Consider the following 57,671-nt stretch of genomic DNA (forward strand, 5'->3'; position numbering starts at 1 on the left):
TAAAATAAAATAGTCTTGGCAAAGATAAAATCAAGATATTTAGTTGTAAGTTTTATCCAGTTTAATATTTCTTGTCAGATTAGAGATGAACGATTCTCTCTAAAGCACAAAGTTATTTACATTCTCACTTTAAATCTTTTTTGATTTTACCAGAAAGGAGCATTTGTTTTCATAAAAGCACAGATTATTTTACACTACCGATATAATTTTATCTTTTCATAGCTTTTTCAGCAAATTCAGTAGTTACTATTTTATTGTATTCTGCTCTTTGATCTAGTTCTCCTGCCAGTTCCATAATATTCATCATATGTTCCAATCCTTCCTCTGTAATAATCAAATCTGGTTTCCAAGAGTCTTGATCTCTATATCTCTCTATTAAAGAGATTAAAACATCTTTATCTGTATCGGGGAATTGGGGCATTACAGCATCAGCAATTTCTTCACTAGTATGTTCTTGAACCCAAACCATACCTTTATAAATTGCATTTGTAAATTTTTGAATTATATCAGGATTGTTTTCAATATATTCCTTAGTTGCAGAATAACAGGTATATGGCAAATATCCACCTTCTTCACCTATGGAAGCTACTACATAGCCTTTGTTCTCTTTTTCCAATGTAGCAGCAACAGGCTCAAATAATGCCACATAGTCACCTTCACCAGCCACAAATGCTCCAGCCATTACATCGAATTGTATGTCAGTTCGTACATTTACATCTTTACCTATTTCTAGTCCGTGGCTTTTGATTACATACTCTAAAGTCATTTCTGGCATACCGCCTTTTCTACCACCTATTACTGTTTTACCTTTAAGTTTATCGAAGGTAAAATTATCGTCCTTTTCTCTTCCTACTAAGAAAGAGCCATCTCGTTGAGTTAATTGTGCAAAGTTAATTACATAATTATCTCGCCCTTGGTTATATACATATACAGATGCTTCAGGTCCCATAAATCCAATTTCAGCTTCATTACTTAATAGAGAAGCCATAACCTTATCTGCACCTTTACCATTGATTAATTCAACTTTTAGTCCTTCTTCCTCAAAAAATCCTTTAGTAATGGCTACATATTGTGGTGTGTAAAATAGGGAGTGAGTAACTTCAACTAACCTAATGGTTTGTAACTCTGTGTTCTTCTTGCAGCCAACTAATCCAAATGATAGCACTATCACTAGGATTAATATAAATGAAACTTTTCTTAACATCTTATCCCTCCTAACATAATATGGGTATACGAAAGCTTTATTTAATGCTATAATATTCTAAAATAGGGTAAAGGTTACTAAATTAGTTATTAGGTTAGGAGGAATTAAATGAATATACCAAATATGATAACGATTTTAAGAATACTATTGATTCCAGTATATCTATACTTTTTTTATTCCAGTTTAAGAGAAAATATTTTATTAGCAGGAATCATATTTATTATTGCAGGAATTTCTGATGTTTTAGATGGATACATAGCAAGAAAATATAATTTAACGTCTAAACTTGGTATAGTTTTAGACCCTATTGCAGATAAATTAATGACATTTACTATTTTGATTAGCTTTACTACAAAAGGAATTATACCTCCTTGGATACTAATTGCCATAGGAATAAAAGAAATAGCAATGATTTTAGGTGGAGCAATATTGTATTTATTTAAAGGAAAACAAGTAATGCCTTCAAATAAATATGGAAAAGTAGCAACTTTATCCTTTTACGCTGCAACATTATCTGTAGTATTTAAATTTCCCGAGTTATTATCTAAAACCTTATTTTTCTTAACTGTAGTTTTAAATGTTATAGCTTTTATAAATTACTTTATAATTTATATAAAAATGAGGCATAATACATTAAATGATATAGTTGACAAATAAATTATATATATATATAATTGAATCAATAATTTTATATTCTGCTTTGATAAAGAGGAGTAAGTAAATATTCTTTACAGAGAAAGAGTTCTAGGCTGAAAAACTCTAAGTTAAATATTTACTGAAGGTAGCTTTAGAGCATTCAAGTTGAAATCAAGTAAACTTGAAGGGTTTTAGCCCTTATATTAGTTAAGAGCCATGATTTTTATGGAATTAAGGTGGTACCGCGAATTACCCTTCGTCCTTACAGTGTTAAGGATGAAGGGATTTTTTTATGACCTAACACAGCAACTAAGTAAATATAAATAAGGAGTGATATTATGTTAGAAAATTTACCAAAGACCTATAATCCAAAGGACTTTGAAGATAGACTATATAAATATTGGAGTGATAATGGACATTTTGAGGCTCATGTTGATAAAACTAAAAAACCTTTTACAATAATGATGCCGCCACCAAATGTAACGGGAAATCTTCATATGGGTCATGCACTTAATAATACTATTCAAGATATTTTAACTAGATGGAAGAGAATGGAAGGATATTCAGCATTATGGCTGCCAGGTACAGACCACGCTAGTATATCTACTGAAGCAAAAGTAGTGGAGAAAATTAAAAAAGAAGGTAAATCTAAAGAAGAATTAGGTCGTGATGGATTTTTAGATGAAGCTTGGGATTGGACTCACAAATATGGGAATACAATAAAAAATCAACTTAAAAAACTAGGAGTTTCCTGTGATTGGAATAGAGATAGATTTACTTTAGACGAAGGATTAAGCAAGGCTGTAGAGGAAGTATTTATTAGATTATACGATAAAGGATTAATCTATAGAGGAGATAGAATAATTAACTGGTGTCCAAATTGTAAAACAGCCATATCAGATGCAGAAGTAGAACATGAGGATTCCAATGGCAGTATATGGCATATTAAATATCCTATTAAGGATAGTGATGGATTTATAGTTATAGCAACGACTAGACCAGAAACTATGTTGGGAGACTTAGCTGTAGCTGTAAATCCAGAGGATGAAAGATATAAAGACCTTGTGGGAAAAATATTGATTCTACCTCTTATGAACAGAGAAATCCCTATTATAGCAGATGATTATGTAGAAATGGAATTTGGAACAGGGGCAGTTAAAATAACTCCATCCCACGACCCTAATGATTTTGAAGTAGGAGAAAGACACAATTTAGGTCAATATATAATAATGAATGAAGATGGAACTATTGGTTCTAAAGGTGGAATATATGAAGGATTAGAAAGATATGAGGCTAGAAAAAAAATAGTTGAAGACTTAGAGAAACAAGGATATTTAGTAGAAATAAAGGATCATCAAAATGCAGTAGGTCATTGTGAAAGATGTACTACTATTGTAGAACCTCTTATTTCAAAGCAATGGTTTGTAAAAATGGAGACCTTAGCTAAACCAGCCCTTGAAGCATATAAAAGAGGAGAACTAAACTTCATACCTGAAAGATTTGGTAAAGTTTATGTAAATTGGTTAGAAGGTATAAAAGACTGGTGTATTTCTAGACAATTATGGTGGGGACATAGACTTCCCGTATATTATTGTGAAGATTGTGATGAGATTATAGTATCAAGAATAGAACCAGAAAAGTGTAGTAAATGTAATAGTACAAAGTTACATCAAGATACTGATACATTAGATACCTGGTTTTCATCTGCTTTATGGCCTTTTTCTACTTTAGGTTGGCCAGAGAAAACTGAAGATTTAAGTTACTTTTTTCCAACAGATGTATTAGTAACTGGATACGATATTATATTTTTCTGGGTAGTTAGAATGGTATTTTCAAGTATGGAACAAATGGGAGAAGTTCCATTTAAAGATGTATTCTTTACAGGACTTGTTCGAGATTCACAAGGAAGGAAGATGAGTAAATCTTTAGGAAATGGTATAGATCCATTGGAGATAATAGATGAATATGGTGCAGATGCGCTTAGATTTACGTTAGTTACAGGGAATTCCCCAGGAAATGATATGAGGTTCTATATTGAAAGAGTAGAAGCCAATAGAAATTTTGCCAATAAATTGTGGAATGCCACTAGATTTGTTTTAATGAATCTTGAAGAAAATGTGGCTAAAGAACAGCTAATTTTAGATAAATTAGAAGAAGAGGATAGATGGATTTTATCTAAATTAAATTCTGTAATTAAAGAGGCAACAGAAAATTTAGATAAGTATGAAATAGGTATGGCGGCAGAAAAGATATATGATTTTATTTGGGATGAATACTGTGATTGGTATATAGAAATGGTTAAATCTAGATTATATGGTGAGGATAAAGAAAGTAAAGAAACAGCAGAAAAAGTTTTATTATTTGTTCTAAAGGATATATTAAAACTGCTTCATCCATTGATGCCATTTATTACTGAAGAGATTTGGCAGCATTTACCAGATAACAATAATCCTTTAATATTAAGTGATTGGCCAGTATATAAGGAAGAATTTAACTTCCCCAAATCAGAAGAAGTAATTGAATTTATTAAATCAGGAATAAAGGGTATAAGAAATGCAAGAGCAGAAATGAATATTGTACCTTCTAGAAAATCTAAACAAATATTTGTGACTAAAGATGAAAATATAAAAAATATCATCAATAATGGAAAAAGATATTTTTTAAATCTTGCATCAAGTGATGAAATAGAAGTAATAGATACAAAAGAAGGTATAGGAGAAGATAATATTTCTGTAGTCTTAGATAAATGTGAAGTGTTTTTACCTTTAAAGGATTTAATTGATTTTGAGAAGGAAATTGAAAGATTGGAAAAAGAAAAGGAAAAACTTGAAGGTGAGATAAAAAGGGTAGTAGGCAAATTATCTAATGAAGGATTTGTTAAAAAGGCTCCTGAAAAAGTAGTGAACGAAGAAAAAGAAAAACAAAGAAAATATGAAGAAATGCTTCAAAATGTAATCGAAAGACTTGAAAGCATACAATCTAATAAATAAACGGGAGGGCAAAATGAAATATCAAGAGGCTTTAAAATATATAAATGATAAAGATAAATATGGTTCAAGGCTTGGACTTGATTCAATAGGAAAGCTTATGAGTCTCTTAGGAAACCCGCAAGAAGGATTAAAATATATTCATATAGGAGGAACCAATGGAAAGGGTTCTACTTCGTCTTATATGGCTCATTGTCTAGAAGCAGGTGGTTATAAGGTGGGGCTATTTACCTCACCTTATATAGAAAGATTTAATGAACGTATTCAAATAAATGGACAAGATATACCAGATGATACATTAGGAAGAATAACTGGAGTTATTAAAGAAAAAGCTAATATTATGGTACAAGAAGGCTATGAACATCCTACTACTTTTGAAATAGTTACTGCCATAGGTTTTATGTTTTTTAAAGAGGAGGAAGTTGATTATGTAGTTTTAGAAGTAGGTTTAGGTGGTAGATATGACTCCACTAACGTTATTTCATCACCTTTAGCATCAATAATTACTACTTTGGATTATGATCATATTGATGTTTTAGGAGATACATTAGATAAAATTGCTTATCAAAAAGCAGGAATAATAAAAGAAAATAGCATAGTAGTATCTTATCCTCAAGAAATAGAGGCATTGGAAGTTATAAAGAAAGTTGCAGAAGAAAAAAACTCAGATTTTTATTTATGTCCTATGGAAAATATTGTAGTTAGAGAAATAGATATTTCAGGTTGTATCTTTGACTTCAACTATGAAAATATAAAGCTACAATCTCTTAAAATATCTATGCTAGGTGAATATCAAGTCTATAATGCCACATTGGCTTTAACTACATTATTGATTTTAAGAGAAAAGAAACTAGTGAATATTTCAGAAGAACAAATTAGGGTAGGATTAGAAAAAACAAAATGGCCTGGAAGATTGGAAGTAATGAGAAATAACCCAACATTTTTAATAGATGGAGCACATAATGTTCAAGGAATCCAGCAATTAAAGAAGGCTCTTAGTCTATTTAAGTATAACAAACTAATTCTTGGATTGGGAATATTAAAAGATAAAGACTCATCACATATGGTTGAGCTATTGGCACCTTTAGCAGATAAAATTATAGCTACAGAGGTAAATATGCCAAGAAAGTTAGATGCAGAAGACTTAGCTAAGGAAATATCTAAATACAATCAAAATGTTTTTGTAGAAAAGGATATAAAGAAAGCCATAGAAAAAACCTTAGAATTAGCCAAAGAAGATGATATGATAGTATTTGGTGGTTCTTTGTATTTAATAGGAGAAGTAAGAACTTTAATAAGACTACTGTAGATTTTCTACAGTAGTCTTATAACATAAATTTTTATGATTTTCAAAAAAAGGCTTTATTTACAAGCCTTTTTTATATTTCACCAATATATACTTACCTGCATAAATTACATATACAGGGGGTGATATATTGAATGAAGATAGAATACTAGTGGCCAACACTGGTGAAGATAGTTTAACTTTAAAAGATTTTAAAGATGATTCTAAGTCTAAAACCATACTTTTATCTAAACTTACAGGGAAAGAAATAGACAATTCCATATTGGAAAATAGCAAACTAGGACCTTATGATATGATTAAAGGAGAAGGAGAAAACATATATATTACAAATTCCTATGATAATTCTATTATGAAAATAGATTTAGTAAGTGAGGAGCTGCTGGGATTCATTAAAATAGGTAAAAATCCTACTTCTATTAAAAAGTTTCAAGGTAAAATTTATATAGCAAATAGTGATTCCAACTCTATTTCTGTAGTTGATGAAAATACATTTTCATTAATAGAAGATATATCTGTAGGAGAAAGACCTACTGATATTCAAATTGATGAAATAGGTTTAAAAGTATTTATTGCCAATGGAAATTGTTATACAATAAATATTTTGGATTTAAATAATGAAAAGATTTCCTCTATAATTTTAACTAAGCAACCCATAAAAATGATAATAGAAAATAATAGATTGTTCATTCTTTCATATAAAGGAAATGGAACTGACAACTATAGTAATCTATCAGAAATAGAAACAGAAAACAACAAGACAAAAATAAGTATAGATTTAAAAGGCATATATGCTAATTTTGTAAAAATAAAAGGTAAAGATTTATTTTATCTTTCAAATGTGGAAAATGGATATATTTATAGAATATCCATAGGTAAAGAAATAAATATTTCAAGATTTTACTTAGGTGGGATGCCGAATAATATTAAATGGAATGGAAAGACAAATCTTTATATCACCAATATTTTAGATGATAATTTAAGTGTGATTCAAGAGTTAAATGGTTTAAGTATAAAAAACATTAGAGTAGGAAAAGAACCGAATGGGATTCTCCTACTCTAATGGGGTGGTTTGTTCATCTGTAAGTATATTAATTATATTTTGATAAATAGCTTCAGGATTCTTCTTCCATTTATCACAAATTAAATCCACCTGTTTTTTTGTGGCTACATCTAAATAAATACTAAATAAAGTATCTTCATTTTCAACTAACTTTAAATTTACCACATATAAATTATTATTTTTTTGAAAATAATCTGTAACTACTTGTGTTTCAACTTTCTTCTCTTTTTCTAATTTGTTAAATTCTTTATTTAACTCTTCTTTAATTTTAACTGGAATTCTTTCTTCAAAATAAGATAAAGCTATTTCTCCTTTTTCTAATAGTATATATACATCCTTAGAATCCTTATTTTCTATTTGGATAAAATTAGAATTAATTAGTTCACTTAAATATTGTTGTACTAAGAAAAAATTCATATAGTTCTTTTCTAATACAAATTCTGTTATTTCAGAATTTGTAAATTCCTTATCAGACAATCTTATTAAATATAATAAAAGGAGTTTGTTTTGTGCTAATTCTTCAGTGTTCTCTATAAACATTTTTTAACACCTCTTTTCATGTATTACATGAATATATTATAGCATAATAAATAGTAAATAGAGAAGTGGAATTCCACTTCTCTATTTTAAAATATTATTTTAAACTAAATTATTTTCCAGCTAATTGATTTTGAGCAGATTCAACTAATTTTTTAACCATATATCCGCCTACATAACCATTTTGTCTTGAAGTCAAATTACCTTTATCTATTGAATCATAATTTGACATTCCTAATTCATTTGCTATTTCTAATTTCATTTGATTTAAGGCTGCTCTAGCTTCTGGAACAACTATTTTATTACTATTATTGTTATTAGCCATTTTTCAAACCTCCTTAATTCAACAACTTATTTTGTCGTTGTGGTATTAATATAACCCTTTTGGAAGTAGATATACTGGTAATTAATTTAAAAATGTATAAAAATAACCAATTGGGAAATAATCATAAGTTTGCCTTTATAAAGTTAAGTAATATAAATCTTATTTCTGAATAAATTATATATATAAGTATTTGGAGGTGGAGATATGAAAAACAGGTATTATAAGAATGATATTAATATTACTATTAGGCTGTTAATAGTTCTATGTGTAGCATTAGTTTTTTTAGTATATATTACTGTTAAAACTACAGGAAATATTGCTACAGTATTTGCTCCAACTAAAGAATTACCAATATACAGTGTAGAGACACCAGATAAAAAAATTAGTATTAGTTTTGATGCAGCTTGGGGGGATATGATATTGGTACAGAGTACTTGAAATTTACTAAGATGGAGTATAGCAATATTTCAACAGATTTAAAGAAAGTCATATAAATAATAAAAAAGCTAGTACCCATTAATTAGTTAGTGAGTAGTAGCTTTTTTATTATTCGGATTATAATTATTATTCGGACTTAACTATCTCTAACACATCTTCTATATTACATTCTAAAGCCGTACATATGGCTTCTAAGGTGTCAAAGGATATAGAGTTAGTATTATTACTAGATAGTTTATGCAATGCAGAATATGACAGTCCAGTCCTTCTTGAGAGCCATGAAATATTTCTTTCGTCCTTGTCTAATAGCTCAAGTATTTTAACATTAATCATGGTATCACCTCCACAAACCAATTATACCATACTATAAGATATAATAAAAGAAGTTTTAAAAGAACATTAAATATAGTGTTGACAGTATAAAATATCTATGGTACAATAAGTATATAGGGTAGAGAAAGGAGATAAGAATATGAAAATTGATGAGTTTCTACACATCATGCAGAAAGTAGCAAGACTTAAAACTAGACTAGAACAAGAAAACATAAACGGACAACAAGCTGAAGTAATATTAAAAGTCTACATCAATGATTTGACAGATAGAATTAATACATCAATGTTAAATGAGGTGTAGGTATGGAAAGCACTATGAAGTTAGGAATGATAATAAAACAAGGCACAGAGAAAGAAGTAAGAAAAGAATATGACGAGTTATTGCAGAAGGCAAAAGATGGTTATGCAGATTTAGTGTATGAATTTGAAGATGATGAACTAGGAACATTTCAAATTAAAGATGAAAATATGAAGATTACATTTTCACTATCGAAAAGTTTGGGAGATGAATATGCAATATATCAGATATTTGAATAAGATTGAGGAATTACACAAGTACCAGTATTGATAAGGGAAGATTTAGAAGATGAAGATGAAAAATTAAAAAAGCTATTGGCTACAAATTTCGGTAGGATGAAAAATGATCCGAATAAACAGAGAAAAGTGGCAGTGCAGTATGTGGAATTATGTGGGTTGAGGCATGGACAGAGAGGCGATTATCGCCAGTCTGCACTTACACAAGCTGATATAGCACAGAATTTAGGAATTTCTGAAAGGGCATTAAGAGAGCTTCTTGAAATAGAACGAAAACTCACACCAGAGATAAAAGAACTCCTCGATACTGGAATGATCTCCAAAACATCAATTACTGGAGGTGATATAGATGTTTGAAAAAACAGTAGATGGAGACATTATCACAATCCGAACCACTCATGGAAGAATATTAACACTACTACAAAGTGCAATTAATGCAAGAATAGAAATGAATAATAGAAGAAAAACTGAAAAAGATGTTAATTTTGCAGAATACTGTGAAAGAGAAAACGAGTCGCTTGAGGAATATCTTAAAGTAATCAACAGTTAATCAATTTAAAATAAAAAATTAACCAAGGGGGAAGTATTAATGAAACTAAATTTAAGAAGAACTGAAGAACTGAAGGAAGAGAAAACCCAAAGAGATGACTTCAATCAGAAGTGGTACGAGTTGTTAATTAATAATAAGCTAGAAAATATGTTAGAATTCGAGAAAATTGCAGAAAATAGCGTATCTGAAGTGTTGACAATAATGCAGTATAGAAATATTTTAAAATCTAGAGGTCGTGGACAAGATATAACTTTAAATAATTTATTGGATTGCCAAATAAAAGAGGAAAGTCATTTATTGAATACATTGCAGGAAATGTTTCTTGAGCCAATTTCAAATGGGCAAATTGAGTATTTCTATAAGAAAGCATCTGAAAAGTACAATGACATGAATGAAGCGTTTAGAGTGTTATATAAAAGAAGGTTAGAGGATCAAGGGCTAAGGTTTATGAGTATAGTTTTGACTATATAAAAACTTAATAGAATGCGAGTTTTATTGTCTTGTCACCTTATAAAAACACAGTAAAACAAAGGAAAACAGAGTAAATAAAAGTAGTTAATATTCAAGGAAACAAGAAAACTAAATAAAAAAGAGTTATCTAAGCTCAACAGAATAGGTAACTCTTTAAGATATATTAATTAATAATAAATATTTCAAAATACACTTGACAATAATAGTACAAGCATGATACAATAGGTATATATGGGTATATCTAGATGGACGTACCTCTGGCGATATTAAAGTTTCTATACTCCTATATTACACTAATTACATCCAACTGTCAAGCATTATTTAAAAGTTTTTTAAAAAGTTTTTTCGAGCATCAAGCTGAACTCAATTCAGGGTGTAGCTACTAAATATAAATATTAATAAAATAAAGGGAGGAATTGTTAATGAGAAAAAATAAAAACTGGATTGAATTATTTGATGAAGAAGAATTAATAAAATCAGAGGTATTACTTAAAGGGCAAAATGAACTTGACCTTAGTGGATTAGGAATTCCAAGCAAAGAAGAAATAAAGGAAATGATTGATTATTTAGATGTAGATTCTAGTAACTTATATTATTTTCATAGTGATATTACTTCATTATTTTACTATATTGATGAGGAAGAGTTTATTTATATAAAAATACCACCTACATCATTAGAAGCAATGAACTTTATAAATGCTAAAAAAATAGTAGGTAGAATTATAAAAAAACAAGCAAAATATATGGACAATGGCGATTATAATGGAGTATTCAATCTGATAGAAACTAAGTATAAAATTGAAGCATTTTTGCAACTATTAAATCTGTACAAGCATAATATGGTTTTAATTAAACCAGAAGAATTATTTGAAATATTTTCAGATGTATACACTCTTTCTGAATTTGGATTTAATGAATTTAATAAAGAAGACTTTTTACTATTATTTTCTATGAATACTAATAATGACTATAAAAGCAACATTGAAAAAGATGGTAATGGATATGTAACTATATATAGAGGTGAGGGAGAGCAATCTTCTCCATTGGATGAGGCTTATAGTTGGACATTAGATAAAGATAAAGCTGAATGGTTTGCTAATAGATATGATACAGAGGAGGTTTGTAGAGTATATCAAGCAAAAGTTCACATTGATAATATCAAGGCTTATTTTGAAGATAGAGGAGAAGAGGAAGTGATTGTTTTTCCTGAAGATGTTGTAGATGTTCAAGTAATATTAGAGAAAAGTTGGTGTTAGCTTCCTTTAAATAGGAAAGCTTTTACATACTAAAATAATAAAAAATCAAGGAGGAATTTATTATGGCTAGAAAAAATAATTTTGTTGAATTGGTTAAACTGGATCAAACCAATTTAGAAGAAAATTTCAAAGTGGTAAATGTTACAGATGATAATATCACAAGAGCATCAAGCTATGATTTTCTAACAAAAGCATTAGAAGTTTATAAGGGTAGAAAATTTGAAAACAATGAAAGAGTTACAGAGTACATAAAAGTTAATTTATCAAAAGATGAAGAAATAGCAAGGCAACAATGGTTTGATGGTATCGAATACGAGGGACATAACTATAAAGCATGGTTTGCAACTGTAGGTGGCATGAAGAAAGATGAAAGTGGTATATGTGACACTATATTTATAAGAGAAGATTATCAGGATTTCGCAGATAAGGTTGAGGATTTAGTTTCACTAGGTAAGTTTAAAGAGTTAGAAGGGAAAGAAATTTGCATCAACAAAGATGTATTATCCCGACTAAGCCTTATAACATCCGATTTAATAGGTGAAATAGATTTACCTAACTTTATAGTATTACCAACGGCAACATTAGATTATATAGAAGATTATAAAACGGTTAAGCCTATAAGGTATAAAGAAATAAATGATGAAGGTGTGGAAGTGGACAAGGTAGATTATGAATTGGTTGATTATCACTTTGACACTAACAAAAGAGATAAGAATGGCGATCCAATAGATGAAATCGAGTGTTTTGATGGCGGAGGAATAGCAACGCCAGAAGTATTTGAATCTATTAGAAAGTCTATGGGAGTTGATTATCCTATAGAATTTAGCATTATTAGAGGTTATGGTATGGCAACGAAGGGGTTAATCACTAAGTTTGACATAATAGGTTACTTAGATAGTCAATATAAAGGCGATACGCCTTATTTAAGACGAGTAAATGGTCAATATGAGTTATTGGACAGGTGGGGAGACTTTAGACCAGTAACGGCTAATACAATGCTTTTAAATGATAGCATGGTTAAACTAGCGAAGTATTTTGATAGTATGGAAGAATATTTAGAAAGAGTCAATAGTGTTGAAGATAAATATAAGAATTTGCTCAATAAATTGTACATAACTAAGATAAATAAAAAAGATAATCAATTAAGCGACTATAGAAGAACCAACTATCAATTAATAAATGCATTGGCATTAACCCCACAGGAATATAAGGTGTTGGCAGAGCAAGACTATCAGATGTTAAAAAAGATTATAAGACCCTTTGATAAGGCAGTATCTAAAACTAGCAATAATGAATTTGTAATTAATACGGATTACATTAAATTATTCTTTAAAAATATTGTAGATGAAGATATTTCTGAAGAAGATGTAGACTATCAAGAAAAATTACATAAAGCATTAGATGGAAGTATAGTTGATAAGGTCAATGAATTGATAAGTTTAGACGAGGACTTTGTTAGACTAGACATGGTAAAAAGAAGTTTAGGTAGTTTAGTTGAAAAGAAAGTTAGGCAATTAGCAAGTGGAAAGGTAACTGTAAAAGGAAAATATCAATATATGGCTTGTTGTCCTATATCATATATAAATTTTGCAATGTATAGAAACCAAGGCAATGATGGACTCGCAAAGGATCAGTTTTATAGTGCAGATTGTGAAGATGGAGATATAAGAACTATATCAAGAAATCCATTGTCGGCTTATTCAGAGGTACATAATGTAGAATTTACTAGAAACAATTTCTTTGATAAATGGCTAAGTCATTGTAGAGAATTAATATATTTCAATCAAAAATCAGATATGCAGAATCTATTATCATCTGCGGACTTTGATGGAGATGGCTTATTACAAATAGATAATGACATTATTAGAAATGCAGTAGTTACTCCTAGGGACGGTAAATATTTTATTACCCTATCCGATAGGAAACAAAAGAAATTGCATTACAATGCAGAAAACAGGTTTATTAGTACATATGAAGCAAGTGGGAATCTAATAGGTAAAATAGCATTAAAAGCAGCTAATGTTAATAGCAACTGTCAAAATGTACCCGACCTATATGATAACATCAATAAAAAATTCTTGAATTGGAATGAATTATGGGCAGAGTTTGAAGCAGAAGGTAAGACTCAAGAAGAATTAAGCGATTATATTAAGGCAAAATTAAAAGATGAGGAATTTTCTTATGGAGTTAAAATGGGACAAGAGCTAAAGGATAGAATGATTGAAAAGTTTTATGAGTATGAAAAAGAAATATATATTATACTCTACAACTCCATGAAGGCTATTGATGCTACTAAGACCTTAGTATTTCCAGATAAAGCGGACATGGAAATCATAGATAGTAAGTATTTTAAGAAAGTTGATTTTCTTAGATATAAAGAAGCTAAAGAAGATGTTATAAATAAAGATTATATATACACTTATTCATTACTAGATAGATTTGCTAAGAGAGTTCAGGATGATTTATTGAATACTATAGAATCACGAGCAAGTAGTTTTAGAGATAGAGCCGATGTAATCCAAGGTAAATTTATAAATGATGAATATAGCAAAGAAATTTATAACCTCTGTAATACAGAAATTCAGAGATTATATAAAAAATATACCGATGAAAGAAGTGCTATATACAACTCATATAGTAGCAAGAAAAAAGCCCTAGACAGTGAAAAGTATTTTAGACAAAATTCAGGAAACTGGTATTGGTATGATGACGATTGGTATATGGGCGTTATTGCAGATGCTAAAGAAGAAAGAAACAAAGGTTATAAGGAATTAGACAAGAAATATATTCCTCTAGCAGATGAAATAATTAAGCAATTTGATTTAGCTACTATTTGTCAATGTATAGCAGATATGAAGAATTGCACAGAAAACTTTATAATATCCCTATTCTGGAAGTGTTTCGAGTTTATTAATACTGATGATAAAGTTAGAATTATTTATAAGAAAGATGATGCAGGGGATATATTATTCTTGCATGAACGATATAAAGCTATTGCAGTTAAGGGATTTGATAATAGTAATGTCGTGGATAGAATTGCAAAGGATGATTTAATTAAAAGGAATATGGAGAAGCGTATTAGGTTTAGAATGAGCGACAAAAGTATCATAAGGGAAATTGAAGAAGATTTAAAACTAGGTCGAGTTTATGAATTAAATTTGAATGATGTAAGAGTTAAAGTCTTTGATGATTTTGCAGATTTAACTAAAGGACAAAAGATATTAAAAATAACAAGTTTTGAGAAAAGAAAAGACGGAAGGTATAGCATTACTGATAAAAGTTTTGGTGCTTATATTCAAGCATAGTAGGATAGATAGGACAACGGGCAAAAACCGCCCGTCGTCTAATTCTAGTGAAGGATGGATAGAGTTAATAAAATATAAATTAAAATTTAGGAGGAACGGTTTATGAATTATGAAGATAGAATGATAATTATGGGTGAAATGGCTACAAAAATTGAGGACAAACTAAAGGCAATTTTAAGACTTAGAACAAGTATTAGTTATACATCTAGTAGCTTTGAAGTTTGTTTATACTCAAGTGACTATGATTATTACAAATTAAATTTAAAATATACTGATGAATTAACTTCAGATAATTATGCTTATATAGCAATTGAAGCATTTAGAGATGCATTGTTAGGCAAAGACGAAAAAGGTTATGTTACTTTCTACAAAGCATCTACAATAGAAAAGTTTATACAAGAATTAATAAAAGAGTATAAAGCCGAAGATTTAATTTACATAAGAGATGGAGAATTATGGGGTGATTTTGAAAATCAATATATTCCAGTTGAGTACATAAAAGATGTTCACTACAACGAAGAGGAAGGCATATTAGCAATTGTTGAATATGACTTAGATGAAAGATATAGATATGAGATAAACTTTAAAAATAGTACAGTTGAGCAGGTTGATATTAATGAAAGATTATCTGTTTTAAGGGGGAATTGCTAATATGAAAACCTTAGACAATATAAAGAAGTCGATATATGAAAGTGAAGCAATCATTAAGACAAATGAAAATTCGGTCGGTATTAGTCTCTGGAGCATAGGCAATGAACTTAAGTACATAAGAGATAACAAAACATATGAGGAAAAGGGTTATTGTAGTTTTCAAGAATATACAGAAACAGAGTTGAATTATAAAAAGAGCCATGTTTATAATTTTATTACAATAGCAGAAAATTATAATGTCCAATCGATTGGAAAAGTAGGTAATTTAGGTATTAATAAATTATTATCCTTATCAAAATTATCAGAAGGTGTAAGGGAAGAGTTTATAGAAGATAATCAGGTGGAGGATATGACGACAAGAGAATTACAACAAGTTATTAAAGAGAAAAAGGCATTAGAAAAAGAGAATGAAGAATTAAAAAACAAACCATCAGAAATTATAGAAATTGACAAAACTGATTACAAAGCTATTGATAAATTAAAACAAGAGTTAGAGAGTAAAAACAATCTATATAGAATTGCAAAAGAAAAAGAAGAAATTTACAAGAATCAATTAGAAACATATCAGAATCAACTAGCCTTATATGAAAAAGATAGTCAAAAATACAAAGATTTAACTAGACAGATTGAACTACTAACTAAAGAGAAAGATGATATAGGTAGAGCTGTAAAATCTGCAACAGAATTAAGTGGATATGTATACAAAATAGAAACCTTTATAAAACAAGAATTAGCACCAATTAAATATTCTAGAGCATTAATAGAGAGTAGTGAAAACAAAGTTGTAATGGATAATGTAAGGCAAATTGTGGAAGTGGTGAGAGAGTGGTGCAATGAAATGGATAGTTATTTAACAGGTAACAAACAAAATATAATTTATGCGGAGAATGTGATGTAAGTTAAGGGTCTGGGGTTTTTAGCCCCACCCTTGCAATGAAAATAGACGGAACAAAATTGTTCCGTCTTAGAAAATCAAGTGTCCCCAATTTTGGGGAGTGGAAAAAGTTCATAGTTAAAATAGATGAGGTCGGTTTGGACTATGAGTCCATTCCGTTAAATTATCAAAGTCTACACATTTAACGATTAATAACACAGAAATTTTACATATAATAATGGCTATAAATACACATTTACAAATAATAAAAGTTAATCGAGTTGGTGTATCGTGTATTATATTGTCTTATCAATGTGGTTGATAAGAATGTCTTAACGATGCTATCGTTATGGGTTTGAGCCATCTCGGTCGACCACGAAATTATTAAATGTTCATAATGAACATTTAGAAAAACGTTTATTACATTATGTAAGTAACGTTCTGTTCTTTTAGAACATTATAAAATAGAAAGGTGGTAATCGTATATGTATAGAGAAAATAGAAATAGACAAAGTTTTTACGTCATCAGAGGAATAGGAATGGTTAATTATTTAGTAAGACAAGGCTTCGACTTAATTAAAGTAGAAGATGACAAAGACAAGCCAGAATTCAAAGTATTTCTATTTAATAATACACCAGAGTTAAGGGAAGCGATGGGAGGATATAAAAGTAGGTAAGCGAAAACAATAATCGAAAGGGGAATGTATATGAGAGTAAGCGAACTTGTAACAACTGATGAAATAAAGAAGTGGAAAAATGGAGATATAATAGCTATAAAAGCAGGAACGGGTAGAGGGAAATCATATTTAATTAAAAATATTTTATATGGTTTTGCAAAGGGGTTACATAATAATAAAAAAATATTAATGTTAATACATAGGGTAAACTGTATAAATCAATTTCAAAAGGAAATAGAGGATGATAATAAAACGGATGTTATAAAAATAGATTCCTACCAATCTTTAGAGTTTAAGATTAAGAATGGGATTAAAATAGATTTTTCTGAATATGCTTACATAGTATGCGATGAATTTCACTATTTTATGAGTGATGCAGCTTTCAATAAAACAACGGATATATCATTAAACACAATATTAGAACAATCGAATAAAATAAGGATATTCATGTCGGCTACTGGTGATTATATGAAAAATTATATCAATAATATTAAAGGCTTAGATACAATTAATTATGAATTGCCAATTGATTATGATTTTATAAAGAAATTAACATTCTTTGATAAAGATGAGACAATGGAAAAATTTATTGAAGAAGCGATAGAAAAAGGTGATAAAGGAATATTCTTTGTTCAAAAGGCCCAAAAAGCATATGAATTACATAAGAAATATCCCGAGCATACTCTGTTTAATTGTAGCGAAAGTAACAACAAAGGTTATTATAAATATGTCAATAAAGATAAAATTAGTAAAATGTTAGCTGATGAAGGCTTTGAAGAGCAAATATTAATCACTACTACAACAATGGACGCAGGAGTTAATATTACAGATACAGATGTTAAACATATAGTTTGTGATATTGAAGATGTAGGTTCACTTATCCAATGCATAGGTAGAAGAAGAATAAGCCATAAAATCAAAGATGATGGAATCTATCTTTATATTAAAAACAGGAGCAACAAGCAACTAGGGGGCAGAAAGACTCAAACGAACGACAAGATTAAAAGAGCAGAGTATTTTAAGAAGTATGGAGAAATTGAATATGTAAAGAAACATGGTAGAGATCCAGATAATAATGCTATTGTTTATGAAGAAGTTAATGCAGATGAAACTGGTATATATAAAAAAATAAATGATATGGCTTATTATAAATCTCTTATTGATATAGCAATAATTGAAGAAATGATAGAAAATAGTTATATTACATATATTAGTAAATTATTCAATAAAAGATACAGAACATTGAAGGAAGAGTACGAGAGAGAAAAGTTAGAAAAGTATTTAGACAGTATGGTTGGTCAAGTAATGCTAACAAGTAAAGATAGAACAGAATTAATTAATAGTTTAAATGTTAGACAGAACGGTAAATTGTTAAGAAGTTTAGATAGTTTAAATTCTGCATTGAGGGAACAAAGAATTGGATTTTATATTGAACAGTTTCAAACTAGCAGAATGATTGACAATAAAAAGAAGAATTTTAAAAATGCTTGGCGAGTTTTAAGGTTGGTCAACAAATAAAGCGGCAGAATGAATTTGATACAGTGAGAGAAAATAATGTATATTTATCGTTAAATATGTGTTTTACCCCCTTATTTGGGTGTTAAGCTCTATATAAGCTAGACACCCAAAAAGGGTGGTAAATATATAAAAATTGATTAAATCGTAACAGTGAACTATATAATATACTATATTAGATAATTGTTACGAAATTGAGTGTAATTTATGTAATGATGGGGGGGTATTCCTTAATAGATATATATTAGAGAACCCCACCCCATTGTATAACAAAAAGGGACAAATTTATATTGTAGTTGCAAAAGTTTTAAAAATAAATATAAATAAATTTCATTGGACTTGCGTAGCAAGGACAATGCCCCTCGGGAGAGACCGTCGGTAGACATATCAACAGTTAAATAAATATATTAAACAAATTAGGACTAGGAAATTAACTCTTAGTCCTTTTTATATGTAAAAAATAATAAATAAGGAAGGTGAAAAGATGTTATTAAAATTTAAGATTAAGGGAGATTTTGACATCGCATAAACCTACTAAATTTTACAAATGAACATCGTGCTTATGAATAGGGAATATTTAGAGAAAATTAAAAGGGATTATCCATGGATCTGGGATAAAGAAAATGAATATTATCTGATAATTTCTGACGATATGGATTCGCTACTTAGTGCAATCTGTCTAATGTCACATAGAGATAATATAAAAATCGGGGGATTTCTTGATTATCGAGAAGGATTTTACATAAAGAAAGGATTAGAAGGTAAATTAACAAAGGACAATATAATTTGTATTGATATGAGTCCATGCGAAGATGGCATAAAGTCTATTAGTAATCATGTTACAAGACGATTTGAGGGTGAGGAAGTTAATTCACAAGATATTAATTTAAGTAATATGGATGGTATAAGTCCTAAAAATTACTTTCACAAATATAACTTGAATACATTTATATTGATATATTCATTGTTAGGGCTGAAACCTTCAAGTGAAAAGGCGAGTGCATTAATGTTAATGTTGGATAGTGCCTATTTACCATTTTATGCTAGTAAGTCATATCAAGACTCATTTACACAGAAACATTATCTTTGTGATGTATTGGATTTAGAAGAAGTTTGGCAGGTGCAAGAAAAGATAACTAAAACAGAGTTTATAAATGCTAAAGCATCTCTAGGGTTATCTACTAAAATTTATGTTGATGATGAAGGAGTTAAAACGGCAGATGATAAAGTTGATTTAGAAGGCATCTGTGAAATATTAGAAATTGATTATAAGCCAGAGCAGTTGCATGGCTTTTTTTATTTGACTAAATTAGTAAATACAATTACAAGACATATAAATGTTAGGGTTATTAATAGAGAAAATATATTAGGTCTTGCAGTGACTAGGCGAGATACACAAAAAATATGTTGGGTTGAAGGAGGAATTGGATCGTGTATATCTCTAAAAGAGAATTAGAGAATTTAGGTAAAGTATTAAGTAAGGTTGATATAAGAAGTTTAAATAAAGAAGAATACAAAAGTTATAACCAGATGCAAAGGGTGGTAACAAATAGGGTTAAACCTACTACAATTAAAAGAACTACAGTAAGAAAAGCTAATGTTATATTGTCTAATTTGAAGATTAAATAAAGTGGTTGATAGATAGGGACAAGGAGCAAAAACCGCTCCTTTGTCCTCTTTTTGTGAAGGAGTAGTAGAAATATTACTCTTTTGACTTTTTTGCAAGAATTAAGTCACAGAGTTGGGGTTTAGCCGACCCTTTCTCACCTTCTTTGATATATTGCCAGAAATGGCTTTATATATATTAATGATGCGTTTTTTAGCTGTAATCATTATGTGGTAGTCCTAGTGTGCAGGTTCGAATCCTGCCCCTCCTAAAGTAAGAAACTAGGTATCCGCATCAGGTGAAATTCCTGCCCGCCATCCCTCGGAGAAATAATAAGGTTGGCAATACGATATTGTGTAATGAGTATTTTACTTATTGCATAGTGATCTGTCCTTTCCTCATGAGTTTAGAGAGTAGTCGGTGATTACTCTCTATATTTGTGGGGTCAATAGTTAAATAGAAAATTAAATTTGAGGGGGTTAAATAATATGTCATTAGAGAAATTAGAAAAGAAAGTTGAAGAAAGAGCAGTTAAACCTAATGTGGGTGAAGCATTTGAATTAAAAATTGAAGAAAATCGTGATTTAAAGAAAATATCTTCTTCTGTGGATGCAGTGTATAGGTTAGTAGACAACACGACAAGGCGTATAGAGAGAAGTTTATTGGAAATTAAAAATAAGCAAAATTTAATAATTAAATTATTAGAAAGTGAAGGTTTGGATTTTGAAGAATTACAAAAGCAAGAAGAAATTAAACAACTTGAAAATAAATTGAAAGAGTTGAGAGGTGAGTAAGTTGTTGGGAGAAAATAAAGAGCTTTATCAAGCAATATTAGACGATATAACTGATAGAACAAATGGCGAGTGGGATAGAATGTCGGCAACAGAACGTCTAGCCGTTGTGATGATAATGAAAGAATTCAAGAAATCTATTGATAGATATATGCAACAGGAGTATTACAAAATAAAAATGTGGGCGAGTTTAGATGTAGATGATATTTTACTAGATGTAAAAGAACCAGACTTGACAAGATGGAAAGATAATAGTTTTCAAGAACAATTTGAGAAATTGATGAGGGGGAATTAGAGTGATAAAAACATTTGAGGATGCACTTGATATGTGTGACTATGATATAAAAGTAAAATTTGCATATCTTGATAATTTGCTTTGCGATTTAGACGATGATATAAGCGAAGTATTTGAAGAGATAGCATATGCAGAGGTAGATGAGGAAATCTGTAATAGATTGATAGAATCCGATTTTGAAGATGAGAGAGAAAGGTTATTTAAAATTAATCAAAGACAAATGAAGTTAGCGGAAGAGTTAGATTATCTTCAGGTTAAATATGACATTGTTGAGGATTTATATGAGGAAGTGTTGTTTAATATATTAGCTAATATAGATTAAGGTGGGTGCGAATATGGAAGAAAAGAGAGAGAAGTCAGAGTTGTATTTTGTTACATCACCATATTTAAATGCTTATTTACTAAGCAAGGGATTTGAGATGCAGAGAGTTGCAAAGCTAGACAACGAAAAGATTGCATTGTTTTATAAAAATACTGATGAATTGCATAATTGTATAAAAGAGTATAGGGCAAACAAAGAATTATATAATTACATAAGTGGATATAGAAAAGTAATAGATATGTTTAGGTTATTTAAGCAACAAGAACAAGTTAAGGAAATGACAGAATTACCATTTGATTAAGGAGTTGAGTTTATGAATGATGAGCAGTTTCAGGAATATAGAGACACTCTACATAATGCATTAGAGGAAGTTATTATTAATATTGACGAGAACAATAAAAAGCAGTTACATAGATTAGAAGATAAAGTTGATAAAACTAATAGGGATCTGGACAAGTTAATAGAGTTGTTAGAGAAATTATTATAAAAAAGGGGCTGGAGTTAATGAAAGAGTTTGTGGGAGTTGTATTAGAAGAAATAAAGGGAATTGTTAAAAGCAATGGCAGAAATATAGCGGATAATTCACTTAGAATTATGACTTTAACAGATAAAGTTGATAATATAAAAGAAGATACTAAAACAATATCAGAAGTAATTGCAGATATGCAAAGTGATGTGAATACTTTATTAGATTTAAATTTACAAATGAAAGAAAATATCGAAGAACAAAGAAAATGCAATCAGGAAATAAGGTTATTATTTGAGAAATTTATTGATAATCATAAAGAAATTAGTAGAGATATAGACAATTTAAAAAGATTGGATAGGGAAATTTGGGGAGATAGAAAAGTAGGTGCTATGTAATGGACACTTACGAAGTATTATTGGTTGAAAGAGATAGCGATGGCAATAGTACATATTATATAAGATACTATAATAATGGTCTGGAGTGGAAAGGTATAGATTTAAAGTTGGATGAGTGGGGTTTTGAGAACTTTATAACTGGAAAGGTTGAGGTTTAATTTTAAGCCCATATAGAGTTTAGAAGGTTGCAAGATATTGCAAGGGGATAGTGCATATATGTAGTAGTTATAGTAATATATATGGATATATATAGTGTTGTTTTAAGGGGTACTTACATAGGGTGTGTAAAGGAAAAACCTTGATAGTAAACATGGAAAATAGAGTAATATTTGAGTATATTAAAGTAGTTGTACATATTGGAATTAGTAGGTTTGAAGTATGTTTATATGTGAGTGAAATGATTGATAATTTATTGGGAAATATAGATGCGAAGTCAAGCAAGTGTTATCCAAATTAAGACGGGGGTGATTGAAATGATTAACTTAAGTGATAAAGAAAGAAAAGCAATTGAACTTGTTCTGGAAGGTAGATTGAATAGAAGTGAGATAGCAGAAGAATGTGGATATGCTAACAGATCAAGTATATATAAAATATTACAAAAAGAAGAAGCTAAAGAGTATATGCAACAAATAGCAGAGCGTTCTGTTAGTGAAGCAGTTGCAATACTTAAAGCTAATGCAAATGAAGCGGCTAGAAACCTTGTTAAGATTGCAAGTGGTGATATTAAAGCAGAGGATAAACAAACGGTATACGCCTTACTACAAGCCATTAACAGTGTATTAGAGAAATCAGGACTTAGTAGTAAGAATATTACTCTTAATGATTTAAGAGAAAAAGAAGCCAATGTATCTGATGAGGATATATTGACCGCTATAGATGAAGCCAGAGAGGAAGATTTAGACAATGTAATAGATATAAGAAAAGCAAAATAAGTTAATAGAATGGAAATTTTAAAAGGTTGAATACTACTTAATTACCTTTAGTAGTATTGGGATAATTAGCTATAAGTATTGATATTACTATATTCCATGGTATATTACAAATTATTTAATGTTTATCTATTGACTTGAATACTACTTAATGATATTATTATACATAATAAGTAATATTCATTGGAGGGGTAAATATGAGTAATAAACCTAAAGAGGTTGAACCATTTAAGAATATTAAAGACATAGAAAAAATTAAACAATACTTAAAAGGTAAAGATAATTTAAGAGATTACACAATATTTACAGTTGGGATTAATGTTGGACTTAGAGCAGGGGATTTATTAGCTTTAAGATGGTCAGATGTTTTAGAAGGTAATAGGATAAAAAAGACCGCCTATATCATTGAAGAAAAGACAAAGAAGGGTAAGGATATAGAATTTAATAAATCCTCTAGAGAAGCCCTACAAGCCTTTAAGGATACCTTTGATAGTGTAGATCTAGATGATTATATCTTTACAAGTAGAAAAGGAAATGAACATTTGCAAGTTAGAAGTTTGCATAGGATTATTAATGATGTAGTTAAAGAATTGAAGATAAAAGGAAATTACGGTACTCATAGTTTGAGAAAGACATTCGGGTATCATAGATATAATAATGGAATACAATTAGAAACATTGCAAAAGATTTTCAATCATTCTACACAAAGTATGACATTAAAATATATTGGAATTACAAAAGAGGTCATACAGGATGCCTACAATAGCGTCAATCTATAAGACAGTGATTAAGTTCACCGTCTTTTTTTATGTCTATAGGTAGGGTGTGGGGGTATTCTAAATGGGATTAGGTGATATCCCCGTTAGCCGACAACTTAGAATTTTTTGCAATTTTCCAAGCCCTTTTGTAATCTCTATAAATTTTCTACCAATTTTCTAGGACTTTTTTATAACTTCATCTTCAAATAATGTTATAATGAATTCAAATATTAATATAGGAGATGAAAATATGAAAATAATAAGCGAAGATATCACATTAGAAGATATAATTAACTTTGTACATAAAGTAAGTTTTAATCCATTGGAGTTAGACGATGGAAAAGGGAATGTAGTAATGATTCATGGTAAACGTGGAAAAGATTTAATAGTGTTAATTAAGAATCGTGAAGATTTGGAAGATTATCAGGAGAATGTTTTAAAGAAAACTATCACAAATGGATTTTTGATGAGGGAGAAAATTAGAGGGACATTATTTCACGAATTATCCATAGTGGAAGAAACTATCACATTTGAAGATTGGATGAATGGATGGACTGAAGAAGAAAGAGAATTATATTCTAATCAATATAGACTCGAATATGATGCAATAAATGAACCTTTTAAAATTTACGGGGAATAATGTTATGAAATTTAAACTCAAACGTTTTTTAATCATATTGAATGTAATGCTATTCATAATTCTTGTAATTCAACTAGCTGATAATACTTTATACCTTAAAGATATAAAAACAGAGTTTATAAATGCCTTTAGTGAGGATTATGTAGTAAATATACATAAAATGAGAGAAGGTAAATTTGTAATATTAGCAACAATTCCAGAAGAATTATATAGGGAAATGGATTATACTGAAAAGGTGAATCAATTTAAGGATAGCTTAAGTAAGTATAAAATCAATCCAGATAAAGTTAATAGGATAGTGTTAAATGTGGGGTATCATGGCAAAGATACTAAATACATACAAAGTACAACAGATATAGATTTAAGATATATAAATCAAAAATCCTTTGACTAAAATAGAGTATTAATATAATCTTTCTATTATAGGAATAAATTTATTATTGGAGGAATTAAGTATGGAGAATACTTTTAAAGAAGATTTTGAAATAGTAAAAAATAAAAATATTAGTAAGTTGATAAAATTAGATAAAATGTTAAAAAAGATTAATAATACAGTTTGCAGAGGAGAAGTCAACATAATAGATAAGGATAGAAACTTATTGGCTCAAACACATTATGAATACTTTAAAATTGCTATATTGGAAGATATGGTTCTTTTAACGAGATACAACAATGAAATTGAAATAGAAACCAAAGATACGACGAGAATTCACACCAATAATATCACTAGATATAGGATAGATACTACTTCATTGACATTAGAAGGAGATTTAAATGACAATACAATTGTTAATATACTAATAGTTGTAAAAGACCTTGATTAATATTTGTCGAAACTTGCGATAAATAATTAAAGGAGTTTAATCCTCTTTTGTCTAATTGTATATATGTAAGTATTTATATTAGATGAAAGGGGAAAGGGAAATGGATAAAATCAAGTGTATGAAGAAGGTAATAGAAGTAATGTTAGATGGAAAAGAGCCAAAATATCTAGATTTTGAAGAATATATACCAGAGACACAAGATTTTGCTCAATTGCTTTATGAAATGCAAGAAAATGGTTATATAAAAGGGTTTGATTTTGCAAGAGCCAAAGGGAAGCCATCGATACCTTTTATAGATAAAGATGCTAAAGTAACAGATTTGGGAATAAAGTTCTATAAAAACTAAATAGCATCAACAATTTGAACCTTTAATAGGTTCTTTTTTTATATTTATATATCTTAAATAATCTCATCATAATTGATAATTATAATTAAGCAACTAGCGTGAAAGTAGGTGATATATGGAATGGCAGATTTAGTAACAACTCAAGAAGATAGAAAGTTATTATATAAATATTTATCTGAAATGTATGGAGATAAACAAGCTGAAAAACTAATGTTGAAACATAAAAAGAATTTATTTGGCTATCATGGTTTGGCGTGGGCAGTAGGTAGAAGAAACTTAGAATATTTTTCATTATACTTCTTATCTAATGTTTATCTTGCAGAGGGAAATGCAGAAATTGCTCCTATTCATTTTGAAATGTGGGATGAAATCAATAGTATGGTACTAAATAAGTCCCATGATAAACAAGTTTATATCCTTCCTAGAGGTACTGGTAAATCCTTATTTGGTTCTTTGGCTACCTCCATCTGGGTAAGTTTATATAATCATAAAACCTATACTGTTATTGCAAGTGCTATTGGAGATACGGCAGAAACCTTTATAAGAAATATTAAAATGGCGGTTGATGGCAATAAGAGAATAGAAGAAGCATTTGGTCAAATGTATGACACTAGAAAGTATATAAACAATAGTGAAAAGGTGGAATTTGCAAATAGGACTATGATACAAAGTATAAGTGCAGCTTCAACATTAAGGGGTAAGTCATACAATAATAAAAGAATTGAATTATTGCTATTGGATGATTACCAGAAGGATGATGAAGTTATGACAGATGAACAAAGGGAAAAGAAATGGAAAAGGTTTAGTGATGATGTCAACTATGCAATGCAAAAGGACAATAGCACTATGATTGCAGTTGGTACTATACAACATAAAGAATGTTTCTATAGTAGATTAACTAAATCTCCAACATGGAAAACTAAGCAAGAAAAAGGAATATTAGTTGATGATGTAGATGAATTATTTAATAGTGGACATTGGGAAGAATTTAAAAGGCTATTAACTGATAAAGATAATGATAATAGACTTGATTATGCTAAAGAGTATTATCTACAGAACAAAGAAGAAATGCAATACCCTTTATTATGGCAATCATACTGGGATTGTTTAGATATTGCCCTACAATATTATGAAAATCCTATTTCTTTTAAACAAGAGATGCAAGGTGATGTAGATAGTATAGGGGAAAAGAGATTTAAAACTATAATTACAGAGTCGGCAGAAGTAATTGAAAGCCATGATTTTAAGAAAACTATGTTATGTGTTGACCCTGCGGGAAGTGGAACAAAGGGTAAGAGGGATTACTATGCCTTTGTGGTTGGATCAGTTGCAGATAATAAAGTTAAGTATATAAGGAAGGGCGAATTATATAGGTTTGATTTTGATGAGTATCTGAATAAGATACTTTTTTATTTGCGTACATATACGGATATTACCCATGTATTTATAGAGAAACAAACTTATTCAGGTGGAGATGTTATCAGGTTAAAAGAATTATTAAAAGAAGATAGTGAGTTAATGGCAAGGAATATAACTATAATCAATGACCATCAACGAATGAATAAAGATGCAAAAATTAATTTAATCGTTCCAGATGTGAATATGGGAAGGCTTATCTTTAATGAAGATGATAGTGAAGCACTAGAACAATTATCAGATTTTGCAGGTGTTGAGTATTCATTACACGATGACTTTCCTGATGTGGTAGCTCAATTTAGTTTAGAGATAGACAAGCTAAATAAACAAATTCAATCATTAAAATTCTTTGATAGAAGTTTATTATTTTAGAAAGTAGGTGCATATATTGGATAATTTTAAAGTAACAGAAAAAATTATATTAGAATGTTTAAAAGAATTAGATAAAAATGCAATAAGGTATCAGAAATACAAGGATTACTATGAGGGTGATATTGGTGTAATATTTAAAGATTATACTATGCAAGATTCAAGAAGTAATATGAAAATCCCTTTTAACTTTTGTAGAAAATTTGTAGATGTAGAAACAGGTTATTTGTTAGGTAAGGATATAAATTATATATCTAAAAGTGGAAATCAAGAAATCATAGATACTATTGATTATCACATGACACACTGGGTTCAAGAACATGATATATTGCTTAGAAAATCAAGTGAAATATATGGTATTGCATGGGAATTAAACTATGTAGATAGAGATGGAGATTTTAAAGCTACTGTATTAAATCCATTAAATTCATACATATTAGAAGATGGAACAGTTGAAAGAAATGCAATCATGGCTATATATAAATATCAAAAAAGGTTTGATGATAATGAATATATAGATGTATTTGTAGATAATAGAATTATTACATATATAGTAGATGGAGATAGTTTAAAGAAGATAGATGAAAGAACACATATATTTGATAGAGTTCCAATAATTAGCTGTCCTGCAAATAGTGAAAGACTATCAGGTTTTCATGATATTATTCCATTGGTTCAAGCATTTAGTCATCTAAATTCAGATTTATGTAACGAGGTGGCAGACCATAGAAACGCTTATCTACTTATCGAAAATGCAGAGTTACAAGAGGACGATTTAGCAAGAATGAAAAAGGCGGGTATAATTCAAGTTCCACAAGGGGCAAGTGTAAAATGGTTAATTAAAGACATCAATGACGATTTTGTTCAGAATGAATTAAATTTACTCGAGAAAAAGATATATGATTTATCTGACCAAGTAAACTTCAATGAAAATTGGGCAAGTAATACATCTGGACTAGCATTAAAGAATAAATTATTAAACTTAGAAAACAGAATAGCACTTAGAGAAGCAATTATGGAAAATGTAATTAAGCAAAGGCTAAGAAATTTCTTTGAATATATTAAAGTTAGAGAAGGTAAAGAATACAATTATAAAGATATATCTGTTCAATTTACCAGAAATTTACCGACCGATTTAGCAGGTTTAGCGGATATGGTAACTAAGTTAAAAGGTACTGCATCAGATGAAACATTATTAGCTCAACTTCCATTTATTGCTAATCCTACTCTTGAATTAGAAAAGAGAAGGAAAGAACAAGAAGCAGAAATGTTAGACTTAGAAAAAATAACAGATGATTTAGCAGATAAATATAATTTAGGTGATTAAGATGTTCAAACAATTAGAGAAAGAAATATTAAAGTTGAGAATAGCAATTGAGAAGGAAACTAATAAAGATATTAAAAGAATATTACTAGAACAGAAAAAACATCTTGAAAGAGTAAGGCGTGATATTGGTTCTATCTATATGAAGTATGCAGATAGTGAAGGAAAGCTAGTTATAAATAGTCTAGATAGATTCAATATATTGAGGGAAATGGAAAAAAATATAATTAATATGAGTAGGGAATTAATCAAGAAAACTACAAATATAACTGATGAAGCATTGCTTAGGTCATATGTAGATGGATATTATAAAACAGCTCATATAATTAACAATGGTTCTAGTGTAGGTATTAATTACAAGCTACTTAGACCAGAGTTTATTGAGTCAGTTTTGAGGGCTAATTTTGAGGGAATGACTTATTCAGATAGAATTTGGAAGAATACGAATAATCTATACAGTAAGTTATATGACATTATTGGTAAAGGAATTACTGATGGAACTTCTATACAAAAATTAAGTAAAGAAGTTAAGAATGCCTTTGGAACATCAAGTTTTGAAGCCCATAGACTAGTAAGAAATGAATTATCAAGAGTAGTTTCTCAAGCTCAAGACCAGATATATCATGATAGTGGGGTTGTACAAGAATTAATGTTTGTAGCTACTTTAGATGATAGAATATCTGAAACTTGTCAAGGACTGGATGGGAATAGATATAAACTTACTGATAATTATCCTAAAATACCCGAAGATACTCATATAATGTGCAGGTCATGTTATGTTCCAATAGTTAGTGGAGACTGGAATCCACGAACTAGAAGAGATAATATTACAAAAGAAAATATCCCATATACAAAATATGAGGATTGGGCTGAACAAAATAATATTAGTTGATTAAGGCATCTTGATAAAGAAATCAAGGTGTCTTTTTCTATATAAAAAAATAATACATATTAGGGCTATATCATGCAAACTGAAAAGGGTGTAAGTATAGAACTAGAAAAGGAGAATGTGAAAATGGAAAAATTAAATTTACAATTATTTGCAGAAAATACAGAGGTTGAGGAAACTCAAACAGAGGAAACTCAAGCATCTGAAAAGGAGTTTGATATTCAATCAATTCTTAATAATCCAGAATTTATTAAACATATGGAATCATATGCAGATAAGAGGGTTACTGGTGCATTAACTAAAAAAGAAAAAGAGTATCAAGCACAACTCGAAGCAGAGAGAAAAAAAGCAAGTATGACACAAGAAGAGCTTCAACAAGAGAAGGAAAGAGAGTTATTAGAAAGAGAAAATCAACTAAAACAATATGAGTTAAAACTATCGAAATTGGATTACTTCAAAGAAAAGGGCTATAATATAGAACTTTTAGACTTTGTTGGTGGTACTGATGAAGAAGAAATTAAATCTAATTCTGATAAGTTAATTGAAATTGTAAATAAGGCAGTGGAGAAAGTAGTTCAAGAAAGATTAAAGAAGGATGCTTATGCTCCACCGACTACTCAAGTAGAAGGTAAATTATCTTTAGCAGATATGGAGAATATGAGTATAGAAGAAATTAATAAGATTTGGGACAAGGTAGCAAAATAGTCGTTTCGGAATTTAGACATTAAACAAATTACTAACTAAAAAACTAGAAAGAGAGTGATATTTTATGGCAATTACAACTTTTAGAAAAAATATATGGGAAGCAAGATTATTAGCGAATTTTCACAGTGTGAGTATAGCAGATGTTATTACTACTAAACCTGTTGATGTTCAGGGAGCAAAGATTATATTTAACAGAGTAGGTGCGGGAAGTGTTAAAGATTACGCAGGTACTATTGCATGGGATGAAATAACAACTACACCAATCGAAATGTTAATGGCTCAAAAGAAATATTTTGCTTTTAGCGTTGATGATGTAGATAAAATAGGTTTAGCAGGAGAATTAATTGATGCAACTGTTAAAGAACATTCAGATGTTTTAGCAGAAACTATTGACAGTGCAGTATTAGCAAAAGCAGTAGCGGGAGTTAAGGCAGCTCATAAGGTAGGAAGTGCTACTACTAAGAAAACTATTGCAAAGGTTACAGAAGCATATGACTATATAGTTGATCTAGGTACTTTACTAGGAAAAGCTAAAGTTCCTGCAACTGATAGATTTGTTGTTGTTAATAATGACTACCTAAACTTACTTCAAAAAGATGATAGATTTACTAGAAATCCAGAAGTTTTAGCAAATGGTATTGTTGCAAATGCTAAGATAAACGGATTTACTGTAATAGTATCTGAAGAAGTGGGAGCAGGTAAAGTTGTTGCATTACATAAATCTGCTATGGGATATGGTAAGGCGATTGATAATCTTGAGGCAATGAGATTACAAAGTGCATTTGCAGATGGAGTTAGAGGACTTTGTGTATATGATTCCGTTGTGTTAAGAGAAGATGCTATTGCAGTTCTTTTCTATGATGTAACATTGGCATAATCAAAATAGTTGAGGGGATTAAATTCCCCTCTTATTCTATATATAGGAGGGGATAAATAAATGTTAGAGTTATTAAAAGGTTTATTAAATATTACAGATACAAGTAAAGATACTGTATTAAATCATCATTTGTCTAAAGCTAAAAAATCTATTCAATCTTATTTGTGTTGGTCAGATGAAGAGTTTGCCTTAAATGAAGCTAAATTTCAAACTCAAATTGTAGATTTAGCAGTTTATTATTATCAAAATAGAAATAATGCGGGAGTGATTCAACAATCGCAAGGTAGTAGGTCACAAACCTTTGAGCGTGGAATTCCAAAAGAAATAATTCAGAGTTTGCCAATGCCAAGAGTGCAAATTATAGGATAAAAGGGGTTGGTGAAAATAAAAAAAGATTTAACTGGTAAAAAGTTCGGAAGATTAACTGTTAAGGAGAAAGATACTAAAAAAAACAAAGGAAGAAATTATTGGATATGCGAGTGTGATTGTGGGAATATCAAATCTATTCGTACTGATGCTTTAACATGTGGGCATACTAAATCATGTGGTTGTTTAAATAAAGAAACTCAATTCAAACCAATTCATGGTATGAAAAATACAAGACTATACAATGTATGGGGAGGAATGAAGAACAGATGTAGAAATAAGAATTCATCAGATTATGTAGATTACGGTGGAAGAGGAATTTCATATTGCAAAGAATGGGAAGATTTCATTCCTTTTTATAATTGGGCTATAGAAAATGGGTATGAAGAAGGTTTAAGTATTGATAGAGTTGACAACAATGGTAATTATGAACCTAGTAATTGTAGATGGACGACAACTAAACAACAAGCAAATAACCGTAGAACCAATGTGATAACAGAGTATAAAGGTCAGAAGTTTACACTAAAAGAATTATCAGAGAAACTTGATATTTCGTATTACACTGTGATATCAATGCGTGACAGGGGTGTTTTAAATGTTCTATGATAAAGAAATATCTATTTTAAGTGATAATAGTTATATGGATGATTACGGATTATTGGTTGAGGGTCAAAGTGAAGTAATTAAAACTATTCAATGTGATGTTCAACCTCATACTCAAAAAATGAATTATAGGGACTTTAGCTATGATAAAGACGCTAAATATAAAGTATTTTGTGACCCCGAAGAATTATTAAAACTAGGCACTCAGGTAAGCTATAAAAATAATATATATTATATAGTTGAAATCAAGGACTGGGATGATTATTTAATTCTGTTACTCGATGATAAGAAGGTGACATAATGACTAAAGGAATAACCATTGAAGAAGCTAAAAAGCAAATGCACGAAAAGGTGTTAAGAGCTATGAGGGAAGTAGGTTTTGAATTAGAAGCTCAAGTTAAGTTAGTAACTCCAGTTGACACAGGTGCATTGCGTAGGTCAATCACCAATAAAACAGAGGATAAAGGTGACATAATAGAAACAGAAGTCGGTTCTTATGGAATTGAGTATGCCTATATTGTAGATCAAAGAGTCCCGTATTTAGAAAGTACGGTTGATTCCAATTTAGAACAGATTAGAAGAAAGATAAGAGAGGTGTTGTCAAATGATTAAATTATTAAGGCAACATCTGTTAAATAATACTAAATTAAAATCTATGTTAGATAAAAATGATAGTATATTCTATATAGATAAGCCCGAAAAGAGAGAAGATAAAACTTATATAGTAATTAAAGATAAATTGCTAAGTGGAAGATATATTGAAGAATATCAATTAACCTTTCATATAGTAAGCCCTACTCCACAAGTGGTGAAAGATATAGAGAAAGAGTTAATATCTTATCTGAATGACCCTAGAGGAGAAAAGATTATTAAAAATGATGATACATATATAAGAAATATTCAAGTATTAAATGGTGGAGGAACTATAAGAACACCAGAAAATGACTACTTATCGGTAGTCTATTTTATTGCAAGAAAATAAATTAAAAGAAAGAGAGTGATTAATATGACATTACATTATCAAGAAAGTGATCCTATTATATTAGGTAAATTCATTGCCGTCTAGTATGGTGACATATTAGATTATCATCGGGCAATATCGGTGAAGTCCTCCAATTTTCATAGGATAATACCGAGATAACTTTATAGATTGCGTATGGCTATAAAGCATCGTAGAGCGTAGAAGGTGAATAAATATAATCCTTCCAAGAGTGTCCGACAACTCAAGTAGTTGAAAATGTACGCCGAACTTACACAATGGTAAAGTGTAAGAACATAGGGATAAAAAGCCTTATGGATAACAAAATTGAGTGGAGAATTATATTTAGGGAAAGTATTAAATCCAGAAACTGCAAAAGAAGAAGATATTACAACTGCACTAAAGAATGTCGGAGCAATTGAAAGTGGTGCAACATTACAATATAATCCAACAATTAAAACAATAAAATCTGCAAATAGAGGTACTATTGCATCTTTTGTTAGTGAAGAAGAGGTGAAATTCAATTGTGGAATTATGACATTTATATTAGACAATTTAGCAACATTAGCTCCTGCAGTAGTTACTGATGATAAAGCAACAGGAAAGAAAACGATTAAAATTGGTGGAAAAGGTTCATTACCAATAAACTATCTAAGATTTGTACATACAAAGAAAGATGGTAGCGGTACTTTAACAGTTAATATTTATAAAGCTCAAGCAACAAATGGATTCCAATTTACATTCGATAATGAAAATCCTTTAGTTACTAATTATGAATTTACTGCATTGTCAGATAACAATGGAAACTTAGTAGAAATAATTGAAACTTATCCAGTAGAAGAAGTATAGTATGGGCTATTTATTAGCCCTTTTTAGTTTAGTCGACTAAGTTAAAAAATAATAATATAAAGGTGGAATAGATAAAATGGCGAAAATAGTTGATTTAAGTGTATTGGTTCAAGAACCGTTAATTTTTACATTACCTAATAAAGAAGAGTTTAGAATTCCTGGGGAAGTAAATACCGATTTTGTTTTAAAAATGTACAAGCAACAAGAAGAGTTACAAAAGGCAGATGGATTTGAAGCACAATTAAAAGGATTACAGAGTATAGTTTTAACTATATTACAATTAGATAAATCTAAGAATATAAATCTGAAGTATATACAAGAAAATTTATGTGATATTAGATTCTTAAGAGTTATCATGGAAGAAATGATGAAACATATTAATGAGATTCAGAATGATGAAAATTTATAATCCCCAGAGTTCAAAATGGAACTGGAACAAATAGTAGTGGGAGATATAAAGAATCAGAATTTGAAATGATGAGACAAATTGTATATATAAGCACCAAAACCTCTATGGGATTTAATGAAATCCTACAGTTACCATATGCAATATTTTTAGGTTATCTAAAACAATTATGGGTGTTGCAAATGGAAGAAACACAAGAAGGAAGAGATGCATTATATAAAGAAAGTGCAATACATCAAACAGAACCAGATTTAGGAAGGTTAAGACAATTAAACGGTTATCAAGCGAAGGGAGTAGATTAATTTCTACTTCCTTTTTTTTTAAGTTTTAAGTAAAAGGATGTGAGAAAATGGCAAAGATAGATTTAGCAAGTTATATCGCCAAGATTGAATTAGACCAATCGGGACTTAATAAAGGATTAGACAGTGCAGATGGATTACTTAAAGGTAAAATAGGCGGTATGGTTAATTGGTCAAAGGTTGCAATTGCAGGAATGATTACAGGTGTAGTTGCAGGTATAGGTGTAACCATTAAAAAAGGTATAGATAGTTTTGTTGAGTTTGAAAATCAAATGAACACTGTTTATACATTATTACCTGATATGTCGGAAGAAGCAATGTCACAAATGGAAAGCCAAGTAAAGAGTCTAGCTAAAGAAATGGGAATATTGCCTAATGAAATAATACCAGGTTTATATGATGCAATAGGCTCAGGAGTACCCGAAGATAATGTATTCAATTTTATGGAGGTAGCAAGTAAGGCGGCTATAGCAGGTATAGTAGATACTGGAACAGTAGTAGACGGGCTAACAACTGTATTGAATTCGTATCAAATGGAAGCTACAGAAGCAGGAAAAGTATCTGATATATTATTCCAAGTAGTAAACTTTGGTAAAGCAAGTATGGAAGAATTAGCGGGTTCATTATCTCAAGTTACCCCTATAGCATCTAGCTTAGGTGTAAGTTTTGAAGATGTTGGTGGAGCATTAGCAACAATGACTTCTCAAGGTAATAGTACCTCTACATCAACCGTTCAATTAAGACAAATGCTAGTTGAACTATCTAAAGCGGGAGGACAAACGGCAGATTTATTTCAACAATTAGCAGGAAAATCCTTCAAAGAATTTATTGCAAGTGGTAACAATGTTCAAGATGCATTAAAGATACTTGAACAATATGCTAATGATAGCAATGTAGGTATAAATGATCTATTTAGTTCCATACAAGCAGGACAAGGTGCTTTATTATTAACAGGTGGAGCAACAGAAATGTTTACAGAAAATTTAAAAGAAATGCAAAATAGTGCAGGTGCTACAGAGCAAGCTTATGCAACAATGGATCAAGGCATAGGTAGAAGCATAGAAAAGATTAAAGTTGGTATGTCAGGATTAATACTTGACTTAGGTGAAACATTAGCCCCTGCCGTTGCTAGAGCAACAGATTACATATTAGAAGCTATGCCAACGATACAAAATATTATCGAAGCTACATTCAGAATTGCGGGAGAGGTAATAACAGTATTTGTGGGTGTGGTAGATTGGCTTGTAGAAAATATAAAGCAATTCGTTAGTGATAATGAAGCATTATTTACTAGTGTATGGGAGACTATAAAAACCATCTTTGATGCAATTGTTGAAACTGTAAATCTCTTTATTGAAGCATTTAAGATTTATTGGGATGCTTACGGTGAATACATAATGAATTATATTAAAATAGTATGGGATACTGTTTCAGGAGTATTTAAAGGTGCATTAGATACTATTAAAGGTATATTAAATCTTTTTATATCTGTCTTTAAAGGTGATTGGGATGGTATGGGTAAAGCTATAGGTCAAATCACCGATGGTTTATGGAAAATGATTAAAAGTATTTTTGAAGGTTCTATAAATTTTGTTAAAAATATTATGAATGCAGCTATATCGACATTAACAAATATAGCAAGAGCTATTATGGAAGGTATCTGGAACGCTTTTAAGAATGTGTGGGATAGTATTACTAGATGGATTGATAATTCATTTAGTGGAGTAGCTAGAACTATATCCAATTTTGGAAGGTCATTTTATAATGCAGGAGCAGAGATATTTTCAAGTCTTTGGGATGGTTTAAAAGGTGTGTGGTCAAATATTAGTTCATGGGTAAGTGACAAAGTTGATTGGATTGCAGATAAATTAGCATTTTGGAGAAAGTCAGAAAGTGAAATGAGTACAAGCAGTTCATCATCTTCTTCAAAGAAGTCTACTCCTAATTATAAAGGATTACCTAGCTATGCAGTTGGAACTCCATTTGTACCTAGTGACCAATTAGCTTTTCTACATAAAGGCGAGGCAGTAATTCCTGCAAAATATAATCCTTATAATGGTGGAAGTGGATTAGGTGGTAATGTTATAAATATACAACAGGAAGGTGTTACTTTAAAAGTTGAAGGTAATCTTGACAGAAACATATTGCCAGAAGTGAAAAAGATGATTGATAATGCAATGGGTAAATCCAATGAAAGATTAGTAGTAGAATTAAATAAATCAGGAATATTCCCTAATCGTGTTGGAAAGATTTAGGGTTACTTTTATAGTAGCCCTTTTTAATTTGGAGGTGAAAACTTGAATATACAATGGCAGAATAGCGAGAATGTAAAGATAAACAATACCAACACATCTGCAATTTTAGAAGATTCAAGTGAAGTTTTATCTTTCTTTGCAGATAAATATATAATAACTAAGTATCCAATAAAAACTGGTGATTTAGTTGAATATGCAGGAATTACATATATAGTAGTAAGTCAAATTGATAGAAATATAGAGAATAGAAAAGAGAATCAATATAATTATCGTGCTAGAATAAGACAAGCTGATTTTACTATAAAAATAGTTATTGATGGTAAGGTTGAAATTTTTCCTTCCATTATAGAAGGACAAACTTTTGATATTATTGAAAACAAAATAATAGATGTATCATCAGATAAAATAATAGTAACTCTCAAAGCAAGTGATATTTCAAATAAGATTATTAAGACTATGAGATTTATAAAACTAGGTGATGCGTGGAAAGTGGTAGGAGTAGATAAAACTAAATTAGGATTGATTATATTATTCTGTGATAGCGACTCAACTAGTCATTTAGATGATATTGAGAATGAGATAGCTAATGCAGATTTAATTAAAGATAATCCAGTTGAGCCAGAACCTGAACCAGAGCCAACAGTTGCAAGATATGAGGTTACACCAATTTTACAATATCAAGATGATACTCCTTACCAAATTTATTTCAATTCATGGCAGAAGTACACAATCAAGAAGTTTGTTGATGATGTTGAGGTTAATGGTAACTTTACCTTTGAATTGAGTAGTACCAAGGCAACTCTATCAGAGGCAACCAATAACTCATGTAAAGTAAGTGTAGCAAGTATAGTAGGAAAGTATGTTGCAAATTTAATCGTAACCGATGCAGATACAAATGAAATTGCCATTGAAAAATCTATAAATATAATGGGTAGATAGTCGGAAATGAGAATAGATAATTTGTGACCTTCAATCTGAAGGTAGCGGTTCAGTATGTGGAGTTGTGTGGTGTAAGACAAGGTAGTGCAATCCTCAATTAGGCGATTATCGCCCAATTGTGACCCAAGAAGAAGGTGGCGGTTCAGTACGTGGAGTTATGTGGACTGAAGCATGGTGAGAGACAAGATTTAAAGAGTGGACATAATGGCAACTCTTCTTTAACTTTAGAAGAAATTGCTACAAGTTTAGGAGTATCTAAGAGGGATTTGAGCCGTATGCTTGAAATAGAACGCAAACTCACTCCCAAATAAGCAGAGGAAGGTAGCAGTGCAGTATGTAGAATTGTGTGGAAATACTCATGGAGGTTCAAGACGCGATAATCGCACCTTGAGTTTTGATGAAAAAACACAAAGGGTAGGGTACAATCTCGACGTATTTTACCCTTTTTTCTGTTTCTGTACCATAGTGTTTTCAATGGGTGTAGAGGTTGAAAAAATGACAAAAAGTGAAAACTTCAAATAATGGGGGTAAATCGGGGCGATAATTTTTTCTGAATACTAAACTATGGCTACTCTTTTTAACCAAATTATCGTGTCTTAAATCGCCTTCTACATAGGATTTTAATTACATATTTTAAGTTAATTTTAGCACTTTAGATTAATTTCTGAAGTGTTTTTTGTTGTGTACATATAAAAAAGGGAAAAGTCATATAAATTACAAAGGGGGATTTTATGAATAAAGAAAATATGGACATGGTTACAGTTGATGAAGAAGTTGAAAAGGAACTAATAGAAAAGATTGATTTACATAACCGATTAACAAATGGATATAAACATAAAAATGGGATAAAAGTAAAAGCTACATTTAATGAGAGTGGCGATGATATTACTGATTGTTGGATTAGAATTTTAAGAGAGAAATTAAGAGATTAATTTTCTCTCTATTTTTTTGTTGAATAAAGGTTTATTATATAGTAAATTATATGTATAAGTATAATGCCAATGATGGAGCATAAAAAGGAGATGAAATTAATGAAAGATAAAATTTTAAATGTAGCTTTATATTGTAGATTATCAAAAGAAGATGGTGACTCTGAAGCTAGTGATTCTATAGAAAATCAAAAAGATGCTTTAACTAGATATGCAAATGAGCAAAACTGGAACATATACGATATTTACATTGATGACGGTTACACAGGTTTAAATATGGAAAGACCAAATTTTCAAAGACTTATTAGAGATATAGAAGATGGATATATCAATGTCATATTAGTTAAGAATCAAAGTAGGATTAGTAGAGATAATGCGGAAGTAGATATATTTCTAAATAAATATCTAATAGAAAGAAATGTTAGATGCATCGGTATAATAGACAAACTAGACAATATGGATAGAACAACTAAAAAATCTAGCCAAATTAATGGACTTGTAAACGAATGGTATTCAGAAGATATTAGTAATAATGTTAGATTAGCTCAAGATTCTTTAAGGTTACAAGGTAAATTTATTGGTTCACACTCTCCATACGGGTATATTAAAGATCCAGAGGATAAACATCATTTATTAGTAGATGAAAATGTTAGAGATATTATAGTGAAGATATATGACTTATATTTAGATGGATATGGATATGTAAAGATAGCTAAGACATTAAATGAAAAAAATATTCCTTGTCCTGCCGAATATAAAGAAATATTCAATTACAATAGAGAAAAAATAAAGAAATCACAATGGAGTTATCATACTGTTAGGACAATATTAAAAAATGAGGTATATGCGGGTCATATGGTTCAGAAAAAAACTACTTCATTAAGCTATAAGACAAATAAAAGAGTTGATATACCAGAAGATAAACAAATAAGAGTTTTAAATACTCATGAAGCCATTATACCACAAAGTAAATTTAATTTAGTGCAAGATATGATGTCTAAAAACATATATACAAAACCTACTGGTGGGGGTAAGAAAAAACATATTTTAGCAGGTTTAATGTACTGTAGGGATTGTGGTCGGGCTATGAGATATAGAAATGATAGCAAAACTTTTAATTGCAACACATATATAGTTTATGGTGGAGAAGCGTGTACTCCACATAAAATAAGACTAGATGATGTATTAGAGATAGTATTAGAAGAAATTCAAAGTATATCTAGGTTGTATGTAGAAGTAAAAAGGTTGAAATCAGATTATGATAAAGTAATGAATACAAAATCAAAGAGAGATAATACTAATATAAGACTATCAGTGGAGCAAAAAAGATTTAATGAGGTTGAAACCTTGCAGAAAAAATTAGTTGAGAACTTTCTTTTGGGAAAAATTGATGATGATATATATAATAAGATGTTAGATGATTACAGGAAAGAAAAGGAAGAACTATCAAAAAAAATAGAACAATTGAGAAAAGAAAGAGAAGAACTTCAATCAATAATTACACAACATAATGATTGGTCAAGTGTATTTGAAAAGTATGTGAATATAAAAGAATTAGATAGAACAATAATTAACGAATTAATAGATAGAATAGATGTATCAGAAGATGAAGAAGGAGAGTTGAGCATATATATCAACTTCAAGCATAAAAACCCATTTATGGATGATATAAATATGTATAAAGATTATATCTCGGTGGGGTGATGAATATACTAATGAAATATTGGATACACTAGACAAATATAAAATAAAGAGTACGTTTTTTTTAGTTGATTTTTGGGTTGAAAAGTTTCCAGAGCATGTAAAAGAAATTGCAAAAAGGGGTCATGATGTTGAAAATCATTCAACAACTCATCCTAACATGAGTCAATTAAGTGAAGAAAAGATAGCAGAAGAATTAAATACCGTAGGGAAAAAAATAGAAGATTTGACAGGAAAAAAACCTACTTTATTTAGACCACCATTTGGAGATTATAATGATTTAGTAATACAGACGGCTAGAAAAAATGGATACTATACCATTCAATGGGATGTAGATTCCCTAGACTGGAAAGAATTTGGAGTTCAGCCAGTAGTAGACAGAGTAACTAGAAATGTAAGAAATGGTTCTATTGTATTGTTTCATAATAATGCAAAGTATATAAAAGAATATTTGCCTTTAGTCATAGAAAGGTTACAAGAAGACGGCTATGAAATTGTTCCTATTTCCGAATTAATATATAAAGAAAATTTTATAATGGATAATACGGGAAGACAGATTTTACAAAAATAAAGGATGATTGAGGGAGATATATGAAAGAGCAAAAGATAATAGTAATTGGAGTAATAGAAGAGATAAAAAATAGAATAAGCTTTCAACTACTAAAAGAAATCCTTAGTAAATTTCAATATAAAACTTTATATACAAATAGTTCTGAAAATATAATAATATTAAATAAAGGATATAGTAATATTCTTTTATTAGATATAAAAGAGGAACTAATATCTTCCATAAGAAATATGGATATTAAATTTAATATAATTATTCATACATTTCTAAACACAAAGAGTTATGAAGATCATAATACTAAAAATATATTCAATAATTCAGAATATATAATTGTAAACTGTGATGAAGAAAACTGGAATCGTTTACTAGAAAATAACCTAAAGTCAATAATTATAAGTTATGGTTTCAATAATAAGGCAAGTATAAATATTTCTAGTTATAATATTGACGATATAATAGAAGGGAATATATGCTTTCAAAGGGAAATCAAAACCATAAATGGAAATATAATAGAACCCTATGAATTGCCTATAAAGATTAATTCTAGAGATAAACTTGATATATATGGTGTTATAGCAACTATTACTACTAGTTTGTTAATGGATATAGATATATTTTCTCTAAAGGATTTTACCAGATTTTATATTAACAAAAGTATAAAATAAAAGGAATTTAAATAAATTTGAGTTTTTTTTAACAAAAATTATAAAAAAAGAAGGATTTTTTAAATCTATGTCTAATAATAGATATATACAAATGATAAATTTGATATATCTATTATTTTTTATTCATATTGTTTTATCTACTGGAATATATTAGATATAGATTTAAAAAACATAGGAATAGAGGGGGACATTAGTAATGATTGATAAGACTGTAGAAACAAATATTGTAAGATTAGTTGGGAAAGTGGCAAGCGACAAGAGTTTTAGTCATGAGATGTATGGAGAAGGATTTTATAATCTAGATATTGAAGTACCTAGATTAAGTGATTCTGTAGACATTCTTCCAATAACGGTTTCAGAAAGACTTATGGTAGATATAGACTTATCTATTGGACAATATGTTATAATAGAAGGACAATTAAGGTCTTATAACAGATATATTGACAATAGCAATAGGTTAGTATTAACCATATTTACAAAAGAAATCTATATACCAGAGGAAGAAGAATTGGAAGAGGCATTGAGAAAACCCAATGAAATTTATTTAGATGGGTATATATGTAAGAAGCCAATCTATAGAACTACTCCTTTTGGAAGAGAGATAACAGATGTTTTAATAGCAGTAAACAGATCATATAATAAGTCTGACTATATACCATCTATTGCTTGGGGAAGAAATGCAAGATTTTGTGAAAAGATGTTAGTAGGAGATCATATTAAACTTTGGGGGAGAATTCAAAGCAGGGAATATCAGAAGAAACTTCCTAATGGAGAATTGGAAAGAAGGATCGCATTTGAAGTATCTGTGTCAAAGCTAGAGTATGTTGAAAATGATAATAATAGATTGGAACTATGTGAAGAAGAAGCTTAAGGTACAAACTGAAAGGATAAGATAATTTATGGATACAAAATTCATATTTAGTGCTATAATATTGATAATATTAGTAAGTCTTCAATATACACTTAATCTTATATTAAGGGAAATTAGGGATATAAGAAAAATTCTATTAAGAAGTTCAAACTATATTAACTTAGGAGAAAGGAGAGAATAATTTGGAAGGCAACAAAAGAGAAAGAACCCTTTATAGTAGAGAAAGTATAGCTACTCGTGTTAAAGAATTAGGAGAAATCATATCTAAAGAATATAATAATAAAAATTTAATAGTGGTATCATTACTTAGAGGTAGTTTTATTTTTGCTTCAGATTTAGTCAGGGAAATATCCATACCTGTTGAAGTTGATTTCATGACAACTGCAAGTTATGGACATAATGAGGTATCCTCAGGCAATGTGGAAATTGTACATGATATAAGAGCGGATGTAGAGGGGAAAGATGTTTTAATCGTAGATGATATTATTGACTCTGGATATACACTAAAGAAAGTAAAGGAAACTTTAGGTCTAAAAAATCCAAACTCAGTAAAGATTTGTGTAATGTTAGATAAACCTAGTAGAAGAAAGGTAGACTTAGAACCTGACTTTGTAGGTTTTAGTATACCAGATGTTTTTATAGTAGGATATGGACTTAATTACGGAGACCATTATAGAAATATCCCATATATATTTACTTTTGATTAAACAATTCACCTACAGAAATTACTCTGTAGGTGAATTGTTATTTAATTTTTATCCTTTAGGAATAAAAGAAGGGGTTCTTCCTAATAATAAGTTTAGGAGGGATAAATATGAAGAAGAAAAGAGAAAAAAAGAAAAAGATAGAAACTCTAGAGGATAAATTAAAGTATGAAATAGCAGAAGAACTAGGACTAACAGATAAGATAAATGATGTAGGCTGGGGAGGATTAACTGCTAAAGAATCAGGCAGAATAGGTGGCTTAATTACTGTTAGAAAAAGAGAAATGAACAAAACTACTGAAGAAAAGAAAGAATAAATAACAAAAAGGGGGACGAAAATGGATATTTATAATAGATTTGCTAATATCTATGATGAATTAATGATAGATTTTAATTATGAAGATTGGTTTAATTACATAGAAAAAATATTTAAAAAATATAATAGAGAACCAAAAAAAATTCTTGAAATGGCTTGTGGAACTGGAAATCTTTCATATTATCTTGCAAAGCGAGGGTATAGATTAACCTGTTTTGATTTATCCTCAGACATGCTATCTAGAGCTTATGATAAACTTAGAAAATTTAAAAACGTAAGATTGATGAATCAGAACATGATTAATTTTAATTTAAATGAGTCTTTTGATTCAATTATATCCATATGCGATAGTATAAATTACATAACAGAAAAAGAAGATTTACTGAAAGTCTTTAGAAATGTATGGAATCATTTAGAAGATAATGGTATATTTATATTTGATATTAACTCTCATTATAAGTTGAAACATATAATAGGGAATAATACTTTTATAGAAGATAGAGAAGATGTATTTTATTCTTGGCAAAACTACTATGATGACAGTGAAGAAATCTGTGAATTTTATTTAACTTTTTTCTGTAGTAATGATGGGGAGTGTTTTGAAAGATTTGATGAAGAACATAAGGAAAAGGCCTATAAGGAAGATGAAATAATAGAATTACTTAAAGAAGCTGGATTTAAAACCATAGATTCTTTTGAAGCTTTTGGGTTTGAGAAAATAAGAAAAGAAACTGAAAGAATAAACTTTATTGCTATAAAATAATTATATACTTAGGAGGACTGGAATGAAGGATTATTTAATAAGAGGCATAGATAAAAAAGGAAACATAAGAATATTTGTAGCGGCTACTACGAACATGGTAGAGGATGCAAGAGTTGCTCACAATACTTCTCCAACGGCTACTGCAGCTTTAGGTAGAGCGTTAACTGCAGGTGCTATGATGGGAGTGATGATGAAGAATGAACAGGATAGATTAACTTTAAAGATAGCTGGAGATGGACCACTAGGAACCATTATGATAGTATCAAATAATCAAGGTATAATTAAAGGATATGTGGATAATCCTTATGCTGATGTTCAAACTAGAGAAATAGATGGTAAATTAGATGTAGGTAAACTTGTAGGTCATAATGGTACAATTACAACTATTATGGATTTAGGTCTTAAAGACCCCTATATAGGGCAATCTAATTTAGTATCTGGTGAAATAGCAGAAGACTTAGCAGCCTATTATGCAATATCAGAACAACAGCCTTCAGCAGTAGGTTTAGGAGTATTAGTAGATAAAGATATTTCTGTAAGAGCGGCAGGCGGATATATAATACAACTATTGCCTAATGTGTCCGATGAAGATATAACTAAAATAGAAGAAACCTTAAGTAAAATGGAACCAGTATCAACTTTAATAGATAAGGGATTATCGCCAGAAGATATAATGAATGAGTTATTAGAAGGATTTGAGATGGAAGTATTAGATAAAGTAGAAATAAAATACTCCTGTGATTGCTCAATAGAAAGGCTTGAAAGGATTTTGACTAGTATAGGAAAAGACGAAATAAGAGCCATTATAGATGAGGATGGAGAAGCAGAAATGGTATGCCACTTCTGTAATACAAAGTATCATTTTTCAAAAGAAGAATTGGAAGAACTAATAGTTGACAAATAATAGAAATTAATATATACTTGGTATTGTTGTGATTAGCAAAGTGAAAGCTTTGCTTTCAAATTTGCCCGGATAGCTCAGTCGGTATAAGCAGGGGACCAAAATCGTGATTTTCGATTTTGTGTACCTCGCTTAGTCCTTGATGAACATATTCGGCAGAAGGTATCTGTATCATCTGCTAATAATTTAGCTTAATTTGCCCGGATAGCTCAGTCGGTAGAGCAGTAGACTGAAAATCTACGTGTCGCTGGTTCGATTCCGGCTTCGGGCACCATGTAGTATTTTATGGTATAGAGTCTAGAAAGCCAAATTTTACAAAAAAGTTTCAATAAAGTATTGACTTATTTAGGAACCTATGCTATCATAGTAAAGGTAATATCTCTTGCGGAAATGGCTCAGTGGTAGAGCATCGCCTTGCCAAGGCGAGGGTCGCGAGTTCGAATCTCGTTTTCCGCTCCATATTTTATAAAGCCCTAAGTACTTAGGGCTTTATATTTGGCGGCATAGCCAAGTGGTAAGGCAGAGGTCTGCAAAACCTTTACTCCCCAGTTCAAATCTGGGTGCCGCCTCCAAATAATATTTATAAGATTTAGAACAGATTGGATTTTCCAATCTGTTCTATTTTTATTCTAAACAAAAATACTTTATATAAATAAACTTTCTTTGAGTATGAAGTTTATTTATATAAAAGCCACTCTAACCAATACTAAAAGACCCATAGTGTTATAGTATTATGTATTTATAATAAGATTATATAGTATTTTTTGTTTTTAATTGCAAGAAAGTGTTGAACGATTATTGAATAATTATAGTTTACTTTATGGTAAAATATATTTATGAAAGGGGGATAATTATATGGGTAGTAAATTAAAGAAGATGTTCTTAATTTTTTGTCTTAGCTGTGTAGCTCTAATGCAAATTGCACCTATGATTAGTTATGCAAATCCAGGACCACCTGCAAGAGAAGAAGAGGGTGGTGGAAGCAAGCCTAAGCCACCTTGGCAAGATCCAGACAAGCCACATCCTATAGGACCGTAACAAAGTTATATTTAAATACTCCTTTCCTATTTGTGTGTTATTTTTACACTTGATGGAAAGGAGTATTTGTTATATATAACACATTGATTAAAGAAAAATCTTTAGCATTTCTTATTGTGGAGTTAAAAAAACACCTATCTTATGATTTTATAAATTCTTATTTATGTAGAATTTACGTTCAGATATAAATTAATAAAGGAAACCTTCCTAAAGTGTTAAAAAGTTTATTAGATTAAGAACTTAATCCTAATCTTTTTTCTGAATATATTTATTAAAAGCAGAAAATATTATATAATAATAAGGTGTAAAATAGAGAACAAGAAATTAACTATATTTAAGACTGCTATTAAATATTAGAGAATTAAATTTGGAGTTTATATAGAACTGCAAAGTTTTTCTTTCAGTTTAAATCCATATAAGGATTCCAGATTATCTCTGAGACTAAATCTCAGAGATTTTTTTTCTTTGAAAATTTAAGGAGGACAATATATGAATCCTTTTATTCCAAAATATATGGCTGATGTAGTCATTGTAGATAGAAGAATAGATGAAGAAATTGAAAATAATTTAAAAAAATTGGGATTGAAAATAATAAAAACTATAAAATGTAATGAAGTTCATGAGAGTATTTCGTATCATCCAGATATTGTAATTCATCCATTGAATCACAATACTTTAGTTATAGCTCCAAATGTATTTGACTATTATAAGGAAGAGTTAAAAGGTACAGGTATAAAATTAATTAAAGGAGAAAAATATTTGGGTTGTAAATATCCTGACGATATTGCATATAATGTAGGGAGACTTTCAAGAATTGCAATTCATAATTTTAAATACACAGATAATGTCTTGAAATTTTATTTAAAAAAAGAAAATATAGAGTTTATAAATGTAAAGCAAGGATATAGCAAATGTTCCCTAGCTGTAGTTGGAGAAGATTCAGCAATAACTTCCGATTATCCTATGTATAAAAGATTAACTGATTTAGGATATAAAATTTTACTAGTTAATCCAGGAAATATTATATTAAAAGATCAAAATTATGGTTTCATAGGTGGAACAAATGGAAGTTTATACAATAAAAAATCTATTATATCTGGTACTTTAAATGAGCATCCTAATAAAACGGAAATTTTTAATTTTTTTTTGGATAATAGAGTAGAATTAATTTTTTTATCTCAAAAAACACTACTAGATATTGGTACGATTATTACTCTAAATTACCATTAGAGTAAGTCTTTATATTGTATATGTCTACTCTCTAAGTACATACTAGTAAAAGAAGGGAGTGATACAATGCAGGCTATAAAAATTGGTGGAAATCTAAAAAAAGATGAAGTACAAAATCTAATAAATAGGTATTTCTCCGATTCTAAAGTAACTATTAGAGAAGAAGACTATCAAGAAAGGTATGAATTTGAATTTACTTTAAATAATAAAAGAAATATAGAAGATATTGCTTTTTATAGAGCGATAGCTAATTTAATTCAAGATATTATTTTGGAAATATATATTAAACCTATAATTATAGATAGAGTATTAAAAATATGTGGTAACTATTCTTCTGCTGATAAAGAAATAATATTTGCCTCTGCTCATTCAACTATATTGAACCAAAATTATTATATAAAAGAAAAAAATAAAATTAATGAAGAAATTCTTAACCATATAATTGAAAATAACCATATAATAATAGATGGATTTATGAATTTTAGATTACGAAGATATATATATATACTTGATATTTCAATTGAAAAATCCATAGGAGAATTTGAAGTGGAAAAGGAATATCAAGAGTTTATGAATATGCTTAAATATTTTGTAGATGTACAGGAACCAAAATATGAGTTAGTTAATGTAATAATTAAAAATAATGATTATTTTCTGCTGGATCAGGACAATAATATAATAGAAAACGGTTTGTTAGAGTATACACCAGAAGAAGAATTTTATAAGGATATAAGTAAAGCTGATCTTTTAGTAAGTTCCTTAATAGTGATTTCTCCTTTAAAAATAAAGATTCATATTGAAGAAGGAGAAGAAGAGGAATTAATTTCAGTAATCTCAAAAGTATTTGGAGATAAAATAGAATTTTGTCATGGATGTGAAAAATGTGAAATAAAGACTAAAGTTAAAAAAGGCAAGTGAAGAAGTTGATTTAATCAACTTCTTTTTCTTTAAAAATAATTGGAAATAATAGTTTTATCTGTTATTATAATAATAAAAGATACATATGGAGGTATATTATGAGTAAAGATATAGTTAAGCCATCAATTTTACCAGGATTTATGGAATTAACACCAGAAGATCAGATTTTATTTAATAAAATGTTAGATACAATTAGAAGAAATTATGAAAAGTTTGGATTTCTTCCAATAGATACTCCTGTAATAGAAAAAACAGAGGTACTTTTAGCTAAAGGTGGTGGAGAAACGGAAAAACAAATCTATAGATTTGAAAAAGGAAGTACAGATATGTCTTTAAGATTCGATTTAACTGTACCTTTAGCAAGATATGTAGCTCAACACTATTCAGAGTTAAGCTTTCCATTTAGAAGATACCACGTAGGAAAGGTATATAGGGGAGAAAGAAATCAAAAAGGTAGATTTAGAGAATTTTATCAATGTGATATAGATATTATAGGAAATGGTAGTCTTAATATAATAAATGATGCTGAAATTCCTTCTGTTATTTATTCTACTTTTAAAGATCTAGGATTTGATTCATTTACTATAATGATTAATAATAGAAAAGTTTTAAAAGGATTTTTCCAGAGTATAGATATTGAAGATTCCACCTTTGTACTTAGAGCCATAGACAAACTAGATAAAATAGGCATAGATGGTGTAGAAAAAGAATTAAAATCCTTAGATATTACAGATAATGCTATTCAAAGAATAAAAGAATTTATAAATATAAAAGGATCAAATGAGGAAGTATTAGAAGAATTAAACAATCTAGGAATTGATAATGAAGTATTCAAAGAGGGATTAGAAGAACTATTTGAAGTAAATAAGTATATTAATCTTTTTGGAGTACCAAAGGACAATTATAAAATAGATTTAACAATTGCTAGAGGATTGGATTATTATACTGGTACAGTCTATGAGACTTTCTTAGATGAATATCCTTCTATTGGTTCTGTTTGCTCTGGTGGTAGATATGATGATTTAGCCACACACTATACTAAGCAAAAATTACCAGGAGTGGGTATATCCATAGGATTTACTAGACTTTTCTATCAGCTAATGGAAGCTAAAATCATTAAATCAGAGGATAATTCCTTAACTAAAGTTTTAATTATTCCAATGGATGGATTTATAGATAATGGAGTAAAGGCTGCCAATGCTTTAAGAGAAGCTGGAATATATTCTCAAGTTTATGTAGATGGTGGAAAGATCGGTAAGATATTCAACTATGCAGATAAGTTAAATATTCCTTATGTCATAGTAATAGGACAGGAAGAGGCTGAAAACAATAGTTATTCTTTTAGAGATATGAAAACAGGGGAACAAAAAAATATTTCCATAGAAGAGGTAATCAAAAGTTTAAAATAGAAATATAATGGTATAATATAAATAATTGCTTGACATATATATTTGATAATGTTAGAATATTAAAAACATAAATTAATATTATAGGTATTGATGGGAAGAGTAGTATATTATTTGCTTTAAGAGAGAGGAAATCGTGGCTGAAAGTTTCCTCAAGATAAAGATATATGAAAACTACCCCTGAGCCGAATCCGTAATGGATGTCCGCTTTTTAGCGTTATATAAATTGAGAAGTAATTAGGGTGGAACCACGAATTTAACCTTTCGTCCCTATATGTATTTATTTACATGTAGGTATGAAAGGTTTTTTATTATTTAATACATTAAACATAATTGACATAGGTGAAATAACATTTTTAATTTGGAATTATTATTTAGACAATTATAGATTAGGAGGAATGGAAATGGAAAAGATAAAAATAACATTACCAGATGGTGCAGTTAGAGAATATGACAAAGGAGTATCTGTACTAGATATAACTAAAGATATATCTGAAGGGCTAGCAAGAGTAGCACTTGGAGCAGTGGTAAACAATGAAACAAAAGGGATGCAGGAGACTATAAATGAAGATTCAACATTTAGAGTAGTTAAGTTTGAAGATAAAGAAGGAAAAGCTATATTTTGGCATACATCAGCTCATATAATGGCTTTAGCAGTACAAAATTTATTTCCAGGAGTTAAATTTGCCATAGGACCTGCTATAGATAGTGGTTTCTATTATGATTTTGATACAGAACATAGATTTACTCCAGAGGATTTAGAAAAGATTGAAAATGAAATGGCTAGAATAGTTAAAGAAGGTCATATATTAGAAAGATTTGTAATGGATAGAAATGAAGCCTTAGAGTATTTTAAGGAAAAAGGAGAAGCATATAAAGTAGATTTAATTGAACATTTTCCAGAAGATGAAGAAATATCATTCTATACTTTAGGAGAATTCACTGATCTTTGTGCAGGACCTCATTTATATGATACTAAGAAGGTTAAGGCTATTAAGCTTTTAAGTATTGCAGGAGCATATTGGCGTGGAGACGAGAAAAATAAAATGCTTCAAAGAATTTATGGAACAACTTTTGAAAAGAAAAAGGACTTAGAAGAACATTTAAATAGATTAGAAGAAGCAAAGAAAAGGGATCATAGAAGATTAGGTAAAGAATTGGATTTATTTAGTATTCATGAAGAAGGACCAGGATTTCCATTCTTTCATCCAAAAGGAATGGTCATAAGAAATATATTAGAAAACTTTTGGAGAGATGAGCATACTAAGAGAGGCTATGGAGAAATAAAAACTCCTATTATATTAAATGAAGGCTTATGGCACCAATCAGGTCACTGGGATCATTATAAAGAAAATATGTATTTCACAGAAATTGATAAAGAAGATTATGCTATTAAACCTATGAACTGCCCAGGATCCATATTGACATATAAATCAAAGATGTATAGTTATAGAGATTTACCTCTTAGATTAGGTGAATTAGGATTAGTTCATAGACATGAATTATCAGGTGCATTGCATGGATTAATGAGAGTAAGGTCTTTTGTGCAAGATGATGCCCATCTATATACACTTCCTTCTCAAATTAAAGATGAATTAATAAATATAATAGATTTGGCTGACTATATGTACAATATATTTGGATTTAAATATCATATAGAATTATCAACTAGACCAGAAAATTCAATGGGAAGTGAAGAACAATGGGAAATAGCAACTAATGGTCTTATAGAGGCTTTAAAAGAGAAGAATATAGAATATATTGTAAACGAAGGTGATGGAGCATTCTATGGACCAAAAATTGACTTCCAATTAGAAGATGCCATAGGCAGAACTTGGCAATGTGGTACAATTCAGTTAGATTTCCAAATGCCAGAAAGATTTGACCTAACTTATGTAGATAAGGATAATGAAAAGAAAAGACCAGTAATGATTCATAGAACTATATATGGAAGTATGGAAAGATTTATGGGAATATTAATAGAACACTATGCAGGTAAATTCCCAGTTTGGTTAGCTCCTATACAGGCAACAATTCTTCCTATATCAGATAAATTTAATGATTATGCTTATGAAGTTAAAAAGTCAATGGAAAATAAGGGAATTAGAGTAGAAATTGATGATAGATCTGAAAAAATAGGATATAAAATAAGAGAAGCTCAATTACAGCAGATACCTTATATGTTAGTGGTAGGTGAAAAAGAAGTAGAAGAACAATTAGTATCTGTAAGAAAAAGAGATGAGGGAGACAAAGGTCAAATTAAAGTTGAAGAATTTATCTCTCAAGTAGTAGAGGAAGTAAAAGAAAAGAAATAGAAAATAACTCCGACTTCTGTTATCAGAAGTCGGAGTTATTTTTAATTGCTATTTATGGCACATGGTAGTTTAGATTTCCTATGATTCTCAAATATATTGTCTAATTCATCATTATCAATGGTTTCATTTTCAAGTAAGACATTTGCTATATTTTGAAGTAATTCTTTATTTTCCTCTATAAGCTGAATTGCTTCCTTATATCTTTCGTCTGTAATTTTTTTTACTTCAATTCTAATTACATCAGAATTATATCTCATAAAATTATTATCTAAAGCCATGGTACCTAAACTACTCATTCCATAACTACATACCATTTCTCTTGCAATATCTGTTGCTTTATTTAAATCATCTTTAGCTCCTGTGGTTATTTCACTAAATATCAGTTCTTCTGCAGCTCTTCCTGCCAATAGACAAGTTATCTTATTGAGAAGTTCTGATTTAGTTAATAGGTATCTTTCTTCATCTGGAAATTTAAGTACATAGCCTAAAGCCTGACCTCTTGGAACTATAGATATTTTTTGTACTATATCTGTGGCTAATAATTTAGACACAAGTGCATGACCTGCCTCATGTATTGCTACAGTTTCCTTTTCTTTTCTGAGAATACTAGGATTTTTAACTTCTAACCCTGCAAGAACTCGTTCAATTGCTGCATCAAACTCATGACTGGATATAATGTTTTTATTTTTTCTTACAGCAATAATAGCTGCTTCATTGGCAATATTGGCTAATTGAGCACCAGACAAACCTGTAGTTTTTTTTGCTATGGACTTAATATCTATTGATTTGTCTAAAGGTTTATTTTTAGTATGAACCTCTAAGATTTCTTCCCTAGCTTTCACATTTGGATTTCCTACAAATATATGTCTGTCAAACCTACCGGGACGAAGCAGAGCCTCATCTAATAAATCTAGTCTATTGGTTGCACCAATTACTATAACAGTCTCATTAGAATTAAATCCATCCATTTCAACTAAAAGTTGATTTAATGTCTGATCCTTTTCATTATTGGACTCTGAATTTCTTCTAGCACCTATGGCATCTATCTCGTCTATAAAGATAATAGCTGGTGCTTCTTTTTTTGCCTTTTCAAAAAGAGTTCTAACTCTCTTTGCACCTACTCCTACATATTTTTCAACAAACTCTGATCCAGAGGCATAAAGAAAAGTTGAATTGGTTTCTCCTGCAACTGCCTTAGCCAATAAAGTTTTTCCAGTTCCAGGAGGTCCATAGAATAAAATACCTTTAGGTATTTTAGCACCCATTTTTCTATACTTCATAAAATTGTTGATAAAATCAATAGTTTCTTGTAACTCCTCTTTTATTTCGTCTAGTCCTGCTACATCTTTAAAAGATACATCTGATTTATCTTTTTCTTTTCCTGCATCTTTTTCAATAGATAGAACTGAGGGGACTAATTGAGGTTTACTATCTGTATGAGTATAGAGAATAAATAGGATTAGAGTAATTGACCATACTAATAGTCTATCTCCAACTTTAAATGACGCAAAATTTTTAGTTGGGAAAAAACCATCGTAAATAAGTATAAAGGATGCAATTAACCCTAATACTAAAAACAAAAATATTATTTTCTTCTTTTTCAAGATATCCCCACCTTATTAATTTTTCTAAGGTTAGTGTAACCATTTAATTGGATTTATATAAAAGAAAAATAATAAAGTTGAATGAAAATAATAACAAAGGTATAATGATCATAAGCAGGAAAGGGGAGAGCATAAAATGAATTTTATAAATTTAATTGATAGTTATAAGGAAGAAATTATTGCATCAACTCAGGAAATAGTAAAAATTAAAAGTGTAGAAGAAGAACCAAAAGAGAATATGCCCTTTGGGGAGGGACCTTATAAAGCACTTCAATATGGTCTAGAACTATCAGAAAAACTAGGATTTGATACTAAAGATTTAGAGGGCTATGCTGGATATGCAGAGTTCGGACAAGGAGAAGAGACAGTAGGAGTTTTAGCTCACCTTGATGTTGTACCAGAAGGTACAGGTTGGACTTATCCTCCTTATGGTGGACAAATTCATGATGGGAAAATATATGGCAGAGGTACTGTAGATGATAAAGGACCTGCTGTTGCTGTACTTTATGCTATGAGAGCTCTAAAAGAATCTGGTATAAGTCTCAATAGGAAGATTAGATTGATACTTGGAACAAATGAGGAAACAGGTTGGGGATGTATGAATTATTACTTCAAGCATGAAAAAGCTCCCACTATGGCATTTACACCAGATGCAGATTTTCCTGTTATATACGGGGAAAAGGGAATTATAGTATTTAATCTAGAGCAAAAAATAGATTTAAGTATATGTGGAAGTACCAAACTTATAGATTTAAAAGGTGGAAATGCTCCCAATATGGTTCCAGACTATGCAGAGGCTACTTTAGAAGTAGAGGATATAGATAACTTTGATGAAAGATATAAGGAATATATAAAGGATAAAAATAATCCAATAGATATAAATATAGATAATAATCAAGTAAAAGCAATAGCAAGAGGCATATCAGTCCATGGAAGCACTCCAGAAAAAGGAGAAAATGCTATTTCATATTTAATGGACTTTTTAGGTTATATACTTGAAGGTAAATGTGATATTTGTGAATTTATAAATATTTACAATGAAAGAATAGGATTCAAACATAATGGTGAAGGAATTGGATGTGGATTAGAAGATGATATGTCAGGAAAATTAAATTTTAATCCAGGACTTATTAAACTAGAGGATAATAAGATAATCTTAACTATAAATGTTAGGTATCCAATAAGAGGCAGCTCAAAGGAAGTGTATGAAGGTATAAAGAAGAATATTAAAGGAACAAAATTAGAGTTAGTTGAAGGCAGAAGTGATAGTAAGCCATTATATGTTCCAAAGGATAGCTTTTTAGTGGAAACATTGATGAAAGTGTATAAGGAACAAACAGGAGATATAAATAGTGATGCCATTACTATTGGTGGTGGAACTTATGCTAGAGCCATGGAAAATGCTGTAGCATTTGGACCAATGTTTCCAGGTCAACCAGATGTAGTTCATCAAAGAGATGAATATATATCCATAGAACATTTAATGAAGATTACAAAAATATATGCTCAAGCCTTATATGAGTTAGCAAAATAAATATAATAAGATAACTTTCTCTATTAAAAAATAGAGAAAGTTATCTTATATAGTAATTTTTTTCTATAAAGACTAATATCAATATTATAAATAATATTGAATGATGTTCTATTAAAATCTATAATTTGACAATTAGTATTTAATATGATATATTTTTCTTAAAATTTAATATTTTAATCGTTGGTATAATCTTATATAAGATTATTTAAAAGGGAAGCTCGGTTTAATTCCGACACGGTCCCGCCACTGTGATAGATAGAACTTTATAGATACCACTGTACTTTAAAGTATGGGAAGGAGTAAAGTTTGTTATTCTTTAGTCAGGAGACCTGCCAATGATAAAAACGCTGTTTATTGCTCACGAGGATGAGGAGGTGTTATTTATAAAGTAGACTAAAGACTTGTTCTACTCTATTAATAATATCCTTTCTATTGTAGAAAGGTTTTTTTGTTTTGCAATACTTGTTTTGTAAGATTATAGTAATAACTCAGCAAATTTTTGCTGAGTTATTTTTTTGAAAAATAAAGTGGGGGGATAAAAATGAATATACATGAATATCAGGCAAAAGAGTTATTAAGAAACTACGGGATTCCAGTTCCTAATGGAGAAGTTATACATAATCCAGAAGATGCAGAAAAGGCTTCTTGGAGAATAAGAACTGATATTGCAGTTGTAAAGGCTCAAATTCATGCTGGTGGACGTGGAAAAGCTGGAGGAGTTAAAATAGCTGAATCAATAGATGATGTTAAAAATTATTCTAAAGAGCTATTAGGTAAAAAATTAATAACACATCAAACAGGAGAAGAAGGAAAGGAAGTAAAAGCTGTCCTAATAGAAGAAGGATGTGAAATTTATAAAGAATATTATTTGGGCTTGGTACTAGATAGAGATAAGTCAAGGGTAACTATTATGGCATCTGAAGAAGGTGGAACTGAAATTGAAGAAGTAGCATTAAAAAACCCTAATAAAATTTATAAAGAAATCATAGATTCCCTAATAGGTTTAACAGAATTTCAAGCCAGAAGAATATGTTTTAATATTAATTTGCCAATAGAGGTAATGAACGATGGAGTAAAGTTTATGATGAATTTATATCGACTTTTTAAGGAGAAAGATTGTACCTTGGTCGAAATAAATCCATTGGTATTAACAACAGAAAGAAAATTAATTGCTTTAGATGCAAAAATAAACTTTGATGAAAATGGCTTATTTAGAAATCAAGATATATCCAACTATAGAGATTTAAGTGAAGAAGATGAAAAAGAAATAGAAGCATCAAAATATGGTTTATCTTATATATCCTTAGATGGAAATATTGGATGTGTAGTAAATGGTGCAGGCTTAGCCATGGCTACTATGGATTTAATAAAATTTCATGGTGGGGAACCAGCTAATTTTTTAGATGTAGGTGGAGGAGCTGCAGAAGAAAATGTTACCAAGGCATTTAAGATAATATTATTAGACCATAGAGTTAAAGGGATTTTTGTCAATATATTTGGTGGAATAATGAAATGTGACATTATAGCTAAAGGAATTGTCAATGCAGCTAAAGAATTAAAATTGGATATTCCTTTAGTAATTAGATTGGAAGGAACTAATGCAGACTTGGGTATGGAAATAATAAAAAGCTCTAGTCTAAATATATTTGCAGTAAAAGATATGGATGAAGGTGCTAAGAAAATATTAGAATTAATAAAATAGAAAGGTGGCTAAATAATGAGTATATGGGTAAATAAATCCACTAAACTAATAGTACAAGGAATAACAGGTAATACTGCTGCATATCATACAAAACTAATGCTTGAGTATGGAACTAATATAGTTGGAGGAGTAACACCAGGAAAAGGAAATACTGAAGTTGAAGGTATACCTGTATTTAATACTGTGCAAGAGGCTG

Annotated in this window: 69 protein-coding genes, 3 tRNA genes, 1 riboswitch and 2 other annotated features (1 of these 75 running past the window's edge); of the genes, 67 read left to right on the forward strand and 5 right to left on the reverse strand. The window is 29.7% G+C overall.

Going from position 1 to position 57,671, the window contains the following annotated elements:
* Positions 1-208: 208 nt before the first annotated feature.
* On the reverse strand, positions 209-1,204 hold the full coding sequence (locus FYJ83_RS07850) for an ABC transporter substrate-binding protein (RefSeq protein WP_154439780.1): 996 nt from the start codon (positions 1,202-1,204) through the stop codon (positions 209-211).
* 108 nt (positions 1,205-1,312) lie between these two features.
* Between FYJ83_RS07850 and pgsA the strand changes: the two genes are divergently transcribed.
* The 4 genes from pgsA to FYJ83_RS07870 all read left to right on the forward strand — a co-directional run bounded on the left by pgsA (position 1,313) and on the right by FYJ83_RS07870 (position 7,193).
* Entirely contained in the window at positions 1,313-1,861 is a 549-nt protein-coding gene (pgsA, locus tag FYJ83_RS07855; protein ID WP_154439781.1) for a CDP-diacylglycerol--glycerol-3-phosphate 3-phosphatidyltransferase, read from the forward strand.
* Between the two features lie 34 nt (positions 1,862-1,895).
* Positions 1,896-2,107: a binding site (T-box leader), on the forward strand.
* A 71-nt stretch (positions 2,108-2,178) separates the two neighbouring features.
* The gene (locus FYJ83_RS07860; RefSeq protein ID WP_154439782.1) at positions 2,179-4,830 is read left to right on the forward strand and encodes a valine--tRNA ligase; all 2,652 of its coding nucleotides are present in this window, start codon (positions 2,179-2,181) and stop codon (positions 4,828-4,830) included.
* Positions 4,831-4,843: 13 nt separating this feature from the next.
* Entirely contained in the window at positions 4,844-6,136 is a 1,293-nt protein-coding gene (locus FYJ83_RS07865; protein WP_154439783.1) for a bifunctional folylpolyglutamate synthase/dihydrofolate synthase, read from the forward strand.
* Positions 6,137-6,263: 127 nt separating this feature from the next.
* The gene (locus FYJ83_RS07870) at positions 6,264-7,193 is read left to right on the forward strand and encodes a YncE family protein (protein ID WP_154439784.1); all 930 of its coding nucleotides are present in this window, start codon (positions 6,264-6,266) and stop codon (positions 7,191-7,193) included.
* On the opposite strand, the gene FYJ83_RS07875 is transcribed toward FYJ83_RS07870, so the two are convergent.
* Positions 7,185-7,733 (reverse strand): DUF4364 family protein, encoded by a 549-nt coding sequence (locus FYJ83_RS07875; RefSeq protein WP_154439785.1) that lies wholly within the window; start codon positions 7,731-7,733, stop codon positions 7,185-7,187. The genes FYJ83_RS07870 and FYJ83_RS07875 overlap by 9 nt on opposite strands.
* Positions 7,734-7,842: 109 nt before the next feature.
* The gene (locus tag FYJ83_RS07880) at positions 7,843-8,055 is read right to left on the reverse strand and encodes an alpha/beta-type small acid-soluble spore protein (RefSeq protein ID WP_154439786.1); all 213 of its coding nucleotides are present in this window, start codon (positions 8,053-8,055) and stop codon (positions 7,843-7,845) included.
* Between the two features lie 204 nt (positions 8,056-8,259).
* Between FYJ83_RS07880 and FYJ83_RS07885 the strand changes: the two genes are divergently transcribed.
* Positions 8,260-8,493 (forward strand): hypothetical protein, encoded by a 234-nt coding sequence (locus FYJ83_RS07885; protein ID WP_154439787.1) that lies wholly within the window; start codon positions 8,260-8,262, stop codon positions 8,491-8,493.
* Positions 8,494-8,619: 126 nt separating this feature from the next.
* Here FYJ83_RS07885 and FYJ83_RS07890 read toward each other — a convergent pair whose 3' ends face one another.
* Positions 8,620-8,826: a helix-turn-helix domain-containing protein gene (locus FYJ83_RS07890; RefSeq protein ID WP_154439788.1), complete on the reverse strand. Its 207-nt coding sequence runs from the start codon at positions 8,824-8,826 to the stop codon at positions 8,620-8,622.
* Between the two features lie 139 nt (positions 8,827-8,965).
* Between FYJ83_RS07890 and FYJ83_RS07895 the strand changes: the two genes are divergently transcribed.
* The 59 genes from FYJ83_RS07895 to thrS all read left to right on the forward strand — a co-directional run bounded on the left by FYJ83_RS07895 (position 8,966) and on the right by thrS (position 52,635).
* Positions 8,966-9,127: a hypothetical protein gene (locus tag FYJ83_RS07895; RefSeq protein WP_154439789.1), complete on the forward strand. Its 162-nt coding sequence runs from the start codon at positions 8,966-8,968 to the stop codon at positions 9,125-9,127.
* 2 nt (positions 9,128-9,129) lie between these two features.
* The gene (locus FYJ83_RS07900) at positions 9,130-9,363 is read left to right on the forward strand and encodes a hypothetical protein (RefSeq protein WP_154439790.1); all 234 of its coding nucleotides are present in this window, start codon (positions 9,130-9,132) and stop codon (positions 9,361-9,363) included.
* Positions 9,364-9,390: 27 nt separating this feature from the next.
* Positions 9,391-9,717, forward strand: a complete 327-nt coding sequence (locus FYJ83_RS07905; protein WP_154439791.1) for a hypothetical protein — start codon at positions 9,391-9,393, stop codon at positions 9,715-9,717.
* Entirely contained in the window at positions 9,710-9,910 is a 201-nt protein-coding gene (locus FYJ83_RS07910) for a hypothetical protein (RefSeq protein ID WP_154439792.1), read from the forward strand. The genes FYJ83_RS07905 and FYJ83_RS07910 overlap by 8 nt, the downstream gene beginning before the upstream one ends.
* 39 nt (positions 9,911-9,949) lie before the next feature.
* The gene (locus tag FYJ83_RS07915; RefSeq protein WP_154439793.1) at positions 9,950-10,381 is read left to right on the forward strand and encodes a hypothetical protein; all 432 of its coding nucleotides are present in this window, start codon (positions 9,950-9,952) and stop codon (positions 10,379-10,381) included.
* Positions 10,382-10,803: 422 nt separating this feature from the next.
* Positions 10,804-11,637: a hypothetical protein gene (locus FYJ83_RS07920; protein ID WP_154439794.1), complete on the forward strand. Its 834-nt coding sequence runs from the start codon at positions 10,804-10,806 to the stop codon at positions 11,635-11,637.
* Positions 11,638-11,699: 62 nt separating this feature from the next.
* Positions 11,700-14,942, forward strand: a complete 3,243-nt coding sequence (locus FYJ83_RS07925; protein ID WP_154439795.1) for a hypothetical protein — start codon at positions 11,700-11,702, stop codon at positions 14,940-14,942.
* Positions 14,943-15,044: 102 nt separating this feature from the next.
* The gene (locus FYJ83_RS07930) at positions 15,045-15,593 is read left to right on the forward strand and encodes a hypothetical protein (RefSeq protein WP_154439796.1); all 549 of its coding nucleotides are present in this window, start codon (positions 15,045-15,047) and stop codon (positions 15,591-15,593) included.
* A 1-nt stretch (position 15,594) separates the two neighbouring features.
* Positions 15,595-16,491, forward strand: coding sequence for a DUF3102 domain-containing protein (locus FYJ83_RS07935; protein ID WP_154439797.1), 897 nt, complete (start codon positions 15,595-15,597; stop codon positions 16,489-16,491).
* A gap of 461 nt (positions 16,492-16,952) precedes the next feature.
* Entirely contained in the window at positions 16,953-17,144 is a 192-nt protein-coding gene (locus tag FYJ83_RS07940) for a DUF5659 domain-containing protein (protein WP_154439798.1), read from the forward strand.
* 30 nt (positions 17,145-17,174) lie between these two features.
* Positions 17,175-18,662: a DEAD/DEAH box helicase gene (locus tag FYJ83_RS07945; RefSeq protein WP_154439799.1), complete on the forward strand. Its 1,488-nt coding sequence runs from the start codon at positions 17,175-17,177 to the stop codon at positions 18,660-18,662.
* A 559-nt stretch (positions 18,663-19,221) separates the two neighbouring features.
* Complete coding sequence (locus FYJ83_RS07950; protein ID WP_154439800.1) at positions 19,222-20,115, forward strand: hypothetical protein; 894 nt, start codon at positions 19,222-19,224, stop codon at positions 20,113-20,115.
* Positions 20,091-20,288: a hypothetical protein gene (locus FYJ83_RS07955; RefSeq protein WP_154439801.1), complete on the forward strand. Its 198-nt coding sequence runs from the start codon at positions 20,091-20,093 to the stop codon at positions 20,286-20,288. The genes FYJ83_RS07950 and FYJ83_RS07955 overlap by 25 nt, the downstream gene beginning before the upstream one ends.
* Positions 20,289-20,753: 465 nt before the next feature.
* On the forward strand, positions 20,754-21,059 hold the full coding sequence (locus FYJ83_RS07960; protein ID WP_154439802.1) for a hypothetical protein: 306 nt from the start codon (positions 20,754-20,756) through the stop codon (positions 21,057-21,059).
* Complete coding sequence (locus FYJ83_RS07965; protein WP_154439803.1) at positions 21,052-21,351, forward strand: hypothetical protein; 300 nt, start codon at positions 21,052-21,054, stop codon at positions 21,349-21,351. The genes FYJ83_RS07960 and FYJ83_RS07965 overlap by 8 nt, the downstream gene beginning before the upstream one ends.
* 1 nt (position 21,352) lies before the next feature.
* Positions 21,353-21,673, forward strand: coding sequence for a hypothetical protein (locus FYJ83_RS07970; protein ID WP_154439804.1), 321 nt, complete (start codon positions 21,353-21,355; stop codon positions 21,671-21,673).
* A gap of 13 nt (positions 21,674-21,686) precedes the next feature.
* Positions 21,687-21,974, forward strand: coding sequence for a DUF5659 domain-containing protein (locus FYJ83_RS07975; RefSeq protein ID WP_154439805.1), 288 nt, complete (start codon positions 21,687-21,689; stop codon positions 21,972-21,974).
* Between the two features lie 12 nt (positions 21,975-21,986).
* Complete coding sequence (locus tag FYJ83_RS07980; protein ID WP_154439806.1) at positions 21,987-22,160, forward strand: hypothetical protein; 174 nt, start codon at positions 21,987-21,989, stop codon at positions 22,158-22,160.
* 17 nt (positions 22,161-22,177) lie between these two features.
* Positions 22,178-22,537, forward strand: a complete 360-nt coding sequence (locus FYJ83_RS07985; RefSeq protein ID WP_154439807.1) for a hypothetical protein — start codon at positions 22,178-22,180, stop codon at positions 22,535-22,537.
* A complete protein-coding gene (locus FYJ83_RS07990) occupies positions 22,537-22,695 on the forward strand; it encodes a hypothetical protein (protein ID WP_154439808.1) in 159 nt (52 codons plus the stop codon). Before FYJ83_RS07985 ends, FYJ83_RS07990 begins: the two co-directional genes overlap by 1 nt.
* Positions 22,696-23,010: 315 nt before the next feature.
* Positions 23,011-23,469 (forward strand): hypothetical protein, encoded by a 459-nt coding sequence (locus tag FYJ83_RS07995; RefSeq protein ID WP_154439809.1) that lies wholly within the window; start codon positions 23,011-23,013, stop codon positions 23,467-23,469.
* 194 nt (positions 23,470-23,663) lie between these two features.
* Complete coding sequence (locus tag FYJ83_RS08000) at positions 23,664-24,245, forward strand: tyrosine-type recombinase/integrase (RefSeq protein ID WP_154439810.1); 582 nt, start codon at positions 23,664-23,666, stop codon at positions 24,243-24,245.
* Positions 24,246-24,474: 229 nt separating this feature from the next.
* Complete coding sequence (locus FYJ83_RS08005) at positions 24,475-24,864, forward strand: hypothetical protein (RefSeq protein ID WP_154439811.1); 390 nt, start codon at positions 24,475-24,477, stop codon at positions 24,862-24,864.
* Between the two features lie 4 nt (positions 24,865-24,868).
* Entirely contained in the window at positions 24,869-25,258 is a 390-nt protein-coding gene (locus FYJ83_RS08010; RefSeq protein ID WP_154439812.1) for a hypothetical protein, read from the forward strand.
* A gap of 61 nt (positions 25,259-25,319) precedes the next feature.
* Positions 25,320-25,688, forward strand: a complete 369-nt coding sequence (locus FYJ83_RS08015; protein ID WP_154439813.1) for a hypothetical protein — start codon at positions 25,320-25,322, stop codon at positions 25,686-25,688.
* Positions 25,689-25,788: 100 nt separating this feature from the next.
* Positions 25,789-26,034, forward strand: a complete 246-nt coding sequence (locus tag FYJ83_RS08020) for a YjcQ family protein (RefSeq protein ID WP_195837952.1) — start codon at positions 25,789-25,791, stop codon at positions 26,032-26,034.
* A 120-nt stretch (positions 26,035-26,154) separates the two neighbouring features.
* Positions 26,155-27,822, forward strand: coding sequence for a hypothetical protein (locus FYJ83_RS08025; protein WP_154439815.1), 1,668 nt, complete (start codon positions 26,155-26,157; stop codon positions 27,820-27,822).
* A gap of 16 nt (positions 27,823-27,838) precedes the next feature.
* Positions 27,839-29,146 (forward strand): phage portal protein, encoded by a 1,308-nt coding sequence (locus tag FYJ83_RS08030; protein ID WP_154439816.1) that lies wholly within the window; start codon positions 27,839-27,841, stop codon positions 29,144-29,146.
* A gap of 1 nt (position 29,147) precedes the next feature.
* The gene (locus FYJ83_RS08035) at positions 29,148-30,035 is read left to right on the forward strand and encodes a minor capsid protein (RefSeq protein WP_154439817.1); all 888 of its coding nucleotides are present in this window, start codon (positions 29,148-29,150) and stop codon (positions 30,033-30,035) included.
* A 123-nt stretch (positions 30,036-30,158) separates the two neighbouring features.
* Positions 30,159-30,737, forward strand: a complete 579-nt coding sequence (locus FYJ83_RS08040; RefSeq protein ID WP_195837953.1) for a DUF4355 domain-containing protein — start codon at positions 30,159-30,161, stop codon at positions 30,735-30,737.
* 64 nt (positions 30,738-30,801) lie between these two features.
* Positions 30,802-31,614: a phage major capsid protein gene (locus tag FYJ83_RS08045; RefSeq protein WP_154439819.1), complete on the forward strand. Its 813-nt coding sequence runs from the start codon at positions 30,802-30,804 to the stop codon at positions 31,612-31,614.
* Positions 31,615-31,674: 60 nt separating this feature from the next.
* A complete protein-coding gene (locus FYJ83_RS08050; RefSeq protein WP_154439820.1) occupies positions 31,675-31,983 on the forward strand; it encodes a head-tail connector protein in 309 nt (102 codons plus the stop codon).
* 6 nt (positions 31,984-31,989) lie between these two features.
* A complete protein-coding gene (locus FYJ83_RS08055) occupies positions 31,990-32,586 on the forward strand; it encodes a hypothetical protein (RefSeq protein ID WP_154439821.1) in 597 nt (198 codons plus the stop codon).
* A complete protein-coding gene (locus FYJ83_RS08060; RefSeq protein ID WP_154439822.1) occupies positions 32,576-32,884 on the forward strand; it encodes a hypothetical protein in 309 nt (102 codons plus the stop codon). Before FYJ83_RS08055 ends, FYJ83_RS08060 begins: the two co-directional genes overlap by 11 nt.
* Positions 32,884-33,195, forward strand: a complete 312-nt coding sequence (locus FYJ83_RS08065) for an HK97 gp10 family phage protein (protein ID WP_154439823.1) — start codon at positions 32,884-32,886, stop codon at positions 33,193-33,195. Before FYJ83_RS08060 ends, FYJ83_RS08065 begins: the two co-directional genes overlap by 1 nt.
* Positions 33,188-33,565 (forward strand): hypothetical protein, encoded by a 378-nt coding sequence (locus FYJ83_RS08070; RefSeq protein ID WP_154439824.1) that lies wholly within the window; start codon positions 33,188-33,190, stop codon positions 33,563-33,565. The genes FYJ83_RS08065 and FYJ83_RS08070 overlap by 8 nt, the downstream gene beginning before the upstream one ends.
* 324 nt (positions 33,566-33,889) lie before the next feature.
* Complete coding sequence (locus FYJ83_RS08075; RefSeq protein ID WP_154439825.1) at positions 33,890-34,411, forward strand: hypothetical protein; 522 nt, start codon at positions 33,890-33,892, stop codon at positions 34,409-34,411.
* A gap of 76 nt (positions 34,412-34,487) precedes the next feature.
* Positions 34,488-34,820: a hypothetical protein gene (locus FYJ83_RS08080; protein WP_154439826.1), complete on the forward strand. Its 333-nt coding sequence runs from the start codon at positions 34,488-34,490 to the stop codon at positions 34,818-34,820.
* A 65-nt stretch (positions 34,821-34,885) separates the two neighbouring features.
* A complete protein-coding gene (locus FYJ83_RS19650) occupies positions 34,886-35,119 on the forward strand; it encodes a hypothetical protein (RefSeq protein ID WP_195837954.1) in 234 nt (77 codons plus the stop codon).
* 47 nt (positions 35,120-35,166) lie between these two features.
* Positions 35,167-37,371 (forward strand): phage tail tape measure protein, encoded by a 2,205-nt coding sequence (locus FYJ83_RS08085; protein ID WP_154439827.1) that lies wholly within the window; start codon positions 35,167-35,169, stop codon positions 37,369-37,371.
* A 42-nt stretch (positions 37,372-37,413) separates the two neighbouring features.
* On the forward strand, positions 37,414-38,310 hold the full coding sequence (locus FYJ83_RS08090; protein WP_154439828.1) for a hypothetical protein: 897 nt from the start codon (positions 37,414-37,416) through the stop codon (positions 38,308-38,310).
* Positions 38,311-38,459: 149 nt separating this feature from the next.
* The gene (locus FYJ83_RS08095; protein WP_154439829.1) at positions 38,460-38,621 is read left to right on the forward strand and encodes a helix-turn-helix transcriptional regulator; all 162 of its coding nucleotides are present in this window, start codon (positions 38,460-38,462) and stop codon (positions 38,619-38,621) included.
* Between the two features lie 420 nt (positions 38,622-39,041).
* Positions 39,042-39,242, forward strand: coding sequence for a hypothetical protein (locus tag FYJ83_RS08100; protein ID WP_154439830.1), 201 nt, complete (start codon positions 39,042-39,044; stop codon positions 39,240-39,242).
* Between the two features lie 99 nt (positions 39,243-39,341).
* A complete protein-coding gene (locus tag FYJ83_RS08105) occupies positions 39,342-40,943 on the forward strand; it encodes a recombinase family protein (protein WP_195837955.1) in 1,602 nt (533 codons plus the stop codon).
* Entirely contained in the window at positions 40,927-41,511 is a 585-nt protein-coding gene (locus FYJ83_RS08110; protein WP_326828321.1) for a polysaccharide deacetylase family protein, read from the forward strand. The genes FYJ83_RS08105 and FYJ83_RS08110 overlap by 17 nt, the downstream gene beginning before the upstream one ends.
* 20 nt (positions 41,512-41,531) lie before the next feature.
* Positions 41,532-42,173 (forward strand): hypothetical protein, encoded by a 642-nt coding sequence (locus FYJ83_RS08115; RefSeq protein WP_154439833.1) that lies wholly within the window; start codon positions 41,532-41,534, stop codon positions 42,171-42,173.
* Between the two features lie 196 nt (positions 42,174-42,369).
* Positions 42,370-43,044, forward strand: a complete 675-nt coding sequence (locus tag FYJ83_RS08120; RefSeq protein ID WP_154439834.1) for a single-stranded DNA-binding protein — start codon at positions 42,370-42,372, stop codon at positions 43,042-43,044.
* A gap of 182 nt (positions 43,045-43,226) precedes the next feature.
* Positions 43,227-43,751, forward strand: coding sequence for a hypoxanthine phosphoribosyltransferase (gene hpt / locus FYJ83_RS08125; RefSeq protein ID WP_154439835.1), 525 nt, complete (start codon positions 43,227-43,229; stop codon positions 43,749-43,751).
* A 107-nt stretch (positions 43,752-43,858) separates the two neighbouring features.
* Positions 43,859-44,065, forward strand: a complete 207-nt coding sequence (locus tag FYJ83_RS08130; protein WP_154439836.1) for a small, acid-soluble spore protein, alpha/beta type — start codon at positions 43,859-43,861, stop codon at positions 44,063-44,065.
* Between the two features lie 21 nt (positions 44,066-44,086).
* The gene (locus FYJ83_RS08135; RefSeq protein WP_154439837.1) at positions 44,087-44,827 is read left to right on the forward strand and encodes a class I SAM-dependent DNA methyltransferase; all 741 of its coding nucleotides are present in this window, start codon (positions 44,087-44,089) and stop codon (positions 44,825-44,827) included.
* Between the two features lie 22 nt (positions 44,828-44,849).
* On the forward strand, positions 44,850-45,731 hold the full coding sequence (gene hslO / locus FYJ83_RS08140) for an Hsp33 family molecular chaperone HslO (protein ID WP_154439838.1): 882 nt from the start codon (positions 44,850-44,852) through the stop codon (positions 45,729-45,731).
* Positions 45,732-45,926: 195 nt separating this feature from the next.
* Positions 45,927-46,002 (forward strand) — tRNA-Phe (locus FYJ83_RS08145).
* Positions 46,003-46,112: 110 nt separating this feature from the next.
* Positions 46,113-46,187: transfer RNA gene (locus FYJ83_RS08150), tRNA-Gly, on the forward strand.
* Positions 46,188-46,225: 38 nt separating this feature from the next.
* Positions 46,226-46,300, forward strand: a tRNA-Cys gene (locus FYJ83_RS08155).
* A gap of 283 nt (positions 46,301-46,583) precedes the next feature.
* Entirely contained in the window at positions 46,584-46,766 is a 183-nt protein-coding gene (locus tag FYJ83_RS08160; protein WP_154439839.1) for a hypothetical protein, read from the forward strand.
* A 489-nt stretch (positions 46,767-47,255) separates the two neighbouring features.
* The gene (locus FYJ83_RS08165) at positions 47,256-47,996 is read left to right on the forward strand and encodes a DUF6873 family GME fold protein (protein WP_154439840.1); all 741 of its coding nucleotides are present in this window, start codon (positions 47,256-47,258) and stop codon (positions 47,994-47,996) included.
* 66 nt (positions 47,997-48,062) lie between these two features.
* Positions 48,063-48,914 (forward strand): putative sporulation protein YtxC, encoded by an 852-nt coding sequence (gene ytxC, locus FYJ83_RS08170; RefSeq protein WP_154439841.1) that lies wholly within the window; start codon positions 48,063-48,065, stop codon positions 48,912-48,914.
* Positions 48,915-49,012: 98 nt separating this feature from the next.
* Complete coding sequence (hisS, locus tag FYJ83_RS08175; protein WP_154439842.1) at positions 49,013-50,323, forward strand: histidine--tRNA ligase; 1,311 nt, start codon at positions 49,013-49,015, stop codon at positions 50,321-50,323.
* Between the two features lie 78 nt (positions 50,324-50,401).
* Positions 50,402-50,595, forward strand: a binding site (T-box leader).
* Positions 50,596-50,724: 129 nt separating this feature from the next.
* Positions 50,725-52,635, forward strand: coding sequence for a threonine--tRNA ligase (thrS, locus tag FYJ83_RS08180; RefSeq protein WP_154439843.1), 1,911 nt, complete (start codon positions 50,725-50,727; stop codon positions 52,633-52,635).
* A gap of 41 nt (positions 52,636-52,676) precedes the next feature.
* On the opposite strand, the gene ftsH is transcribed toward thrS, so the two are convergent.
* Positions 52,677-54,239, reverse strand: coding sequence for an ATP-dependent zinc metalloprotease FtsH (gene ftsH / locus FYJ83_RS08185; RefSeq protein WP_154439844.1), 1,563 nt, complete (start codon positions 54,237-54,239; stop codon positions 52,677-52,679).
* Positions 54,240-54,375: 136 nt separating this feature from the next.
* On the opposite strand from ftsH, the gene pepV reads away from it, so the two are divergent.
* The 3 genes from pepV to sucD form a co-directional block, all read left to right on the forward strand.
* Positions 54,376-55,773, forward strand: a complete 1,398-nt coding sequence (gene pepV, locus FYJ83_RS08190; protein WP_154439845.1) for a dipeptidase PepV — start codon at positions 54,376-54,378, stop codon at positions 55,771-55,773.
* Between the two features lie 164 nt (positions 55,774-55,937).
* A riboswitch (cobalamin riboswitch) is annotated at positions 55,938-56,124 on the forward strand.
* 190 nt (positions 56,125-56,314) lie between these two features.
* Positions 56,315-57,475, forward strand: a complete 1,161-nt coding sequence (gene sucC / locus FYJ83_RS08195; RefSeq protein ID WP_154439846.1) for an ADP-forming succinate--CoA ligase subunit beta — start codon at positions 56,315-56,317, stop codon at positions 57,473-57,475.
* A gap of 15 nt (positions 57,476-57,490) precedes the next feature.
* Positions 57,491-57,671, forward strand: the 5' end (the start) of a protein-coding gene (gene sucD, locus FYJ83_RS08200) for a succinate--CoA ligase subunit alpha (RefSeq protein ID WP_154439847.1). It continues 722 nt past the right edge of the window; 181 of the gene's 903 nt are visible here — the first part of the coding sequence; it begins with the start codon at positions 57,491-57,493; its stop codon lies off the right edge, out of view.

The organism is Tissierella pigra, from assembly GCF_009695605.1.
Taxonomy (GTDB): Bacteria; Bacillota; Clostridia; order Tissierellales; family Tissierellaceae; genus Tissierella; species Tissierella pigra.

What these genes read in the sequence shown, in the direction of transcription:
- FYJ83_RS07850 (WP_154439780.1), bottom strand. Translation starts at nt 1,204, where the DNA reads ATGTTAAGAAAAGTTTCATTTATATTAATCCTAGTGATAGTGCTATCA.
- pgsA (WP_154439781.1), top strand. Translation starts at nt 1,313, where the DNA reads ATGAATATACCAAATATGATAACGATTTTAAGAATACTATTGATTCCA.
- FYJ83_RS07860 (WP_154439782.1), top strand. Translation starts at nt 2,179, where the DNA reads ATGTTAGAAAATTTACCAAAGACCTATAATCCAAAGGACTTTGAAGAT.
- FYJ83_RS07865 (WP_154439783.1), top strand. Translation starts at nt 4,844, where the DNA reads ATGAAATATCAAGAGGCTTTAAAATATATAAATGATAAAGATAAATAT.
- FYJ83_RS07875 (WP_154439785.1), bottom strand. Translation starts at nt 7,733, where the DNA reads ATGTTTATAGAGAACACTGAAGAATTAGCACAAAACAAACTCCTTTTA.
- FYJ83_RS07880 (WP_154439786.1), bottom strand. Translation starts at nt 8,055, where the DNA reads ATGGCTAATAACAATAATAGTAATAAAATAGTTGTTCCAGAAGCTAGA.
- FYJ83_RS07885 (WP_154439787.1), top strand. Translation starts at nt 8,260, where the DNA reads ATGAAAAACAGGTATTATAAGAATGATATTAATATTACTATTAGGCTG.
- FYJ83_RS07890 (WP_154439788.1), bottom strand. Translation starts at nt 8,826, where the DNA reads ATGATTAATGTTAAAATACTTGAGCTATTAGACAAGGACGAAAGAAAT.
- FYJ83_RS07895 (WP_154439789.1), top strand. Translation starts at nt 8,966, where the DNA reads ATGAAAATTGATGAGTTTCTACACATCATGCAGAAAGTAGCAAGACTT.
- FYJ83_RS07900 (WP_154439790.1), top strand. Translation starts at nt 9,130, where the DNA reads ATGGAAAGCACTATGAAGTTAGGAATGATAATAAAACAAGGCACAGAG.
- FYJ83_RS07910 (WP_154439792.1), top strand. Translation starts at nt 9,710, where the DNA reads ATGTTTGAAAAAACAGTAGATGGAGACATTATCACAATCCGAACCACT.
- FYJ83_RS07915 (WP_154439793.1), top strand. Translation starts at nt 9,950, where the DNA reads ATGAAACTAAATTTAAGAAGAACTGAAGAACTGAAGGAAGAGAAAACC.
- FYJ83_RS07920 (WP_154439794.1), top strand. Translation starts at nt 10,804, where the DNA reads ATGAGAAAAAATAAAAACTGGATTGAATTATTTGATGAAGAAGAATTA.
- FYJ83_RS07925 (WP_154439795.1), top strand. Translation starts at nt 11,700, where the DNA reads ATGGCTAGAAAAAATAATTTTGTTGAATTGGTTAAACTGGATCAAACC.
- FYJ83_RS07930 (WP_154439796.1), top strand. Translation starts at nt 15,045, where the DNA reads ATGAATTATGAAGATAGAATGATAATTATGGGTGAAATGGCTACAAAA.
- FYJ83_RS07935 (WP_154439797.1), top strand. Translation starts at nt 15,595, where the DNA reads ATGAAAACCTTAGACAATATAAAGAAGTCGATATATGAAAGTGAAGCA.
- FYJ83_RS07940 (WP_154439798.1), top strand. Translation starts at nt 16,953, where the DNA reads ATGTATAGAGAAAATAGAAATAGACAAAGTTTTTACGTCATCAGAGGA.
- FYJ83_RS07945 (WP_154439799.1), top strand. Translation starts at nt 17,175, where the DNA reads ATGAGAGTAAGCGAACTTGTAACAACTGATGAAATAAAGAAGTGGAAA.
- FYJ83_RS07950 (WP_154439800.1), top strand. Translation starts at nt 19,222, where the DNA reads ATGAATAGGGAATATTTAGAGAAAATTAAAAGGGATTATCCATGGATC.
- FYJ83_RS07960 (WP_154439802.1), top strand. Translation starts at nt 20,754, where the DNA reads ATGTCATTAGAGAAATTAGAAAAGAAAGTTGAAGAAAGAGCAGTTAAA.
- FYJ83_RS07975 (WP_154439805.1), top strand. Translation starts at nt 21,687, where the DNA reads ATGGAAGAAAAGAGAGAGAAGTCAGAGTTGTATTTTGTTACATCACCA.
- FYJ83_RS07980 (WP_154439806.1), top strand. Translation starts at nt 21,987, where the DNA reads ATGAATGATGAGCAGTTTCAGGAATATAGAGACACTCTACATAATGCA.
- FYJ83_RS07985 (WP_154439807.1), top strand. Translation starts at nt 22,178, where the DNA reads ATGAAAGAGTTTGTGGGAGTTGTATTAGAAGAAATAAAGGGAATTGTT.
- FYJ83_RS07990 (WP_154439808.1), top strand. Translation starts at nt 22,537, where the DNA reads ATGGACACTTACGAAGTATTATTGGTTGAAAGAGATAGCGATGGCAAT.
- FYJ83_RS07995 (WP_154439809.1), top strand. Translation starts at nt 23,011, where the DNA reads ATGATTAACTTAAGTGATAAAGAAAGAAAAGCAATTGAACTTGTTCTG.
- FYJ83_RS08000 (WP_154439810.1), top strand. Translation starts at nt 23,664, where the DNA reads ATGAGTAATAAACCTAAAGAGGTTGAACCATTTAAGAATATTAAAGAC.
- FYJ83_RS08005 (WP_154439811.1), top strand. Translation starts at nt 24,475, where the DNA reads ATGAAAATAATAAGCGAAGATATCACATTAGAAGATATAATTAACTTT.
- FYJ83_RS08010 (WP_154439812.1), top strand. Translation starts at nt 24,869, where the DNA reads ATGAAATTTAAACTCAAACGTTTTTTAATCATATTGAATGTAATGCTA.
- FYJ83_RS08015 (WP_154439813.1), top strand. Translation starts at nt 25,320, where the DNA reads ATGGAGAATACTTTTAAAGAAGATTTTGAAATAGTAAAAAATAAAAAT.
- FYJ83_RS08020 (WP_195837952.1), top strand. Translation starts at nt 25,789, where the DNA reads ATGGATAAAATCAAGTGTATGAAGAAGGTAATAGAAGTAATGTTAGAT.
- FYJ83_RS08025 (WP_154439815.1), top strand. Translation starts at nt 26,155, where the DNA reads ATGGCAGATTTAGTAACAACTCAAGAAGATAGAAAGTTATTATATAAA.
- FYJ83_RS08035 (WP_154439817.1), top strand. Translation starts at nt 29,148, where the DNA reads ATGTTCAAACAATTAGAGAAAGAAATATTAAAGTTGAGAATAGCAATT.
- FYJ83_RS08040 (WP_195837953.1), top strand. Translation starts at nt 30,159, where the DNA reads ATGGAAAAATTAAATTTACAATTATTTGCAGAAAATACAGAGGTTGAG.
- FYJ83_RS08045 (WP_154439819.1), top strand. Translation starts at nt 30,802, where the DNA reads ATGGCAATTACAACTTTTAGAAAAAATATATGGGAAGCAAGATTATTA.
- FYJ83_RS08050 (WP_154439820.1), top strand. Translation starts at nt 31,675, where the DNA reads ATGTTAGAGTTATTAAAAGGTTTATTAAATATTACAGATACAAGTAAA.
- FYJ83_RS08060 (WP_154439822.1), top strand. Translation starts at nt 32,576, where the DNA reads ATGTTCTATGATAAAGAAATATCTATTTTAAGTGATAATAGTTATATG.
- FYJ83_RS08065 (WP_154439823.1), top strand. Translation starts at nt 32,884, where the DNA reads ATGACTAAAGGAATAACCATTGAAGAAGCTAAAAAGCAAATGCACGAA.
- FYJ83_RS08070 (WP_154439824.1), top strand. Translation starts at nt 33,188, where the DNA reads ATGATTAAATTATTAAGGCAACATCTGTTAAATAATACTAAATTAAAA.
- FYJ83_RS08080 (WP_154439826.1), top strand. Translation starts at nt 34,488, where the DNA reads ATGGCGAAAATAGTTGATTTAAGTGTATTGGTTCAAGAACCGTTAATT.
- FYJ83_RS19650 (WP_195837954.1), top strand. Translation starts at nt 34,886, where the DNA reads ATGATGAGACAAATTGTATATATAAGCACCAAAACCTCTATGGGATTT.
- FYJ83_RS08085 (WP_154439827.1), top strand. Translation starts at nt 35,167, where the DNA reads ATGGCAAAGATAGATTTAGCAAGTTATATCGCCAAGATTGAATTAGAC.
- FYJ83_RS08100 (WP_154439830.1), top strand. Translation starts at nt 39,042, where the DNA reads ATGAATAAAGAAAATATGGACATGGTTACAGTTGATGAAGAAGTTGAA.
- FYJ83_RS08105 (WP_195837955.1), top strand. Translation starts at nt 39,342, where the DNA reads ATGAAAGATAAAATTTTAAATGTAGCTTTATATTGTAGATTATCAAAA.
- FYJ83_RS08115 (WP_154439833.1), top strand. Translation starts at nt 41,532, where the DNA reads ATGAAAGAGCAAAAGATAATAGTAATTGGAGTAATAGAAGAGATAAAA.
- FYJ83_RS08120 (WP_154439834.1), top strand. Translation starts at nt 42,370, where the DNA reads ATGATTGATAAGACTGTAGAAACAAATATTGTAAGATTAGTTGGGAAA.
- FYJ83_RS08130 (WP_154439836.1), top strand. Translation starts at nt 43,859, where the DNA reads ATGAAGAAGAAAAGAGAAAAAAAGAAAAAGATAGAAACTCTAGAGGAT.
- FYJ83_RS08135 (WP_154439837.1), top strand. Translation starts at nt 44,087, where the DNA reads ATGGATATTTATAATAGATTTGCTAATATCTATGATGAATTAATGATA.
- hslO (WP_154439838.1), top strand. Translation starts at nt 44,850, where the DNA reads ATGAAGGATTATTTAATAAGAGGCATAGATAAAAAAGGAAACATAAGA.
- FYJ83_RS08160 (WP_154439839.1), top strand. Translation starts at nt 46,584, where the DNA reads ATGGGTAGTAAATTAAAGAAGATGTTCTTAATTTTTTGTCTTAGCTGT.
- FYJ83_RS08165 (WP_154439840.1), top strand. Translation starts at nt 47,256, where the DNA reads ATGAATCCTTTTATTCCAAAATATATGGCTGATGTAGTCATTGTAGAT.
- ytxC (WP_154439841.1), top strand. Translation starts at nt 48,063, where the DNA reads ATGCAGGCTATAAAAATTGGTGGAAATCTAAAAAAAGATGAAGTACAA.
- hisS (WP_154439842.1), top strand. Translation starts at nt 49,013, where the DNA reads ATGAGTAAAGATATAGTTAAGCCATCAATTTTACCAGGATTTATGGAA.
- thrS (WP_154439843.1), top strand. Translation starts at nt 50,725, where the DNA reads ATGGAAAAGATAAAAATAACATTACCAGATGGTGCAGTTAGAGAATAT.
- pepV (WP_154439845.1), top strand. Translation starts at nt 54,376, where the DNA reads ATGAATTTTATAAATTTAATTGATAGTTATAAGGAAGAAATTATTGCA.
- sucC (WP_154439846.1), top strand. Translation starts at nt 56,315, where the DNA reads ATGAATATACATGAATATCAGGCAAAAGAGTTATTAAGAAACTACGGG.